Source organism: Pseudomonas sp. BIGb0164, from assembly GCF_024810135.1.
GTDB lineage: Bacteria > Pseudomonadota > Gammaproteobacteria > Pseudomonadales > Pseudomonadaceae > Aquipseudomonas.
On record NZ_JANUEA010000003.1, the window covers coordinates 342363 to 398027 of the forward strand.

Annotated in this window: 56 protein-coding genes and 1 other RNA gene (2 of these 57 running past the window's edge); 23 read left to right on the top strand and 34 right to left on the bottom strand. The window is 60.6% G+C overall.

Annotated features, from left to right (window positions below):
* From M2394_RS09410 to M2394_RS09425, 4 genes are all read right to left on the bottom strand, one after another.
* A protein-coding gene (locus tag M2394_RS09410; protein WP_176996904.1) for a polyamine ABC transporter substrate-binding protein crosses the window boundary here: on the bottom strand, positions 1-456 show its start. The gene continues 639 nt to the left of window position 1, outside the view; the window shows 456 of its 1095 coding nt (coding positions 1-456); it begins with the start codon at positions 454-456; the stop codon falls past the left edge of the window.
* A 194-nt stretch (positions 457-650) separates the two neighbouring features.
* Complete coding sequence (locus tag M2394_RS09415; protein ID WP_178919976.1) at positions 651-2015, bottom strand: aspartate aminotransferase family protein; 1365 nt, start codon at positions 2013-2015, stop codon at positions 651-653.
* A 58-nt stretch (positions 2016-2073) separates the two neighbouring features.
* Entirely contained in the window at positions 2074-3432 is a 1359-nt protein-coding gene (locus M2394_RS09420; protein ID WP_135310765.1) for a glutamine synthetase family protein, read from the bottom strand.
* A gap of 39 nt (positions 3433-3471) precedes the next feature.
* On the bottom strand, positions 3472-4251 hold the full coding sequence (locus M2394_RS09425) for a gamma-glutamyl-gamma-aminobutyrate hydrolase family protein (RefSeq protein WP_178919975.1): 780 nt from the start codon (positions 4249-4251) through the stop codon (positions 3472-3474).
* 278 nt (positions 4252-4529) lie between these two features.
* Here M2394_RS09425 and M2394_RS09430 point away from each other — a divergent pair, with 278 nt between their 5' ends.
* Both M2394_RS09430 and M2394_RS09435 read left to right on the top strand, forming a co-directional pair.
* Positions 4530-5906, top strand: a complete 1377-nt coding sequence (locus tag M2394_RS09430; RefSeq protein ID WP_178919974.1) for a glutamine synthetase family protein — start codon at positions 4530-4532, stop codon at positions 5904-5906.
* A 251-nt stretch (positions 5907-6157) separates the two neighbouring features.
* Positions 6158-6787 (top strand): TetR/AcrR family transcriptional regulator, encoded by a 630-nt coding sequence (locus M2394_RS09435; RefSeq protein ID WP_259172333.1) that lies wholly within the window; start codon positions 6158-6160, stop codon positions 6785-6787.
* Positions 6788-6923: 136 nt separating this feature from the next.
* Here the strand turns inward: M2394_RS09435 and M2394_RS09440 are convergent, their stop codons facing one another.
* The 8 genes from M2394_RS09440 to M2394_RS09475 form a co-directional block, all read right to left on the bottom strand.
* Complete coding sequence (locus tag M2394_RS09440; protein ID WP_003213899.1) at positions 6924-7139, bottom strand: molybdopterin-binding protein; 216 nt, start codon at positions 7137-7139, stop codon at positions 6924-6926.
* A 27-nt stretch (positions 7140-7166) separates the two neighbouring features.
* The gene (ssuB, locus tag M2394_RS09445) at positions 7167-7973 is read right to left on the bottom strand and encodes an aliphatic sulfonates ABC transporter ATP-binding protein (RefSeq protein ID WP_259172334.1); all 807 of its coding nucleotides are present in this window, start codon (positions 7971-7973) and stop codon (positions 7167-7169) included.
* Positions 7970-8758: an aliphatic sulfonate ABC transporter permease SsuC gene (ssuC, locus tag M2394_RS09450; protein WP_176996840.1), complete on the bottom strand. Its 789-nt coding sequence runs from the start codon at positions 8756-8758 to the stop codon at positions 7970-7972. The genes ssuB and ssuC overlap by 4 nt, the downstream gene beginning before the upstream one ends.
* A 9-nt stretch (positions 8759-8767) precedes the next feature.
* Positions 8768-9916 carry an FMNH2-dependent alkanesulfonate monooxygenase gene (gene ssuD / locus M2394_RS09455; protein WP_071485087.1) on the bottom strand — a complete coding sequence of 383 codons (1149 nt, stop codon included), beginning with the start codon at positions 9914-9916 and terminating at the stop codon, positions 8768-8770.
* Positions 9917-9941: 25 nt separating this feature from the next.
* Positions 9942-10910 carry a sulfonate ABC transporter substrate-binding protein gene (locus M2394_RS09460; RefSeq protein ID WP_259172335.1) on the bottom strand — a complete coding sequence of 323 codons (969 nt, stop codon included), beginning with the start codon at positions 10908-10910 and terminating at the stop codon, positions 9942-9944.
* 94 nt (positions 10911-11004) lie between these two features.
* Positions 11005-11598 carry an NADPH-dependent FMN reductase gene (gene ssuE / locus M2394_RS09465; RefSeq protein WP_176996843.1) on the bottom strand — a complete coding sequence of 198 codons (594 nt, stop codon included), beginning with the start codon at positions 11596-11598 and terminating at the stop codon, positions 11005-11007.
* A 316-nt stretch (positions 11599-11914) separates the two neighbouring features.
* Positions 11915-12553, bottom strand: coding sequence for a peroxiredoxin (locus tag M2394_RS09470; protein WP_178919970.1), 639 nt, complete (start codon positions 12551-12553; stop codon positions 11915-11917).
* Positions 12554-12825: 272 nt separating this feature from the next.
* Entirely contained in the window at positions 12826-14184 is a 1359-nt protein-coding gene (locus M2394_RS09475; protein ID WP_259172336.1) for an OprD family porin, read from the bottom strand.
* 370 nt (positions 14185-14554) lie between these two features.
* Between M2394_RS09475 and tauA the strand changes: the two genes are divergently transcribed.
* Positions 14555-15541, top strand: coding sequence for a taurine ABC transporter substrate-binding protein (gene tauA, locus M2394_RS09480; protein WP_259172337.1), 987 nt, complete (start codon positions 14555-14557; stop codon positions 15539-15541).
* 118 nt (positions 15542-15659) lie between these two features.
* Here tauA and argA read toward each other — a convergent pair whose 3' ends face one another.
* Positions 15660-16961, bottom strand: a complete 1302-nt coding sequence (argA, locus tag M2394_RS09485; RefSeq protein ID WP_178919967.1) for an amino-acid N-acetyltransferase — start codon at positions 16959-16961, stop codon at positions 15660-15662.
* 135 nt (positions 16962-17096) lie between these two features.
* Positions 17097-18245 carry an acetylornithine deacetylase gene (argE, locus tag M2394_RS09490; RefSeq protein ID WP_178919966.1) on the bottom strand — a complete coding sequence of 383 codons (1149 nt, stop codon included), beginning with the start codon at positions 18243-18245 and terminating at the stop codon, positions 17097-17099.
* 158 nt (positions 18246-18403) lie between these two features.
* Here argE and M2394_RS09495 point away from each other — a divergent pair, with 158 nt between their 5' ends.
* A complete protein-coding gene (locus M2394_RS09495) occupies positions 18404-19771 on the top strand; it encodes an inorganic triphosphatase (protein ID WP_259172338.1) in 1368 nt (455 codons plus the stop codon).
* Positions 19772-19872: 101 nt separating this feature from the next.
* Here the strand turns inward: M2394_RS09495 and M2394_RS09500 are convergent, their stop codons facing one another.
* On the bottom strand, positions 19873-20343 hold the full coding sequence (locus tag M2394_RS09500) for an Lrp/AsnC family transcriptional regulator (RefSeq protein WP_007928270.1): 471 nt from the start codon (positions 20341-20343) through the stop codon (positions 19873-19875).
* Between the two features lie 127 nt (positions 20344-20470).
* On the opposite strand from M2394_RS09500, the gene M2394_RS09505 reads away from it, so the two are divergent.
* The 7 genes from M2394_RS09505 (at position 20471) to M2394_RS09535 (ending at position 26565) form a co-directional block, all read left to right on the top strand.
* Positions 20471-20809 carry a hypothetical protein gene (locus M2394_RS09505; RefSeq protein WP_259172339.1) on the top strand — a complete coding sequence of 113 codons (339 nt, stop codon included), beginning with the start codon at positions 20471-20473 and terminating at the stop codon, positions 20807-20809.
* An 85-nt stretch (positions 20810-20894) separates the two neighbouring features.
* Positions 20895-22580 (top strand): GspE/PulE family protein, encoded by a 1686-nt coding sequence (locus M2394_RS09510; protein WP_259172340.1) that lies wholly within the window; start codon positions 20895-20897, stop codon positions 22578-22580.
* A 77-nt stretch (positions 22581-22657) separates the two neighbouring features.
* Positions 22658-23578, top strand: coding sequence for an SPFH domain-containing protein (locus M2394_RS09515; protein ID WP_065902324.1), 921 nt, complete (start codon positions 22658-22660; stop codon positions 23576-23578).
* Between the two features lie 4 nt (positions 23579-23582).
* Positions 23583-24029 (top strand): NfeD family protein, encoded by a 447-nt coding sequence (locus M2394_RS09520; RefSeq protein WP_176996853.1) that lies wholly within the window; start codon positions 23583-23585, stop codon positions 24027-24029.
* A gap of 69 nt (positions 24030-24098) precedes the next feature.
* Positions 24099-24413 carry a DUF2388 domain-containing protein gene (locus M2394_RS09525; RefSeq protein ID WP_003176799.1) on the top strand — a complete coding sequence of 105 codons (315 nt, stop codon included), beginning with the start codon at positions 24099-24101 and terminating at the stop codon, positions 24411-24413.
* Between the two features lie 187 nt (positions 24414-24600).
* Positions 24601-25266, top strand: coding sequence for an outer membrane protein (locus M2394_RS09530; RefSeq protein ID WP_259172341.1), 666 nt, complete (start codon positions 24601-24603; stop codon positions 25264-25266).
* Positions 25267-25425: 159 nt separating this feature from the next.
* Positions 25426-26565, top strand: a complete 1140-nt coding sequence (locus tag M2394_RS09535) for a DegT/DnrJ/EryC1/StrS aminotransferase family protein (RefSeq protein ID WP_178919961.1) — start codon at positions 25426-25428, stop codon at positions 26563-26565.
* A gap of 100 nt (positions 26566-26665) precedes the next feature.
* Here M2394_RS09535 and gcvH read toward each other — a convergent pair whose 3' ends face one another.
* The 9 genes from gcvH to M2394_RS09580 all read right to left on the bottom strand — a co-directional run bounded on the left by gcvH (position 26666) and on the right by M2394_RS09580 (position 36140).
* Positions 26666-27049, bottom strand: coding sequence for a glycine cleavage system protein GcvH (gene gcvH / locus M2394_RS09540; protein ID WP_178919960.1), 384 nt, complete (start codon positions 27047-27049; stop codon positions 26666-26668).
* A gap of 53 nt (positions 27050-27102) precedes the next feature.
* On the bottom strand, positions 27103-28185 hold the full coding sequence (gene gcvT, locus M2394_RS09545) for a glycine cleavage system aminomethyltransferase GcvT (RefSeq protein ID WP_259172342.1): 1083 nt from the start codon (positions 28183-28185) through the stop codon (positions 27103-27105).
* A 156-nt stretch (positions 28186-28341) separates the two neighbouring features.
* Positions 28342-29958, bottom strand: a complete 1617-nt coding sequence (locus M2394_RS09550; protein ID WP_259172343.1) for an iron ABC transporter permease — start codon at positions 29956-29958, stop codon at positions 28342-28344.
* A gap of 165 nt (positions 29959-30123) precedes the next feature.
* Positions 30124-31128 (bottom strand): extracellular solute-binding protein, encoded by a 1005-nt coding sequence (locus M2394_RS09555; RefSeq protein ID WP_178919957.1) that lies wholly within the window; start codon positions 31126-31128, stop codon positions 30124-30126.
* A 222-nt stretch (positions 31129-31350) separates the two neighbouring features.
* A complete protein-coding gene (locus M2394_RS09560) occupies positions 31351-32568 on the bottom strand; it encodes a 2-octaprenyl-3-methyl-6-methoxy-1,4-benzoquinol hydroxylase (RefSeq protein WP_178920098.1) in 1218 nt (405 codons plus the stop codon).
* Positions 32569-32577: 9 nt separating this feature from the next.
* The gene (locus tag M2394_RS09565; RefSeq protein ID WP_259172344.1) at positions 32578-33063 is read right to left on the bottom strand and encodes a DUF4442 domain-containing protein; all 486 of its coding nucleotides are present in this window, start codon (positions 33061-33063) and stop codon (positions 32578-32580) included.
* Complete coding sequence (gene ubiH / locus M2394_RS09570; RefSeq protein ID WP_178919955.1) at positions 33056-34243, bottom strand: 2-octaprenyl-6-methoxyphenyl hydroxylase; 1188 nt, start codon at positions 34241-34243, stop codon at positions 33056-33058. Before ubiH ends, M2394_RS09565 begins: the two co-directional genes overlap by 8 nt.
* Entirely contained in the window at positions 34240-35562 is a 1323-nt protein-coding gene (pepP, locus tag M2394_RS09575; protein ID WP_176996861.1) for a Xaa-Pro aminopeptidase, read from the bottom strand. The genes ubiH and pepP overlap by 4 nt, the downstream gene beginning before the upstream one ends.
* A gap of 20 nt (positions 35563-35582) precedes the next feature.
* Positions 35583-36140 carry a YecA family protein gene (locus M2394_RS09580; RefSeq protein WP_176996862.1) on the bottom strand — a complete coding sequence of 186 codons (558 nt, stop codon included), beginning with the start codon at positions 36138-36140 and terminating at the stop codon, positions 35583-35585.
* A 138-nt stretch (positions 36141-36278) separates the two neighbouring features.
* On the opposite strand from M2394_RS09580, the gene M2394_RS09585 reads away from it, so the two are divergent.
* The 4 genes from M2394_RS09585 to M2394_RS09600 all read left to right on the top strand — a co-directional run bounded on the left by M2394_RS09585 (position 36279) and on the right by M2394_RS09600 (position 37698).
* Entirely contained in the window at positions 36279-36488 is a 210-nt protein-coding gene (locus tag M2394_RS09585) for a TIGR02449 family protein (RefSeq protein WP_003177365.1), read from the top strand.
* Complete coding sequence (locus M2394_RS09590) at positions 36485-36802, top strand: cell division protein ZapA (protein WP_003176812.1); 318 nt, start codon at positions 36485-36487, stop codon at positions 36800-36802. Before M2394_RS09585 ends, M2394_RS09590 begins: the two co-directional genes overlap by 4 nt.
* A 30-nt stretch (positions 36803-36832) precedes the next feature.
* A non-coding RNA gene (gene ssrS, locus M2394_RS09595) (6S RNA) lies at positions 36833-37011 on the top strand.
* Positions 37012-37068: 57 nt separating this feature from the next.
* Positions 37069-37698: a 5-formyltetrahydrofolate cyclo-ligase gene (locus M2394_RS09600; RefSeq protein ID WP_176996906.1), complete on the top strand. Its 630-nt coding sequence runs from the start codon at positions 37069-37071 to the stop codon at positions 37696-37698.
* A 7-nt stretch (positions 37699-37705) separates the two neighbouring features.
* Here the strand turns inward: M2394_RS09600 and M2394_RS09605 are convergent, their stop codons facing one another.
* Positions 37706-37855: a hypothetical protein gene (locus M2394_RS09605; protein WP_259172347.1), complete on the bottom strand. Its 150-nt coding sequence runs from the start codon at positions 37853-37855 to the stop codon at positions 37706-37708.
* 195 nt (positions 37856-38050) lie between these two features.
* Between M2394_RS09605 and M2394_RS09610 the strand changes: the two genes are divergently transcribed.
* On the top strand, positions 38051-38500 hold the full coding sequence (locus M2394_RS09610; protein ID WP_259172348.1) for an EVE domain-containing protein: 450 nt from the start codon (positions 38051-38053) through the stop codon (positions 38498-38500).
* A gap of 4 nt (positions 38501-38504) precedes the next feature.
* Here M2394_RS09610 and M2394_RS09615 read toward each other — a convergent pair whose 3' ends face one another.
* Positions 38505-38912 (bottom strand): flagellar basal body-associated protein FliL, encoded by a 408-nt coding sequence (locus M2394_RS09615; protein WP_178919952.1) that lies wholly within the window; start codon positions 38910-38912, stop codon positions 38505-38507.
* A gap of 150 nt (positions 38913-39062) precedes the next feature.
* Between M2394_RS09615 and M2394_RS09620 the strand changes: the two genes are divergently transcribed.
* Positions 39063-40040 carry an NADPH:quinone oxidoreductase family protein gene (locus M2394_RS09620; protein WP_259172349.1) on the top strand — a complete coding sequence of 326 codons (978 nt, stop codon included), beginning with the start codon at positions 39063-39065 and terminating at the stop codon, positions 40038-40040.
* A gap of 292 nt (positions 40041-40332) precedes the next feature.
* On the top strand, positions 40333-41682 hold the full coding sequence (glpT, locus tag M2394_RS09625; RefSeq protein WP_176996867.1) for a glycerol-3-phosphate transporter: 1350 nt from the start codon (positions 40333-40335) through the stop codon (positions 41680-41682).
* Here the strand turns inward: glpT and M2394_RS09630 are convergent.
* Both M2394_RS09630 and M2394_RS09635 read right to left on the bottom strand, forming a co-directional pair.
* Entirely contained in the window at positions 41668-42324 is a 657-nt protein-coding gene (locus tag M2394_RS09630) for a gamma-glutamylcyclotransferase (RefSeq protein ID WP_178919950.1), read from the bottom strand. The genes glpT and M2394_RS09630 overlap by 15 nt on opposite strands.
* A 26-nt stretch (positions 42325-42350) precedes the next feature.
* A complete protein-coding gene (locus M2394_RS09635; RefSeq protein WP_178919949.1) occupies positions 42351-44738 on the bottom strand; it encodes a TonB-dependent siderophore receptor in 2388 nt (795 codons plus the stop codon).
* Between the two features lie 329 nt (positions 44739-45067).
* On the opposite strand from M2394_RS09635, the gene M2394_RS09640 reads away from it, so the two are divergent.
* Positions 45068-45550 carry a sn-glycerol-3-phosphate transporter gene (locus M2394_RS09640; RefSeq protein ID WP_310522012.1) on the top strand — a complete coding sequence of 161 codons (483 nt, stop codon included), beginning with the start codon at positions 45068-45070 and terminating at the stop codon, positions 45548-45550.
* A gap of 60 nt (positions 45551-45610) precedes the next feature.
* Here the strand turns inward: M2394_RS09640 and M2394_RS09645 are convergent, their stop codons facing one another.
* From M2394_RS09645 to M2394_RS09670, 6 genes are all read right to left on the bottom strand, one after another.
* The gene (locus M2394_RS09645) at positions 45611-46579 is read right to left on the bottom strand and encodes a CDP-6-deoxy-delta-3,4-glucoseen reductase (RefSeq protein ID WP_259172350.1); all 969 of its coding nucleotides are present in this window, start codon (positions 46577-46579) and stop codon (positions 45611-45613) included.
* The gene (ubiD, locus tag M2394_RS09650) at positions 46579-48045 is read right to left on the bottom strand and encodes a 4-hydroxy-3-polyprenylbenzoate decarboxylase (protein WP_259172351.1); all 1467 of its coding nucleotides are present in this window, start codon (positions 48043-48045) and stop codon (positions 46579-46581) included. Before ubiD ends, M2394_RS09645 begins: the two co-directional genes overlap by 1 nt.
* A 59-nt stretch (positions 48046-48104) precedes the next feature.
* Entirely contained in the window at positions 48105-50087 is a 1983-nt protein-coding gene (locus tag M2394_RS09655) for an acyltransferase family protein (RefSeq protein WP_259172352.1), read from the bottom strand.
* A 156-nt stretch (positions 50088-50243) separates the two neighbouring features.
* The gene (gene rho / locus M2394_RS09660) at positions 50244-51503 is read right to left on the bottom strand and encodes a transcription termination factor Rho (protein ID WP_016973082.1); all 1260 of its coding nucleotides are present in this window, start codon (positions 51501-51503) and stop codon (positions 50244-50246) included.
* A 234-nt stretch (positions 51504-51737) separates the two neighbouring features.
* Positions 51738-52067, bottom strand: coding sequence for a thioredoxin TrxA (trxA, locus tag M2394_RS09665; protein WP_003213989.1), 330 nt, complete (start codon positions 52065-52067; stop codon positions 51738-51740).
* A gap of 120 nt (positions 52068-52187) precedes the next feature.
* Positions 52188-52883: a FadR/GntR family transcriptional regulator gene (locus tag M2394_RS09670; protein WP_178919944.1), complete on the bottom strand. Its 696-nt coding sequence runs from the start codon at positions 52881-52883 to the stop codon at positions 52188-52190.
* 254 nt (positions 52884-53137) lie between these two features.
* Here M2394_RS09670 and M2394_RS09675 point away from each other — a divergent pair, with 254 nt between their 5' ends.
* The 4 genes in view from M2394_RS09675 to M2394_RS09690 are tightly spaced (at most 17 nt apart) and all read left to right on the top strand, a layout consistent with a single transcriptional unit that may run on beyond the window.
* The gene (locus tag M2394_RS09675; protein WP_259172353.1) at positions 53138-53923 is read left to right on the top strand and encodes a transporter substrate-binding domain-containing protein; all 786 of its coding nucleotides are present in this window, start codon (positions 53138-53140) and stop codon (positions 53921-53923) included.
* Positions 53924-53940: 17 nt separating this feature from the next.
* Complete coding sequence (locus tag M2394_RS09680) at positions 53941-54609, top strand: amino acid ABC transporter permease (protein ID WP_176996876.1); 669 nt, start codon at positions 53941-53943, stop codon at positions 54607-54609.
* Positions 54606-55256: an amino acid ABC transporter permease gene (locus M2394_RS09685; RefSeq protein WP_178919942.1), complete on the top strand. Its 651-nt coding sequence runs from the start codon at positions 54606-54608 to the stop codon at positions 55254-55256. The genes M2394_RS09680 and M2394_RS09685 overlap by 4 nt, the downstream gene beginning before the upstream one ends.
* Positions 55243-55665, top strand: partial view of an amino acid ABC transporter ATP-binding protein gene (locus tag M2394_RS09690; protein ID WP_178919941.1) — the 5' portion only. It continues 315 nt past the right edge of the window; the window shows 423 of its 738 coding nt (coding positions 1-423); its start codon is at positions 55243-55245; the stop codon falls past the right edge of the window. The genes M2394_RS09685 and M2394_RS09690 overlap by 14 nt, the downstream gene beginning before the upstream one ends.

The window sequence follows — 55665 nt, forward strand, 5'->3', positions numbered from 1 at the left end:
GATCTTGTCGATACCCAGTGCGGCCTTGACCTTCTCCGGGTTGTAACCGATGCCGATCGAACCCCACATGTACGGGAAGGCGTGCTTGTTGTCCGGGTCGCTGACCGACACGGCTTTGAGCAGGGATTTGTTCAGGTTGTCGTAGTTGGACAGTTTGGACTTGTCCAGCTCCTGGTAAACACCCGCCTTGATCTGCTTGGCGAGGAAGTTGTTCGACGGTACGACGATGTCGTAACCGGACTTGCCTGCCAGCAACTTGGCTTCCAGGGTTTCGTTGCTGTCAAAAACGTCGTACACCACCTTGATGCCCGACTCTTTTTCAAAGTTGGCGATGGTGTCCGGTGCAATGTAGTCGGACCAGTTGTACACGTGCAGCACTTTATTGTCTGCCTGGGCCGCGCCCGCCATTGCGCCCATCAGGGACAAGGCGAGGAGGGTCTTGCCAGCGTTCTTCAAACCTAATGCCTTCATTTGGTGATGCTCCAATTTTTTCTTTTTTGGGCCACGTTCTTCATCGTTATGCGGCCCGTCTAAGGGCAACAAAACAGGGCGACAGTCTGGCAAGTTCCGAGGCCGGCTTTCAACCAAAGCCTCATTTATAACTGCTCAGCACGCAGCTCCCGAAAGCCGCTGCGCACTGAGCCTAGCACTTAGCCCTGCAATGCCGCCAAAGTCAGGTCCAGGCAGTGGCGAGCCTTGGTCACCAGCTCGTCGATTTCAGCCTTGCTGATCACCAGCGACGGCGAAATGATCATGGTGTCGCCCACGGCGCGCATGATCAGGCCATTCTCGAAGCAGAACGTGCGGCAGATCATGCCCACACCTTTGCCTTCGTAGCGTTTGCGCGTGGCTTTGTCCTGCACCAGCTCAATCGCACCGAGCATGCCCACACCGCGCACTTCACCCACCAACGGGTGATCAGCCAGTTCCCTCAGACGTTTCTGCAAATACGGTGCCGTTTCTTCGTGGACACGGCTGACGATTTTTTCATCACGCAGGATGCGGATGTTTTCCAGGGCGACCGCGGCGGCCACCGGGTGACCGGAGTAGGTAAAGCCGTGGTTGAAATCACCGCCTTCGTTGAGCACGGCAACGATGTCGTCGCGTACGATCAGGCCACCCATGGGGATGTAGCCCGAGGTCAGGCCCTTGGCAATGGTCATCATGTGGGGCTTGAGGTCGTAGAAGTCGCTACCGAACCACTCACCGGTACGGCCGAAACCGCAGATCACTTCGTCGGCGACAAACAGGATGTCGTACTTGGCAAGGATTTCCTTGATGCGCGGCCAGTAGGTGTCTGGCGGTACGATCACACCGCCGGCGCCCTGGATCGGTTCGGCAATGAAGGCACCGACGTTGTCCACGCCGATTTCCAGGATCTTCTCTTCCAGCTGGTTGGCGGCCCAGATCCCGAACTCTTCCGGGCTCATGTCGCCGCCTTCGCCATACCAGTACGGCTGGGCGATGTGGGTGATGCCCGGGATCGGCAAGTCGCCCTGTTCATGCATGTAGGTCATGCCGCCCAGGCTGGCGCCGGCCACGGTGGAGCCGTGGTAGCCATTCTTGCGGCTGATGATGGTTTTCTTGTTCGGCTGGCCCTTGATCGCCCAGTAGTGGCGGACCATACGCAGCATGGTGTCGTTGCCTTCCGAGCCGGAACCGGTGAAGAACACGTGGTTCATGCCGGCCGGTGCGACGTCGGAAATAACCTTGGCCAGTTCCAGCACAGGCGGGTGGGCGGTCTGGAAGAACAGGTTGTAGTACGGCAGTTCTTTCATCTGCTTGGCGGCAGCATCAGCCAGTTCGTCACGACCGTAACCGATCGCCACGCACCACAAGCCAGCCATGCCATCGAGGATCTTGTTGCCTTCGCTGTCCCACAGGTAAACGCCGTGGGCTTTGGTGATGATCCGTGGGCCCTTCTCTTTCAATTGCTTGAAATCGCTGAACGGCGCCAAGTGATGATCGCTGCTCAAGGCTTGCCATTCACGGGTTTGCGGGTTGTTGCTGGACATACCAATCTCCTAGATGTTTCAGGTGAGGGCGAGCCGTTCCCACGGCCCGCCCGGCGCATCAGACGGCAAAGAGCAGGAATTCCCGCTCCCATGAGCTGATCACACGCTTGAAGTTTTCATGCTCGGCCCGCTTGACCGCGACGTAGCCGGTGATGAATTTCTGACCCAGGTATTTCTCGATGGTCTTGCTGTTTTCCATGCGTTCCAGGGCGTCTTCGATGGTCAACGGCAGGCGCAGGTTGCGGCGCTCGTAACCACGGCCGACCACCGGCGCGCTCGGGTTATGGCCTTCGACCATGCCGATGAAGCCACACAGCAGGCTGGCGGCAATCGCCAGGTACGGGTTGGCGTCGGCGCCCGGCAGGCGGTTTTCCACGCGGCGGTTCTGCGGGCCGGCATCCGGTACGCGCAGGCCCACGGTGCGGTTTTCTTCGCCCCATTCCACGTTCACGGGCGCCGAGGTGTCCGGCAGGAAGCGGCGGAACGAGTTCACGTTGGGGGCAAACAACGGCAGCAATTCAGGGATGAATTTCTGCAGGCCGCCAATGTGGTTGAGGAACAGCTGGCTCATGGTCCCGTCTTCATTGGAGAAGACGTTCTTGCCAGTGGCGATGTCGATGATGCTCTGGTGCAGGTGCATCGCGCTGCCGGGCTCGCCGGTCATCGGCTTGGCCATGAAGGTGGCAGCCACGTCGTGCTTGAGCGCGGCTTCACGCATGGTGCGCTTGAACACCAGGATCTGGTCGGCCAGGGACAGGGCATCGCCGTGACGGAAGTTGATTTCCATCTGTGCCGTGCCGTCCTCGTGGATCAGGGTGTCGAGGTCCAGCTCCTGCAGTTCGCACCAGTCGTAGACGTCTTCGAACAGCGGGTCGAATTCGTTGGCCGCTTCTATAGAGAAGGACTGACGACCGGTCTCCGGGCGCCCGGAACGGCCGATCGGCGGTTGCAGCGGGAAGTCCGGGTCTTCGCAGCGCTTGGTCAGGTAGAACTCCATCTCCGGCGCCACGATAGGCTGCCAGCCTTTGTCGGCATAGAGCTTGAGGACTTTCTTGAGCACGTTGCGCGGCGACAGCTCGATCGGGTTGCCTTGCTTGTCGTAGGTGTCGTGGATCACCTGGGCGGTCGGCTCGATGGCCCAAGGCACCAGGTACACGGCGTTCTGGTCGGGGCGGCAGATCATGTCGATGTCGGCCGGGTCGAGCAGTTCGTAATAGATGTCGTCTTCAACATAGTCGCCGGTCACGGTCTGCAACAGAACGCTCTCGGGCAGGCGCATGCCTTTCTCGGCGATGAACTTGTTGGTCGGCGAGATCTTGCCCCGGGTGATGCCCGTGAGGTCGCCAATCATGCATTCGACTTCTGTGATCTTGTGGTCTTTCAACCAATCGGTGAGCTGGTCGAGGTTGTTACTCATAAATGCCTCTGGGCTGGGTTTCCTGACATCCATTAAAGGTCAGGCGTTGGTTGACGCAGCATCCGCGTCGCGTTGCATCGCCCGCTTTCGACAGGCGGTGCCAAATGCCTGGAAGATCGCTAGGTAGTGCGGGTTAGAGCTTACCTGCCATTCGGGGTGCCATTGCACTCCTAAAGCAAAAGCCTTGCCCTGTTTCACCGAAAAAGCTTCGATCAGGCCGTCCGGCGCCGTCGCTTCGACCAGAAGCCCAGGCGCCAGGCGGTCAACGCCCTGCCCGTGGATCGAGTTGACCTCAATCGTCTGTGGCAACCCCAGGCTTGCCAATACCCCATTCGGGGAGATCGCCACGGCGTGCGCCGGGCCGTACTGGACGTCCAGCGGCTGCGTGTCGTCTTCGCGGTGATCCATCATGCCCGGCACTTCATGAACCTTCTGGTGCAGGCTGCCGCCAAACGCCACGTTCATCTCCTGGAAGCCCCGGCAGATGCCCAGTACCGGAACGCCTGCAGCAATCGCGGCGCGCAGCAACGGCAATGTGGTCTGGTCGCGTGCAGAATCATGAGCAGTCCCAGGCGCACTGGCCGGACCGTCGTAGTGAAAGGGTTCGATATTGGAGGGAGAGCCGGTAAAGAGGATGCCATCCAGGCCGTCAAGAATATTGGCCGGGTCGAGCAGATGCCCAAGGGACGGAATGATCAATGGCAAGCCCTTGGCAGCGGTGGCCACTGCACGGACGTATTTGTCGCCACTGATGTGATAAGCATGCAGACCGACCTGTTTGGAGCAGGCGGTGACGCCGATTAACGGCAGGCGAGACATGAAGCACCCCGGTATTATTGCTGTTATGGGTTTGAATCGAGCTTAGCCTTGTTCATTTTTTTACACAACACCCCCGTAAAAAATACAACACGGCCCGCTCAAGCCTGCTAGTCCCAAGCCGTCCAAACCCAAAAAACCGCCCCAAAAAGCCCCAAAAAAGCCTTCGAGGCGCTTTTTTAGGGCAAAAAAGGCCTCGCTTGACTTCGGCATGCCGTTCGGGTTGACTGAAACCAGAAAAGATCAATGATTGATATTTTTAACAACAAAGGTGTTGCATCATGTCGGTACCCCCGCGTGCCGTTCAGCTTAACGAAGCGAACGCGTTCCTTAAGGATCATCCTGAGGTTCTGTACGTAGACCTTCTAATTGCGGATATGAATGGTGTGGTGCGCGGCAAGCGCATCGAACGCACCAGCCTCCACAAGGTTTACGAGAAGGGCATTAACCTGCCTGCCTCTTTATTTGCCCTGGATATCAACGGCTCGACGGTGGAAAGCACCGGCCTGGGCCTGGACATCGGTGATGCTGACCGAATCTGTTATCCGATCCCCGACACCCTGTGCAATGAACCCTGGCAAAAGCGCCCTACCGCGCAACTGCTGATGACCATGCACGAACTTGAAGGTGAACCTTTCTTCGCCGATCCACGCGAAGTGCTCCGCCAAGTTGTAACCAAATTCGACGACCTCGGTCTGACCATCTGCGCCGCCTTCGAACTCGAGTTCTACCTGATCGACCAGGAGAACGTGAACGGCCGCCCACAACCGCCCCGCTCGCCGATTTCCGGCAAACGCCCGCACTCGACACAGGTCTACCTGATCGACGACCTCGACGAATACGTCGACTGCCTCCAGGACATCCTGGAAGGTGCCAAGGAGCAAGGCATCCCGGCCGACGCCATCGTCAAGGAAAGTGCCCCGGCGCAGTTCGAAGTGAACCTGCACCACGTGGCCGACCCGATCAAGGCCTGCGACTACGCCGTATTGCTCAAGCGCCTGATCAAGAACATCGCCTACGACCATGAGATGGACACCACCTTCATGGCCAAGCCTTACCCAGGCCAGGCAGGCAACGGTTTGCACGTGCACATTTCGATCCTGGACAAGGAAGGCAAGAACATCTTTGCCAGCGAGGATCCCGAGCAGAACGCCGCATTGCGTCACGCGATCGGCGGTGTGCTCGAGACCCTACCCGCCCAAATGGCGTTCCTGTGCCCCAACGTCAACTCCTACCGTCGTTTCGGCGCACAGTTCTACGTGCCGAACTCGCCGTGCTGGGGCCTGGACAACCGTACCGTGGCGATTCGCGTACCGACCGGCTCGTCCGACGCGGTGCGTATCGAACACCGTGTGGCCGGCGCCGACGCCAACCCTTACCTGCTGATGGCTTCGGTCTTGGCAGGCGTGCACCACGGCCTGACCAACAAGATCGAGCCCAACGCACCGGTGGAAGGCAACAGCTACGAGCAGAACGAGCAGAGCCTGCCGAACAACCTGCGCGATGCCTTGCGCGAGTTGGACGACAGCGAGGTGATGGCCAAGTACATCGATCCTAAGTACATCGATATCTTCGTCGCCTGTAAGGAAAGTGAGCTGGAAGAGTTTGAACACTCCATCTCCGACCTTGAGTACAACTGGTACCTGCATACCGTCTAAACGGCGGCTGCATTAAAAGAACGCCGCAGGCTATTGGCCTGCGGCGTTTTTTTATGGCCGTTGTGGCGAGGGAGCTTGCTCCCGCTGGGCTGCGAAGCGGCCCCAATAAAGCTACCCGGTTCTTTCAGGCAGTACTGGGGCGCTGATTTTGGGCCTGCTGCGCAGTCCAGCGGGAGCAAGCTCCCTCGCCACAAGGTATGGATCATCCAGTGGCTCTGCGTACAATGCCCGCTGCCTTGTAGGAGACTTCCATGACCACCCGCCCCGCCACCCCTCGCAAACCCCGCGCCCGCAGCCAGGCCCGGATCGACGCGATTCTCGACGCCGCCCGCACCTTGCTGGCCGCCGAAGGCGTGGCCGGCTTGTCGATCTACAGCGTGGCCGAGCGGGCGCAGATTCCGCCGTCGTCGGTGTACCACTTCTTCGCCAGCGTGCCGGCCCTTCTCGAAGCGCTGACGGCCGATGTGCACGCGGCCTTCCGGGCCGCCATCCAGGCACCCATCGACCATGAATCACTCAAGCACTGGCGCGACCTGTCCTATATCGTCGAACACCGCATGCTCACCATCTATGAGCAGGACGCCGCCGCTCGCCAGCTGATCCTGGCGCAGCACGGACTGACGGAAGTGACCCAGGCGGACCGTCAGCATGACCTGGAGTTGGGCGACCTGATGCTCGCCGTGTTCAACCGTCACTTTGAAGTGCCGACCTTGCCAAAGGATGTGGATGTGTTTGCACTGGCGCTGGAACTGAGCGACCGCGTGTACGCGCGTTCGGTGCATCAGCATGGGCTGATCACACCGCGCATGGCGGAGGAAGGGATGCGGGTGTTTGATGCGTATGTGGGGCTCTACCTGCCAGCCTATTTGCCCAAGCGTTGAGCCTTGTGGTGGCTGGGCGTGCCCCTTCGCAGGCAAGCCAGCTCCCACATTTGAATGCATTTCAAAGTTGAAACTCGGTCAAATGTGGGAGCGGGCTTGCTCGCGAAAGCGGCCTTAAGAGCACCGCAAATCTCGATCACAACTTGGCGATCGACACCTCGGTGGATTTAACGAAGGCAATCACTTCACTGCCAATCACCAATTCCAGCTCTTTGACCGAGCGAGTGGTGATCACCGACGTCACGATGCCGGACGCAGTCTGCACGTCGATTTCCGACAGCACGTCGCCTTCGACGATTTCCTTGATGGTGCCTTTGAACTGGTTACGCACGTTGATGGCTTTAATAGTCATGGTGTTCTTCCTTCAGGGACGAGTGAGTTATTGAGCCCAACGCAATTGCGTAGGCAGCGGTGAAACAGGTTCGGGTTCCGGCGGCGAGCCCGGCAACGACAGCACGCGGTTGAGCACTTCGGCTTCCAGCGCAGCCAGGCGGTGTGAGCCCCGGGCACGTGGGCGCGGCAGGTCGACGATCAGGTCGAGGCCGATCTCGCCGTCTTCGATCAGGATCACGCGGTCGGCAATTGCCACGGCTTCGCTGACGTCGTGGGTGACCAGCAACACGGTGAAACCGTGTTTCTGCCAGAGGTTTTCGATCAGTTGCTGCATCTCGATGCGGGTCAGGGCATCCAGGGCGCCCAACGGCTCATCGAGCAGCAGCAGGCGCGGCTGGTGGATCAGGGCACGAGCCAGGGCCACACGCTGCTTCTGGCCACCGGACAAGGCCGCTGGCCACTCATTGGCGCGCTCGGCCAGGCCCACGGCTTCCAAGGCTTCCAAGGCCTGGGGGCGCCAGTTGCCCTTGAGACCGAGGCCCACGTTGTCGATGATCTTTTTCCACGGCAGCAAGCGCGCTTCCTGGAACATCAACCGCGTGTCTTCAATCGCTTCGCTCAAGGGCGCGGAGCCGGCCAGCAGCTCGCCGCCGCTGGCTTTATCCAAGCCGGCCAGCAGGCGTAGCAAGGTACTTTTGCCGCAACCACTGCGGCCGACCACAGCCACGAACTGACCAGCTGGGATGTGCAGGTCGATCTCTTTGAGCACTTCCCGCGTGCCAAAGGCCTTGCGCAACTTGCGCACCGCCAGCGGGATACCTTTCAACAGGCGTGGAGGTTGTTGAGCGGTCATGCCGCACCTCCTTTATTCACTTGATAAGCCGGGTGCCAACGCAGCCACACACGCTCCAGGCCACGCGCTGCCAGGTCGGCCAGCTTGCCGAGGATGGCGTACATCACGATGGCGAGTACCACCACGTCGGTCTGCAGGAATTCACGGGCGTTCATTGCCAGGTAACCGATGCCGGAGCTGGCCGAGATGGTTTCCGCCACGATCAGCGTCAGCCACATGAAGCCCAGGGCAAAGCGCACGCCCACCAGGATCGACGGCAACGCGCCCGGCAGGATCACCTGGCGAAACAGGCTGAAACCGGACAAGCCGTAGCTGCGCGACATTTCCACCAGCGCCGGGTCGACGTTGCGGATGCCGTGGTAGGTGTTCAGGTAGATCGGGAACAGCGTGCCGAGGGCGACCAGGAAAATCTTCGCGGTCTCGTCAATGCCGAACCACAGGATCACCAGCGGGATCAGCGCCAGGTGCGGCACGTTGCGGATCATCTGCACCGAGCTGTCCAGCAGGCGCTCGCCCCACTTCGACAAACCGGTGATAAAGCCCAGGGCCAGACCGATGCTGCCACCGATCACAAACCCCAGGCCCGCGCGCCAGCCGCTGATCGCCAGGTGCGTCCAGATTTCGCCGCTGCGTACCAGGTTGATCCCGGCTTCGATCACGGCGCTGGGCGCCGGCAGAATACGCGTCGACAACCAACCGGCCGACACCGACAACTGCCAGATCGCCAACAACAGGATCGGCAGCACCCAAGGGGCCACGCGATGGCTCAATTTTTCAAAGTTCATGGCGGCGCCTCAACTCTGTGACGCAGCTTTGGGAAGGATGTCGTTGGCGACCATCTCGCCGAACGGGCTGACGTAACCGGCGCTTTTCGGCAACTCGGGACGTTCGATGTCCAGGTGCGGGAACAGCAGTTCGGCCACCCGATACGATTCTTCCAGGTGGGGATAACCGGAGAAGATAAAGGTGTCGATACCCAGGGCAGCGTATTCCTTGACCCGCGCCGCAACGGTCGGGCCATCGCCCACCAGCGCCGTGCCGGCACCACCGCGTACCAGGCCAACGCCTGCCCACAGGTTGGGGCTGACTTCGAGGTTGTCGCGGTTGCCACCATGCAAGGCCGCCATGCGTTGCTGGCCGACGGAATCGAAGCGCGCCAGGGAGGCCTGGGCACGGGCGATGGTGTCGTCGTCCAGATGGGAGATCAGTTTGTCGGCGGCTTTCCACGCCTCGTCGTTGGTTTCACGCACGATCACGTGCAGGCGAATACCAAAGCGCACGGTACGCCCCAGCTTGGCGGCCTTGGCGCGCACCTGCTCGATTTTCTCCGCGACCGCAGCGGGCGGCTCGCCCCAGGTCAGCACCATTTCCACTTGCTCGGCAGCCAGGTCCTGGGCGGCTTCGGAAGAACCGCCGAAGTACAGCGGCGGACGCGGTTGCTGGATCGGTGGGTAGAGTAATTTTGCGCCTTTGACGCTGATGTGCTGGCCGTCGTAATCCACGGTTTCGCCTTCCAGCACACGACGCCAGATGCGGGTGAACTCCACCGAGGCCTGGTAGCGCTCTTCATGGCTGAGGAACAAGCCATCACCGGCCAATTCTTCCGGATCACCGCCGGTGACCAGGTTGAACAGCGCACGGCCACCGGACAGGCGGTCCAGGGTTGCGGCCTGGCGCGCAGCCACCGTCGGGGAAATGATCCCGGGGCGCAGGGCAACGAGGAATTTCAGACGCTGGGTCACCGGAATCAGCGAGGCGGCCACCAGCCACGAGTCTTCGCAGGAGCGACCGGTGGGGATCAGCACCCCGCCGAAGCCCAGGCGATCAGCGGCCTGGGCCACTTGCTGCAGGTAACCGTGGTCGACGGCGCGTGCGCCTTCGGCGGTGCCAAGGTAATGGCCGTCGCCGTGGGTAGGCAGAAACCAGAAAATATTGAGGCTCATGGAGTTGTCTCCTGAAGAAGTCGGATTACGGCGCTTTGGCAACGGCGGCGGGTGGCGTCCAGATGACGTCCTTGATGTTCAAGGGCTTGGGGATCAGTTTGAGTTGGTAGAAGCTGTCGGCGATTTTCTGCTGGGCGGCGACCACTTCCGGGGTCAGGAACAGCGCGCCGTAGCCCTGGCGTTTCACCGAGGTCAGGGTGATGTCAGCCGGCAGGCCAAGCAGCGGGGCAACTTGTTCGGTGACTTCCTGTGGATTGGCCTTGGACCATTCGCCCACCGCGCGCACTTCTTCCACCAGTGCCTTGATCACTTCCGGGTGTTTTTCGGCGTAGGGTTTGGTGGCCAGGTAGAACTGGTGGTTGTCGGCAATGCCGGTGCCGTCACGCAGGGTGCGGGCTTGCAGTTGTTTCTCGGCAGCAGCCTGGTACGGGTCCCAGATCACCCAGGCGTCCACGCTGCCACGTTCAAACGCGGCACGGGCATCGGCGGGCGGCAGGAATACGGCCTGCACGTCGGTGTATTTGAGGCCGGCGTCTTCCAGCGCACGTACCAGCAGGTAGTGCACGTTGGAGCCTTTGTTGAGCACGACTTTCTTGCCCTTGAGCTCGGCCACGGATTTGATCGGCGAATCTTTCGGTACCAGGATCGCTTCGCTGGTCGGTGCTGGCGGTTCGTAGGCGACGTAGAGCAGGTCGGCACCAGCGGCCTGGGCGAATACCGGTGGGGTCTCGCCGGTGACCCCGAAGTCGATGGAGCCGACGTTCAGGCCTTCGAGCAACTGCGGGCCGCCAGGGAACTCGGTCCACTGCACGTTCACGCCTTGGGCAGCCAGGCGCTTTTCCAGCGAGCCCTTGGCCTTGAGCAGCACCAGGGTGCCGTATTTCTGATAACCGATCCGCAGGGTTTCGGCGGCGTGGGCTTGAACAATGGCGCCGAAGGACACAGCCGCAGCAAACAGTGCGACCAGACCACGACGCAAGATGACAGTGCGCATGGCGCTCTCTCCAAATAGTGCGTTTAGGGGGTTGGCTGCACCTGCTTGGCCGTTGGCGGCTGAGTAAGGTGAGTACTACAAAATCCGGTAAGGCTCAGATGCTCCAGCGAGCACTCAACAAACGTTCATTCAACACATGGGGGTCCAGCGGTTTCGGGCGACGGGCCATGGCGCTGTAGAAAGTTTCCAGGGCCTCGTGCAAGCGGTGTTCAAGCACCGGCACCAGTTGCGCCTGCGCACTGCCTTCGCCATAGGCGATCTGGCTGTCTTCGGCAAAGATACCGTGGAGCAATTCCTGGGCCTTGAGCGCCGACAACACCGGCTTCAGGGCGTAGTCCACCGCCAGCATGTGGGCGATGCTGCCGCCCGTGGCCATCGGCAGAACGATCTTGTGGGCCAGGGCGCGTTCGGGCAGCAGGTCCAGCACAGTTTTCAGTGCGCCGGAGAACGAGGCCTTGTACACCGGCGTGGCAATCACCAAGCCATCGGCATTGGCGACTTGCTGCAACAGGTCGATGACCTTGGGGCTGTCGAAGCGCGCGTGCAGCAAGTCTTCGGCCGGGAAGTCCCGTATCTGATAACTCACCACTTCCACGCCTTTCTGCTGTAGCCACTGACGGGTTTTATCCAGCAAGACCCCGGAGCGGGAACGCTGGCTGGGACTGCCTCCAAGTGTTACGACCAGCATGCAGGTATTCCTTGAGCAAGTGTCGGCGGTTCGCTGTGTGGCGATGTCGCCAAGATGGAACAGACCTTATCAGCACATTTATATATCTATAAATCTTATTTTTTCATTTGTTTATTCTTAAAGTGCATATGCAATTCAGGCCTCTCCAGGCGAAAAAAAAGGCCGTCGAAACGGCCTGAAAACCCCTGCTATGTGATTCGGTTTACAACGCAATGCGGTGGTGGATGTACCACCGCCATCGCGGGCAAGCCCAGCTCCCACAGGGGAATGCGGTCAACTGTGGGAGCCGGGCTTGCCCGCGATGGCGGCCTGAGCCTTAACGGTTGGGTTGTGGGGTGAGCCGCAGGTACGGCTTCACCGCGCGATACCCCTTCGGAAAGCGTTTCTTGATCTCTTCCTCATCCTTGAGCGACGGCACGATCACCACTTCATCACCGTCCTGCCAGTTGGCGGGCGTGGCGACCTTGTGGTTGTCGGTCAGCTGCAACGAGTCGATGACCCGCAGGATTTCGTGGAAGTTGCGACCGGTGCTGGCCGGGTAGGTGATGGTCAGGCGGATCTTCTTGTTCGGGTCGATCACGAACAAGGAACGCACGGTGAGGGTGTCGCTGGCATTCGGGTGGATCAGGTCGTACAGGTCCGATACTTTGCGATCGGCATCAGCCAGAATCGGGAAGTTGACGACGGTGTGCTGGGTTTCGTTGATGTCTTCGATCCATTTGTGGTGCGAGTCCACCGGGTCGACCGACAGGGCGATGGCCTTGACGCCACGCTTGGCAAATTCGTCCTTGAGCTTGGCGGTAAAGCCCAGCTCTGTGGTGCACACCGGAGTGAAGTCCGCCGGGTGGGAGAACAGCACACCCCAGCTATCGCCCAGCCATTCGTGGAAACGAATCTTGCCGGCGCTGGAATCCTGTTCAAAGTCGGGGGCGATGTCGCCCAGTCTTAGGCTCATGGTGTGGCTCCTGGTGAGTGCTTATGGAGCCCACTGTGCATGTATTGCGGATTATTTAAAAAGAATAAATATCGATTTATCTAGACGATAAAGGAATATTAAAAATCTGTTCACTGGACGCGGGAAAGGCCGAGGATCAACATCCATCACAAGGTTCGAGAAGGCCTTGAGACGCTGTACAAGAGGGGATTCGGGAAGGGCTTGCGGGGGTTGAGCCCGACTTGAAAGCAAGACACCTTGCCCGGCATTGCGCCGGGCAAGGTTTTACGCTCTTACTTGAACGCGTAGCTGTAGCTGACGATTACGCGGTTTTCGTCCTGGGAACGGGTGTTCACCAGGTCGGTACGCCACATAGCGTTTTTCCAGGCTACGCCGAGGTTTTTCAGCGGGCCCTCTGGAACAACGTAAGCCAGGGTCAGGTCGCGTTCCCACTCGGTTTTTTCACCGACGGTGGTGTCGATGTTGCTGCCTTTGAGGTAAACAACACCAGCGGTCAGGCCAGGTACGCCGACTTTGGCGAAGTCATAAGCGTAGCGAGCTTGCCAGGTACGCTCGCCAGCGCGGGCGAACTTCTGGATCTGCATGTCGGTGGTGGTGCTGTTGGACGAGCCGTCACCTTGGTTCAACCAAGGGAAGTCGCTGTCGCCCTTGGTGTACTGGTAGCCAGCACCGAAGGTGTGACCAGCAACCGAGTACAACGCCAGGTAGCTGTACAGATCGTTGTCGACCTTGCCTTTAACCTTGGTGGCGTTGGTCGGGTGATCCGAGTAGTAACCAGTGGTGTAGTAGCCAGCTTCGTTACCGTTGGCACCGTTGTCACGGCTGCGGTAGTAGCGCAGGTCACTTTTCAGTACGCCAGGACCGATAGCCCAGTTGTGGACCAAGCCCAGGAAGTTCTGCGCGTAGAAGTCCTTCAGCTCGCCGTAGTAGTACGAAGCAGTCAGGTCTTTGGTGATTTTGTAGTCAGCACCGGCGTAGTAGAACTTGTTAACGAAGTTGCCTGCGTCGTAGTTCGAGCTACCGTTGGCGCCAGCCAGCGACAGGCCTTCGTTGTTGCTGGAGTTACGGCCCTTGGCGTGCTCGATCTGACCAGCAGTCAGGGTCAGGTCTTTGATCTCGTTCGAAGAGATCTCACCGCCTTGGAAGGTTTGTGGCAGCAGACGACCGTCGTTGGTCTTGATGACCGGGTTGTTTGGCTGCAGGGTGCCGATTTTCAGCACGGTCTGGGAAACCTTGACCTTGCCGGTCACGCCCAAGCTGGCGAAATCGTTGACGGCTTTGTTGCCGTCGCTTGGGAACACGGTACCGCCAGACGCAGTGCCGGTGTAGTTGCCGTGTTCGGCACGGCTGGAGTCCAGACGCACGCCGTACAGGCCGATTGCATCGAGACCGAAGCCTACGGTGCCTTCGGTGAAGCCGGAGATGAAGCGCAGGTCAAAGCCTTGGCCCCATTCGGCGTTCTTGTTACGGGTGTTCGACGTCGAAGATGGCTGGCCATCGCGGTTGTCGGTGTTGATGTAAAAGTTACGCAGCCCCAGAGTTACCTTGCTGTCGTCGATGAAACCGGCGGAGTGTGCCTGTTGGGCAATTGCAGCCACAGCCACGGCCAACGCCAATGTTGACTTCTTCATGTACCGCTCCTCTCATTTCTAATTTTTGTATTTCTAAGGTCTCGGGTCTGACGCCCTTGATCCACAGATGCGCGATTAGCGCCAGATAGTGACTACCAAGTCAATCGTAACCTTGTGTGTCTACTACCTTCGTCTAATCGCAGTTAATTTGGTCCCTGCAGGGTAATGAGTTTTTCATACACCCAAAAAGAATTGTTTCATTCTTTTTCATACGATCCAGGAATAAGGCTTTCCATGAAGCGGACAAGTCCGGGGGAACGAACCGCTCCATAAGCTAATTCCTAAAGGGTATTTACCAGCCTTTTTTTAGATCGATTAGTGTGGCCGTACTGTTGCATACGTCACCCACGATCAAAAAGGCGACGCCATCATGGCCAAACGCACATCCTCCCGTCAATTTGTTACAGTTTTTGTGTCACTAATACTTTCTTTTGGTGTCAAAGCGGCCGATTTAACCATCGGCTACCAAACCGGTATTGACCCCAGCAAAGTCCCTCAGGCCGACGGCCTCTACGAGAAGGCCATCGGCGAGAAAATCGCCTGGCGCCGGTTCAACAGTGGGCCTGAAGTCGTGACGGCCATCGCGTCCGGCGACGTCCAGATCGGCAATCTGGGTTCCAGCCCGCTCGCAGCGGCGGCTTCACGCCATCTACCGATCGTGGCGTTCATCGTATCGGCGCAGATCAATGCTTCTGAAGCCTTGGTAGTGCGCAACGGCAGCGGCATCGACACACCGCAGGACCTGGTCGGCAAAACCATCGCCACGCCTTTTGTCTCAACCTCTCATTACAGCCTGCTCGGCGCCCTGAAGCATTGGGGCCTGGACACTAAAAAAGTCAAAGTCGTGAACCTGCAGCCAGCCGAAATCGCTGCCGCATGGAAACGGGGCGATATTGACGGCGCCTTCGTGTGGTCGCCCGCCCTGGGCGAGATCCGCAAGACCGGCAAAACCCTGACAGACGCGGCCCAAGTGGGTCAGTGGGGTGCGCCCACCTTTGAAGTGTGGGTGGCCCGCAAGGATTTCGCCGAAAAACATCCTGACGTAGTGGCCAAGTTTGCCAAGGTCACCCTCGACTCATTCGCCGATTACGCCGCCCATAAAAACAGCTGGACAGTCGACTCCGAGCCCGTGCAGAAAATCGCTAAATTGACAGGCTCGAACGCCGCCGACATTCCTGAGTTGCTGGCCGGCACCACATTCCCCGACGCCCAGGCGCAGCAAACCGACGCACTGCTTAAAGGCGGCACGGCGAAGGCGATTGGGGAAACAGCGAAATTCTTGAAGGAACAGGGGAAGGTTGAGACGGTGCTGCCGGACTATTCGGCGTTCGTCACTGACAAATTCGCTCGAGATTAAACGCAATTCAATGTGAGAGCTGGCTTGCCTGCGATTGCATCACCTCGGATCAACTGAAAGACCGAGGTGCTTGTATCGCAGGCAAGCCAGCTCCCACAAAAACCTGCCCTGCTATTAGTTACAGCGCCTTTTCGAAAATCTTCGAGTTACGCTGGTAGTTGTACAGCGACGCCCGCGCCGACGGCAGGCGGTCCACGCTGCTCGGTTCAAAACCGCGCTCACGGAACCAGTGGGCAGTACGGGTGGTGAGGACAAACAAGGTCTTCAAACCCTGCGCCCGCGCCCGGGTCTCGATGCGTTCCAGCAACACATCACCCCGCGCACCATGACGGTACTCCGGGTTGACCGCCAGGCACGCCAGCTCGCCCGCATCCGAATCCGCGATCTGGTACAGCGCCGCGCAAGCGATGATCATGCCCTCGCGCTCCACCACGCTGAACTGTTCGATCTCACGCTCCAGCACTTCCCGCGAGCGGCGCACCAGGATGCCCTGCTCTTCCAGCGGGCTGATCAGGTCGAGCAAACCACCGACGTCTTCAATCGCCGCTTCGCGCACCTGCTCGAATTGTTCCTGGGCCACCAGCGTACCGCCGCCGTCCCGGGTAAACAGCTCGGTGAGCAAGGCGCCGTCTTCGGCGTAGCTCACGATGTGGCTGCGCCCAACCCCGCCCCGGCATGCCTCTGCGGCTGCATCGAGCAATTCGGCCTGATAGTTACTTTTGCCCAGGCGCTGCAGATGCGCTGGCACTTGTTGCGGGCGCAGTTCGCGCACCAGGCGGCCATGCTCATCGATCAGGCCCAGATCGGCGCCGAATAGCAGCAGTTTGTCGGCGCCCAGGTCGATGGCGGCGCGCGTGGCGACGTCTTCGCAAGCCAGGTTGAATATCTCGCCAGTGGGCGAGTAACCCAGGGGCGACAACAGCACGATGGAGCGCTCGTCCAGCAGGCGGTTGATGCCCTTGCGGTCGACCCGGCGCACTTCGCCGGTGTGGTGGTAGTCCACCCCTTCGAGCACACCGATTGGCCGTGCGGTCACCAGGTTGCCGCTGGCTACCCGCAGGCGCGAGCCCTGCATCGGCGAGGAAGCCATGTCCATGGACAGGCGCGCTTCAATGGCAATGCGCAAGTGGCCGACTGCGTCGATCACACACTCCAGCGTTGCAGCATCGGTGATGCGCAAGCCTTCGTGGTAAGCCGGGGTGAGGCCACGCGCTTCAAGACGGGTTTCGATCTGTGGGCGTGAACCATGGACCAGCACCAGCCGCACGCCCAGGCTGTGGAGCAGCACCAGGTCGTGGACGATATTGCCGAAGTTGGGGTGTTCCACACCGTCGCCCGGGAGCATGACCACAAAGGTGCAGTCGCGGTGGGCATTGATGTAGGGCGAAGCGTGACGAAGCCAATTTACGTAGTCGGGCATAACACCTGGGCCTGTAATAAAAAGCAGCCGAAAAAGGATGAATCATGAAAGCGCACAGCGGGCTGATGGTTATCGTCGGAACAGGCTTGGCGACACGCTCGCTCTCCTTCTATGTACGAATGGGCAGGGGTTAAATTACGCAGGTTTCAGGCAGTAGTGTTCGATCAGTTCCCGCAATAGACGCACTGTAGGCGTCAAGCGTGACATTTCGAGGTACTCGCCCGGCTGATGGGCGCAGGCGATATCGCCGGGGCCCAGCACCAGGGTTTCACACCCGAGGCGCTGAAGATAAGGCGCTTCGGTTCCGAACGCTACTGCTTCGGCACGATGACCGGTCAAACGTTCGGCCACCCGCACCAGTTCGGCGTCTTCGGGTTGTTCGAACGGCGGCACTTCGGGGAACAACGGCGCGTAATCGATCTTGACCTGATGACGCTCGGCCAGGGGTTGCAGCTTCTGCCGGATTGCATCGCGCAGCACCTGGGGGTCCATGCCCGGCAGGGGGCGCAGGTCGAATTCCAGGGAACACTGGCCGCAGATGCGGTTGGGATTGTCGCCACCGTGGATGCAGCCAAAGTTCATGGTCGGCTGGGGCACACTGAATTGCGGGTTGCGGTACTCGCGTTGCCAGGCCAGGCGCAGGCCGCGCAGTTCGCCAATGGCGTCGTGCATAGCCTCAAGTGCGCTGTGGCCCAGGCTCGGATCCGACGAATGGCCACTTTGGCCCAGGATGTCGATACGTTCCATCATCACACCTTTGTGCAGGCGGATCGGCTTGAGGCCGGTGGGCTCGCCAATCACAGCCGCACGCCCCAGTGGCCGACCGGCTTCGGCCAGCGCACGGGCGCCGGACATGGAGCTTTCTTCATCACAGGTAGCGAGGATCAACAGCGGCTGCTTGAACGGTTGGTCCAGCAGCGGCAACACCGCTTCGATGGCCAGGGCGAAAAAGCCCTTCATGTCGCAACTGCCCAGCCCTACCCAGCGGCCGTCAACTTCCGTCAGCTTGAGCGGGTCGGTCTTCCACAATGCGGCGTCATACGGAACCGTATCGCTGTGACCTGCCAACACCAACCCGCCCGGGCCACTGCCGAAGCTGGCGAGCAGGTTGAATTTGCCGGGGCTGACTTGCTGGATGTCGATGGCAAACCCCAGGTCCCCCAGCCAACCGGCGAGCAAATCGATCACCGGGCGGTTGGTCTGGTCGAGAGACGCCTGGGTGCAACTGACCGACGGCGCAGCAATCAGCGCGGCGAACTGCTCTTTCATGGACGGTAATGGCATGCGCGGTCTCTCAACTTCCCGGATGAGCCCCACTATAGAGCCATCTGCATGACACAATAAACCGTTGCGGCGCGTTGCCGGGCTCAGTCCTGTACACTGCACGACCTTGGCAGCCACTCTTTTCCCCGGCTGCGCTCCCGATCCTGGATGTTCCGGCCATGCAAAAAGAAACCGAAATCAAGCTCCGCGTCAGCCGCGAGACCCTCGCCGCGCTGCGTGAGCACCCGCTCCTGAAAAAACGCAACAAAAGTGGCTGGGAACGCCGTGAGTTGATGAACCAGTATTTCGACACCCCCGAGCGCGACCTGGCCCAGGCCAAAGTCGCCCTGCGCCTGCGCAAGGACGGTGACGACATCATCCAGACCCTCAAGACCCGTGGCCAGAGCGTCGCCGGCTTGTCGGAACGCAACGAGTACAACTGGGACCTGCCCAAAGCCAAGCTCGACGTGAAGAAACTTGACGGCGAATGCTGGCCCGAGCAACTGGCCGACCTGGACAAAAAGACCCTCAAGCCGATCTTCACCACCGACTTCGTGCGTGAGCGCGCGGAAATCGCCTGGGGCCGCGGCAAGGCCAAGGTGGTCATCGAAGCAGCCCTGGACCTGGGCCACGTGGTGGTCGGCAAGCAGAAAGAAGAAATCTGCGAACTGGAACTGGAACTGCGCGAAGGCGAACCGGCTGCCCTGCTGGAACTGGCCGCCGAGCTGGCCGCCACCCTGGCCCTGATGCCATGTGACATCAGCAAAGCCGAGCGCGGCTATCGCCTGTACGACGCCAGCAGCTATTCCCTGAGCCTGCCGGCGCCTGAACTGCACGCCGAAATGCCTTTGGACGACGCGTTTGCCGCCATCCTCTGGCACCTGCTCGGCAGCAGCCAGCGCCTGGCCGAGCAATACCGCTTCAATGGCCACTGGCGCCTGCTGAAGGACTGGGTCGACAACCTCGGCGAACTGCGTGCCCTGATCGGCAGCCTCGGCCAGGCCGCCCCTCGCCAATCCACCAGCGAACTGCGCAGCGCACTGGATGCCCTGCTGGAAGACTGGCGCCCGCTGGTGCAAGCCGGTGACGACGACGAAGACATCCGCAAAGCCGCGCCCGAGCAATTCATCGAAGAACTGGACGATGTGCGTTGGGGCCTGTTCTCACTGAATGCGTCCCGCTGGTTGCTGGCCCGTGCCTGGACCGCCGACCGCAGCGTGCGCGGCAATCGCCAGGGCGCGGCACAAATCACCAACTGGTTGCCACGCCTGCTGGCTGACGACGCCGTCGCCCTGCAACTGCCGCGTTACCAGCAGCAGCCGGAAGACCTGGCCGAACAACTGCCGCGTATCGAACGCATCCAGGCCTGGCTGCACCATGCGCGCCATGTGGTGGACATTCCAGAGCTGGACCGTTTGTACGGCGAGCTGAACAAGTTGGCGCAACTGGCCAACCAACTGATCACCGATGAGTCGCTGGATGCGCGGATGCATCAGGCGATTGCGGTGTATCAGAACCGGGCGTGGAAGACTTTGTTGCGTCTGTAAGGACGCCATCGCGGGCGAGCCCGCTCCCACCTTGACCGTGTTCCAACTCTGGAATGCAGTCAAATGTGGGAGCGGGCTTGCCCGCGAAGAGGCCCTCACTGTCAGCGCAATACTGGCAGGCTAGTGGTGGACTTGATCTCCGACAACGCCACAATCGAATTGACCTCCTGAATCCCCGGCACCATCGACAGCTTCTCGAAGAAGAATCGCTCGTACGCCTCAATGTCCGCCGTCACGATGCGCAGCAAAAAATCCACCGCCCCCATCAGCACATAACACTCCAGCACTTCCGGAAAACCGCGAATCGCCTCGGTGAACTCCGTGAAGTTGGACCGACCGTGGGCGTTGAGTTTGACCTCGGCGAAGATCTGCGTGTTGAGGCCGATCTTCTTGCGATCCAGCAAGGTGACCTGGCCACGGATCACCCCCTCTTCCTTGAGCCGCTGGATACGGCGCCAGCATGGCGATTGAGACAAGCCCACCTGCTCGGCGATCTGCGCACTGGACAGCGAGGCGTCCTCTTGCAGCAGGGCCAGGATGCGACGGTCGTAGGCGTCCAACTCACTGTGCATAAAAATACCTTTTATTTAACATATTATGAATTGGATGATTCAAACATCCGCCAATATCGCCGATCTTAGATAAGAAATCTCCCACGCCAAATGCAAAAATTTCTCCAATCGAATCTGGAGAGTCAGCATGCACGGCGTCGAAACCATCCACCCCGCCACCCGCGTCGATGCGTGGGCCGTCAACAGCGCGCATTGCCAGGCGCATTACCGCATCGTCGCCGAAGCTGAGCCGGACGTGCTGTGCCGCGTGCTCAACTACTTTGCGCTGCAGTTTCTGACACCCAGCCAGGTCCAGGTGAACCGCGAGGACGACCTACTGAGCGTGGATATCGTGATGAATGGCCTGAGTTGGCACCGGGCCCAGGTGATCGGTGAAAAGATTCGAAACGTGATCAGCGTGTGCAGTCTGGAACTGTGGGCAGCTGATTCCGTGGAGCCTCAAGAGCGGGTGGCCGTCGCGCTGTAAAGGCCTGCAATACAAGCCGGGAGGCGCCGAGTCAGGGGCTGACTAGCCTGGGGTTTACGCCCCAAGCCAGCCCAGGAAACCTGCAATGCCCGTTGATCAACCTTTGGAACTGCATCGACTGTTACCCGCCCTGGTCGACAGCGGCGTGATAACGCCCGAAACCGCCCGGCAGTTGTCTGCGCAACCCGCCAGCAATGCGGTGCATCCCTTGGCGTGCATTGCCGCCCAGGGGCCTTGCCTGGAAACCCTGACGCAATGGCTTGCCCGGCATGTCGGGCAGCCTTATCTGCGCATCGACCCGTTGAAGATCGACGTGGCGACCGTGGTGCCGTTGATGTCCCACGCCTTTGCCCAACGCCATGGCATTCTCGCGGTGGCCGTGGATGCGCATACCGTCACCATCGCCAGCGCCCAACCCGGCATCACCGGCTGGGAAGCCGGCCTGGCACAGGTGCTCAAACGCTCGATCAAACGCGTGGTCGCCAACCCCCAGGACATCCAGCGCTGCATCGGCGAGTTTTACCGCTTGGCCAAGTCGGTCAGTGGCGCCGACCAGAAGACCGCTGCGCCCGGCGCTGCCGAACTGCTCAACCTTGGTGCCCTCGACAAGGAGCCGGATGCCAATGACGCGCACATCGTCAATATCGTCGACTGGCTGCTGCAGTACGCCTTCGCCCAGCGAGCCAGCGATATCCACATCGAGCCGTGCCGCGACCAGGGCCGCGTGCGTTTTCGCATCGACGGGCTGTTGCACGACGTCTACCAGTTCCCACCCCAGGTCACCATGGCCGTGGTCAGCCGCCTCAAAAGCCTGGGCCGGATGAATGTGGCAGAGAAGCGCAAACCCCAGGATGGGCGAGTCAAGACCAAGAGCCCCACGGGCACCGAGGTGGAGCTGCGCCTGTCCACCTTGCCCACGGCGTTCGGCGAAAAACTGGTGATGCGCATTTTCGACCCGCAGGTCCTGCTCAAGGGCTTTGACCAACTGGGGTTGTCTGCCGATGATCAGCAACGTTGGCACGCCATGACACGCCAGGCCAATGGCATCATCCTCGTCACCGGGCCAACGGGGTCGGGCAAGACCAGCACGCTCTACACCACACTCAGGCAACTGGCGACCCGGGAGGTCAACCTGTGCACGGTGGAAGACCCGATCGAAATGGTCGAGCCCGCCTTCAACCAGATGCAGGTGCAGCACAACATCGACCTGACCTTCGCCAGCGGCATTCGCGCGCTGCTGCGACAAGACCCGGACATCATCATGATCGGTGAGATTCGTGATCAGGAAACGGCAGAAATGGCGATCCAGGCCGCACTGACCGGGCACCTGGTGCTATCAACCCTGCACACCAACGATGCCCCCAGCGCCATCAGTCGCTTGCAGGAACTGGGCATTGCTCATTATTTGATCAAAGCTACGCTGATAGGCGTAATGGCGCAGCGGCTGGTGAGGGTCTTGTGCCCTCACTGCAAACGCGCCGTGAAAGACACTGAAGTCCATGAAGCGGTCGGGTGCATGGAGTGTCGTGACAGCGGCTACCGGGGTCGAGCCGGTCTCTATGAAATCATGGTGGTGGACGAAGCGCTCAAGGCGCTCATCACGCCCGGCGCCGACATACAGGCGCTGCGCCAGGCGGCGCTTGAACAAGGCATGTGCAGCCTGCGCATGGCCGGTATCGACAAGATGAGGGCCGGCCTCACCACCCTGGCTGAAGTATTGCGCGTAACACCTGGGGATTCAGAAACAAATCCTTTGATTGTCGGGGCATGAAACCGTTCTTATCCGTGACGAGACCGTTACAATCGGCCGAACGTCGTTTCACTGACACTTTCAGATAGGGAATCGTTATGCAGATCGGAACCGTACTGCTTCTTTTCGTGGGCCTGGCCGTGGCCATCCTGTTCATGGGCTTCAAGGTGGTGCCTCAGGGCTACCAGTGGACCGTCGAACGTTTCGGCCGCTATACCAACACCCTCAAGCCCGGTCTCAACATCATCATCCCGGTCATGGACCGCATCGGTCGCAAGATCAACGTGATGGAGAGCGTGCTGGATATTCCGCCCCAGGAAGTGATCACCGCCGACAACGCCACCGTCCAGATCGATGCGGTGTGCTTCTTCCAAGTGGTCAACACCGCCCAGGCCGCCTACGAGGTCAATAACCTCGAACATGCCATCCGTAACCTGCTGCAAACCAACATCCGTACCGTGCTGGGCTCCATGGAGCTGGACGCCATGCTCAGCCAACGCGACGGTATCAACGAAAAACTGCTGAAAACCGTGGACGAAGCCACCGCGCCGTGGGGCATCAAGATCACCCGTATCGAGATCAAGGATATCAGTCCGCCCGCCGACCTGATGGCCGCCATGTCCGGCCAGATGAAAGCCGAACGGATCAAGCGTGCACAAATCCTTGAAGCCGAAGGCCTGCGCGCCTCGGCGATCCTGACCGCCGAAGGCAAGAAGCAGGCACAGATCCTTGAGGCCGAAGGTAGCCGACAGGCGGCCTTCCTTGAATCCGAAGCCCGTGAACGCCAGGCTGAAGCGGAAGCCCGCGCGACGCAGGTGGTATCGGAGGCCATCGCGTCGGGCAACGTGCAGGCGGTCAACTACTTCGTGGCGCAGAAATACATCGACGCCTTGGGCAAACTGGCGTCGGCCAACAACAGCAAGGTCATCCTGATGCCGCTGGAAGCCAGCCAGGTGATTGGCGCCGTGGGCGGCATCGGCGAGATCGTCAAGGCCACCTTCGACAGCAAGAAAGGCTGAAGCCATGTGGGAATTCCTGCAGCACCTGTCGTTCTGGGACTGGCTGGCACTGGGCACGGTGCTGCTGATTCTGGAGGTATTCGGGGCCGGCGGTTACCTGCTGTGGATGGGCATCGCTGCCGCCGCCGTGGGCGTGATCAAGTTCCTGGTGCCGCCGCTCGGGCTGGAATGGCAACTGCTGTTGTTCGCGGTGCTGTCCATATTGACGGCGGTGTACTGGTGGAAACGCCAACGCAGCAGCGCAAAGGCCAGTGACCAACCGGGGTTGAACGAACGCGGCTCGGAGCTGGTGGGGCGCGTCTTCGTGGTGCACCAGGCGATCGTCGATGGCCGGGGCAAGATAAAAGTCGGTGATGGGGTGTGGATGGCAACCGGTCCGGACAGCCCTGTAGGCGCTCAAGTACGGGTGATTGGTCAGAATGGCGTGGTTTTAACAGTTGAAACTGTTTAGTCAGTGATGGAACTCGGCTGGGCTTACTACAATCATAAAGTACAGATAACCCACCCGGAGTCACCCATCATGCGTCTTAAATATGCTGTCGCAACCCTCGCTGTGCTTTCCCTCCCTGTCGGTTCAGCCATGGCCGACAGCTTCTGGCGCAACGTCATCTCGTCGGGTGCCACCACCGGCTCGACGTACCTGACCTTCAAGGACCACAAGCTGGTGGTCGCCGCCCAGGACGACGCCGGCAGCTTCGTTGCCAGCGACGGCGGCATTCGTGGCCCGTACTTGGAAGCAGCCATGCAAAAGGTTCGCGCCGACAACCCGGGTCTGCAGGCCACGGATATGGAGCTGGCCAACGCCATCCTCGCAAAAAACGCTGTGACCGAATAACTCGGGCTTTATAAAAAATACCGCTTTAAACAGCGGTATTTTTTTGCCTTCAATTCCTACGGTCTTCGCCGCTAAGCACTACGTAAGCGTTCCTGCTTTCGCAGCTGACTACAGAAAAGTCCTGTCGAGCCTCATCCTGCCAGGCAACAAGCTAAGGATTCCTTTTAAATAAAGCGAATCACTGCCCATGCAAAAGATTGCCTACGCGCTGCTGCTCTCTGTCTTCGCTACCCCCTACGCCCAGGCAGAAACCTGGTACGGATCAGCCAAATTCAATAACGCCCGTCAGAACCTTTCCAGTTCGCTGCTCACTAGCCCTCGCGTGACTGACCGGGTGGACGCCCCGGACAGCAGCAAGTCATTCGTGGCCTCTTTCGCCGCTGGTTATGCCTTTGAGAATGGCTGGCGACTGGAAGGGGAATACACAATGCCGAACAACTCGACATTCAAATCCTACTGGGCCCCCTTTAATGCCAACGTCAACAGCCTGCACGTCCAGAGCCAACGCTTGATGCTCAACGGCTATAAAGACATCCCGATCAACCCATGGTTGTCGTTCTACGGTATGGCCGGTGTGGGTATCGCTCGCATTGAAAGCGAAGGCTATCAAACCAACGAGACCCGTCGCTTTGCCAATAATCGCCAACACAACCTTGCCTACAGCGTAGGTATGGGGCTGGAAGCCAAGGTCAGTGAGCCAATCACACTGGGGGTTGGTTATCGTTATATCGCGATGGGCGATATTGAAACCGGCTACAACACCTTCGCAAACCGGGTGAATGCGCGGGATGAACAGCTCAAGGGTAAGCTCAAGGAACAAAATGTGTTTCTGGAAGCGCGTTACGCCTTCTGAATACCCGCTGAGAATGCCGCTGTTGAAGCGGCATTTTTTTGCCCAACCGATGACGATTCATTCACAGGTGACAGGCTATATTCAGTCGAGCCGTGTAACCATGCTGATACTGATGCGCCCCTTACTCATCGCCAATCTGAAACGGATGCCTTCGTCGTTATGAGCCAATTGCCCTTTCTGCCGTTTTCCAAACCTACCATTGATGAAGCCACCATCTCGGCGGTCGGTGATGTATTGCGCTCAGGCTGGATCACCAGCGGGCCGAAAGTGCAGGCCTTCGAGGCGCAGTTGTCGGAGTATTTTGGTGGCCGCCCGGTGCGTACCTTCAACTCGGGCACCTGCACCATGGAAATTGCGCTGCGCATTGCGGGTATCGGCCCTGGCGATGAAGTGATCACCACACCGATCTCGTGGGTTGCCACGGCCAACGTGATTCTGGAAGTGGGCGCCACGCCGGTGTTTGCCGATATCGACCCGGTTACCCGCAATATCGACCTGGCCCAGGTGGAAGCGGCGATTACCCCGCGCACCAAGGCAATCATTCCGGTGTACCTGGCCGGCCTGCCGTTGGACATGCCGATGCTTTACGCGCTGGCCAACAAGTACAACCTGCGCATCGTCGAAGACGCTGCCCAAGCCCTGGGGTCCAGCTGGGATGGCGAACGCATTGGCGCCACCGGCGACTTCGTGTCGTTCAGCTTCCAGGCCAACAAGAACATCACGTCGTCCGAAGGTGGCTGCCTGGTGCTGAATAACGCCGAAGAAGCCCGCCTGGCCGAAAAATACCGCCTGCAGGGCGTTACCCGCACCGGCTTCGATGGCCTGGACGTGGATGTGCTGGGCGGCAAGTTCAACATGACCGACATCGCTGCCGCCATTGGCCTGGGTCAGTTCGCTCATATCGAAAAGATCACCGCTCACCGCCAGAACCTGGCGCGGCACTACTTCAAATGCTTTGGCAGTGACTTCGAAGAGCAATACGGCGCGCAACTGCCGCCGGCGGACTTCGAAAACAGCAACTGGCACCTGTTTCAGCTGGTGCTGCCGGAACGCCAGGATGGCCTGCCCGCCCGTGCAACCTTCATGGAACAGATGCAAGCTCACGGCGTGGGCATCGGCTACCACTACCCGCCCATCCACCTGCTGAGCCTTTATCGGGCACAGGGGTTCAAGGAAGGCATGTTCCCGGTCGCGGAGAAGGTGGGGCGCTTGATCGTGTCATTGCCGATGTTCACGGCCATGACAGAAGCGGATGTGGAGCGGTCGGTGGCGGCCGTAAAAGCGGTATTGAAACGCTGACCCTGTAGGAGCCGGCTTGCCGGCGATGAGGCCCTCAAGCTTTGCAGCGAACCTGAGGCCGCCATCGCCGGCAAGCCGGCTCCTACAGTAGATTGCGGTGTTACTCGCCGATGGCGGCTTTGTAGCCAGCCGCATCCAGCAGTTTTTCCAGGTCAGCCGGGTTACTCGGCTTGAGCTTGAAGATCCACGCACCGTAAGGATCGGAGTTCAACAGCTCTGGCTCACCGCTCAGGGCTTCGTTCACCGCAATCACTTCGCCAGCGATTGGCGAGTAGATATCCGACGCGGCTTTCACCGATTCAACCACACCCGCCTGGTCAGCTGCGGCAAACACGTTGCCGACTTCGGTCAGCTCAACGAACACCACGTCACCCAACGCTTCCTGGGCATGGTCGGAGATACCGACGGTCACCGTGCCGTCAGCTTCCAGACGGGCCCATTCGTGACTTTCGGCAAAACGCAGGTCGGCAGGGATATCGCTCATAGTCTGTGTCCTCAAGAAGAAATGTCAGCGGCCTTTGGCCTGCCGGAAATAGGTTAGATCAAGGTTTTGCCATGGCGCACGAAGGTCGGTTTGACCACTCGAACCGGGTACCACTTGCCGCGGATTTCCACTTCGGCCCGATCGGCAGTTGCCGTCGGTACGCGCGCCAGGGCAATGGATTTGCTCAGCGTAGGAGAGAAACTACCACTGGTGATCTCCCCTTCGCCAACATTGGCGATACGAACCACCTGGTGGGCACGTAAAACCCCGCGCTCTTCCAGTACCAGCCCCACCAGTTTGAACTGCACCCCGGCCGCTTTTTCCGCTTCCAGCGCGGCACGACCAATGAAGTCTCGCTCGGCGGGTTCCCAGGCAATGCTCCAGGCCATGTTCGCCGCCAGCGGCGACACGTCCTGGTGAATGTCCTGGCCGTACAGATTCATACCGGCCTCCAGGCGCAGGGTGTCGCGCGCGCCAAGGCCGATAGGTGAAATGCCAGCCCCCACCAGGTCGTTGAAAAAACCAGGGGCCTGATCGGCAGGCAGTACAATTTCCAGGCCGTCTTCGCCGGTATAGCCCGTGCGGGCAATAAACCAGTCGCCGTCGGCCTGGCCTTCGAAAGGCTTGAGCTGGTGGATCAAGGTGCTGCGCGATTGGGTGACCAGCTCGGCAATCTTCTGCCGGGCGTGAGGGCCTTGAATGGCGAGCATGGCCAATTCGGGCCGCTCATGCAATTGCGCCTGGTAGCTGCCCAGTTGCGCCTGCATCCAGGCCATGTCCTGGTCGCGGGTGGCCGCGTTGACCACCAGCCGGTAACCGTCGTCGGTTCGGTAGACGATCATGTCGTCCACCACGCCGCCCCGCTCGTTGAGCATGGCGCTGTAGAGCGCACGGCCGCAGCCATGCAAACGATCCACATCATTGGCCAGCAAGTGCTGGAGCCATTCCTTGGCCTGGGGGCCTGTGATATCGATCACGGTCATATGAGATACATCGAACACCCCGCAGTCGCGTCGCACCTGATGGTGCTCTTCAACTTGCGAGCCGTAATGCAGAGGCATATCCCAACCGCCAAAATCGACCATTTTCGCGCCGAGGGCGAGATGCAGGTCATACAGAGGCGTACGCTGTCCCATGGGTTTCTCCTTCCGGGCTTGGCGAAGGTGCGCAGAGTTGCCATTTGCGCTGGAGACCTTGAATTACAAGGCCCGCAGCCACACACAGCGACTCGATCCGAAAGACGGACCGCACCGAATGCCGCGCATTGTAGCCGCAAGCCGTAGGACTGGCACCTAACCGATTTGCCGTGCGGAGCGACGGATCAGCCCGATCACTGGCAACAGGCCCACCAACACCAGCGTCAACGCCGGCAGCGAAGCCCTTGCCCACTCGCCTTCGCTGGTCATTTCAAAGATACGAACCGCCAAGGTGTCCCAGCCGAATGGGCGCATCAGCAAGGTGGCGGGCATTTCCTTGAGCACGTCCACGAACACCAGCAACGCGGCGCTCAGGGTCCCCGGCAGCAATAACGGCAGATACACTTTGCAAAACAGTCGTGGCCCGCTCACGCCAAGGCTGCGCGCGGCTTCCGGTAATGACGGCCGGATGCGCGCCAGGCTGTTTTCCAGCGGCCCATAGGCCACCGCCAGGAAGCGCACCAGATACGCCAGCAACAGCGCTGAGAGGCTGCCCAGCAGCAACGGCTTGCCGGCACCCCCGAGCCAACCCGACAACGGCACCACCAGCTCGCGATCCAGGTAGCTGAACGCCAGCATGATCGACACCGCAAGCACCGAGCCCGGCAACGCATAGCCGACGTTGGCCAGGCTGATACCGGAGCGGATCGCCCGGGTCGGTGCCAGCCGGTTGGCAAAGGCCAGTATCAACGCCACGCTGACCGTGATCAGCGCGGCGATGCCGCCCAGGTACAGGGTGTGAAGGATCAGGCCCGAATAGCGCTCATCCAGATCGAACCTGCCGCGCTGCCAGAACCAGGCGACCAATTGCACCATCGGGATGATAAAGGCGCAGGCGAACACCAGGCCGCACCAGGTGCTCGCGGCAGCGGCCTTGAACCCGCGCAGGTGATACAACGCCTTGCCCCGTGGCCGCTCGTTGCTCGGCCGGCTGGCTCCTCGTGCACGGCGCTCGCCATAGAGCACCAGCATCACCACCAGCAGCAGCAGGCTGGCCAACTGCGCTGCACTCGACAGGCTGAAAAAGCCGTACCAGGTCTTGTAGATCGCCGTGGTGAACGTATCGAAATTGAACACCGAGACCGCGCCGAAATCCGCCAGAGTCTCCATCAGGGCCAAGGCCACGCCAGCTCCGATGGCGGGTCGCGCCATGGGCAAGGCCACGTGCCAGAACGCTCGCCACGGTGATTGCCCGAGCACCCGTGCCGCTTCCATCAAGCCTTTGCCCTGGGCCAGGAACGCCGTGCGCGCCAGCAGGTAGACATAGGGGTAAAACACCAGCACCAGCACGATGATCACGCCACTGGTGGAGCGCACCCGTGGCAGGCGCAGGCCTGTGCCGAACCATTCGCGCAGCAGGGTTTGCACGGGGCCGGCAAAATCCAGCAGGCCGACGAAGACAAACGCCAGCACATAGGCCGGGATGGCGAACGGCAGCATCAGCGCCCAATCGAGCCAGCGTCGCCCGGGGAATTCGCAAAGGCTGGTGAGCCAGGCCAGGCTCACGCCGAGGAGGGTCACACCGACGCCGACGCCAAGTACCAACGTCAGGGTGTTGCCCAGCAGGCGCGGCATCTGGGTGTCCCAGAGGTGGGACCAGATTTGCGCATCGATACTTTGCCAAGACAGCAACAGCACACTCAGCGGCAGCAGCACCAGGGCGGCGACGGTGAAGACCGGCAGGTACCAGCGGCGTTGGGCGGGGTGGGCCAAAGTCAGTTCTCAGTGAATAGATATCAGGATGTCACCACAATCCAAATGTGGGAGCGGGCTTGCTCGCGAAGGCGGTGTATCAGTCACACATGTATCGACTGACACGACGCCTTCGCGAGCAAGCCCGCTCCCACATTCAACACTGCAGTGCCCTGCAGATTGTACTTAGTTCCAGCCGGCGCGATCCATCAAGCGGATGGCCTCAGCCTGGCGTTTGCCCGCCACTTCCACCGGCAGGGTGTCCGCCACGAACTTGCCCCAGGTCGCCACTTCGGCCGACGGCGGCACGGCCGGGTTGGCCGGAAATTCCTGGTTCACATCGGCAAAGATCTTCTGGGCTTCAGCCGTGGTCATCCACTCCACCAGCGCCTTGGCAGCTTCCGGGTGTGGCGCGTGCTTGGTCAGGCCGATGCCCGACAGGTTCACGTGCACGCCACGGTCGCCCTGGTTCGGCCAGAACAGCTTCACCGCCAGGTTCGGGTTCTGCTTGTGCAGGCGGCCGTAGTAGTAGGTGTTGACGATGCCTACGTCGCATTGCCCGGCGTTGATCGCCTCAAGCACCGCGATGTCATCGGAAAATACATCGGTGGACAGGTTGTTGACCCAACCCTTCACGATTTCTTCGGTCTTGGCCGCGCCATGGGTTTCGATCAGGGTGGCGGTCAGCGACTGGTTGTAGACCTTTTTCGCCGTGCGCAGGCACAGGCGGCCTTCCCACTGTTTGTCGGCCAGCGCTTCGTAAGTGGTGAGGTCACCCGGTTTCACCCGGTCGGTGGAATAGGCGATGGTCCGCGCACGCAGGCTCAAGCCGGTCCAGGCATGGTTCGAAGAGCGGTATTGCAGAGGGATGTTCTTGTCGATCACGGCCGACGTGAACGGTTGCAGGATGCCCATCTGCTCGGCCTGCCACAGGTTGCCCGCATCCACGGTGAGCAGCAGGTCGGCAGTGGCATTTTCGCCCTCGGCCTTGATGCGCTGCATCAGCGGGGCTTCCTTGTCGGTGATGAACTTCACCTGAACGCCGGTCTTCTGGGTGTAGGCATCGAACACCGGCTTGATCAGTTCGTCGATGCGTGAGGAGTAGACCACGACTTCGTCGGCTGCCTGCACGGAGGTGCTGCCGATGAGGGTGAGTGCCAGGGCAGTCAGGAGGCGCTTGGGTGCCAACATGGGTGCGGTCTCTCATTTGCAAAAAGTGGGCAAATGATAAGGACTCACATTTGGTGGCGCTTGGTGGAGGCGTTACCAGATGTTGCATAACAGCTTGTGCGGAGACTGACTTCCCTTGTGGGAGCGGGCTTGCTCGCGAAAGCGGTACATCAGCAACACATTCAGTGGCTGACACTCCGCTTTCGCGAGCAAGCCCGCTCCCACAGGAGGGTGTATTTCACATCAGGGTTGGGCGAGGTCGGGGAGGTCGCCGCTTAGGCCGAGCGCTTGGCGTACGAAGACGGCCTTGGCTTCGGGCATCTGGTCGACCATCTTCAAGCCGGCGTTGCGCAACCAGCGAAGCGGCAGTTGGTCGGCCTGGAACAGTCGCTCGAAACCTTCCATCGCCGCCATCAAGGCCAGGTTGTGGGGCATGCGCCGGCGCTCGTAGCGACTCAGCACTTTCACATCCGCCAGGCGTTCGCCGCGCTCAGCCGCCGAGAGCAGCACCTCAGCCAAGGTCGCCGCGTCGAGAAAGCCCAGGTTCACGCCCTGCCCGGCCAGCGGATGGATCACGTGGGCCGCGTCGCCGATCAATGCCAGGCCTTCGGCCACATAGCGCTTGGCATGACGCTGACGCAATGGCACACAAACGCGCGGGTCGGCGCTGATCACTGTTCCCAACCGCCCCTCAAAGGCGCGCTCCAGCTCACGACAGAAGCCTTCATCATTCAGCGCCATCAAGCGCTCGGATTCAGCCGGCGTGGTGGACCAGACGATCGAGCACCAATCCTCTTGCCCATCGCGCACCAACGGCAAAAACGCCAGTGGGCCGGTGTCGGTAAAGCGTTGCCAGGCCGTGCGCTGATGCGGCTGGCTGCTGCGCACGCTGGTGACGATAGCGTTGTGCAGGTAATCCCACTCGCGGGTCGCGGTGCCGGTCAGGCGGCGCACGGCGGAGTTGGCACCATCGGCGGCAATCACCAGGGGTGCGCGCAATGTGCGGCCGTCGGCCAGGGTCAGCAACCAGTCATCGCCGGAGCGACGCATCTGCTCCAGGCGTGCATTGGCCAGCAGGCCCAGGTCGCAATCGTGCAGGCGGTCGAGCAAAGCGTCCTGCACCACACGGTTCTCGACGATATGCCCGAGCACCTCGGCATGCACGCTGGCCGCCGAAAAGTGGATCTGCCCGGTGCCACTGCCGTCCCACACTTGCATCTCGCCGTAAGGGCTGGCGCGGCGCGAGACGATGCCGTCCCACACGCCCAGGCGCTCCAGAATACGCTGGCTGGCGGCCGACAAGGCGCTCACGCGCGGTTCGAATGCGGCCTGGCGGTCGAATGGCTTGACGCTCAGCGGGCTGCCGTCCAGCAGCAGCACCTGCAGGCCACTGCCCTGCAACGCCAGCGCCAGGGCGCTCCCGACCATTCCGGCCCCGACAATCAGCACATCTGCGCGCATGTCCATGCTTTAAGCCTGTCTCGCTGGCGGCTTGCGCCGCACGTAAAGGGTTTTGTCGACTCGCGCCACCAGGGTGCCGGAGCCGTCATGAATCTGTACCTTGAGGTGGGGCAGGTACTTCTCTCCACCCTCGGTCTGCCGGCGAATCTCATCGAGCAACGCGTCGTCGATGGAGAACTCGGCATACACCGGGCCTTTGCCCGGCGAAATGAAATCGATGCTCGCGGCCTTGTCCCAGACGATGTAGTCGCGGCCCAGGTTCTCCATCAGCATCAGCATGTAGAACGGGTCGACCATCGAATACAGGCTGCCGCCGAACTGCGTGCCGACATAGTTACGGTTGTACCAGCCCAGGCCCATGCGCACCTTGGCATGTCGAAAATCCGCGCTCAACGCCTGCACCCGAACGCCCGCGCCGAGGTACGGCGGGTACAGGGTCAGGAACAGCCGCAACAACCGCGCCTTGCCCAGGCGCCGGGTCAGCCAGTTACGCATCCGGACGCGTGCCCAGGCCCATGGCCTGACGGGCGAACCAGCGTTTGGCCGGTGGCAGCAAGTCCAGGCCCAGCAGGCCCAGGTTGCGGCCCAACGCCACCAGCGGTTGCGCGCTGCCGAACAGGCGCGTGACCTGGTCAGAAAAACCCACGGTCATTTTCTGGTCCAGGCGCTGGCGCTCAAGGTAGCCCTGCAAGGTCGCCAGGTCGCCCGGCACCGCAGGCCCGGCCAGCAAGGCCTCGGCCAGGGCATTCGCATCGCGCAGGGACAGGTTGAAGCCTTGCCCGGCAATCGGGTGCAGGCTGTGGGCAGCGTTGCCGAGGATGGCCAGGTGCGAGCGTACTTGCTCCTCGGCCTCGACCAGGGTCAACGGGTACAGGTGGCGGGCTCCGACTTGCTTCAAGGTGCCCAGGCGGTAGCCGAACACGCCCTGCAGTTCGCTGAGGAAGGCTCGCTCGTCGAGGTTGGCCAGGCGCTGGGCGTCCATGCCGATGCGAGTCCAGACCAGCGCGCAACGGTTGTCCGGCAGCGGCAGCAGGGCCATCGGGCCTTCATCGGTGAAACGCTCGAAGGCTTCGCCGTTATGGGCTTCGCTTGGGGTGATGTTGGCGATCAATGCGCTCTGGTTGTAAGGGCGGGTCTTCACGCCGATACCCAGTTGCTCGCGCAGGCCAGAACGACCGCCGTCGGCGAGTACCGCCAGGTCGCATTCCAACACGGTTTCATCGTTGAGGGTCAGGCGGTAGCCATCGGGCAGCGGCTCCATGCGCGTGACTTCGGCCGGGCAACGCCAACTGACCACGTCCTTGTCCAGACCTTGCCACAGGCATTGGCCCAGCCAGGCATTTTCCACGACGTAACCCAGGGCCGGTACGCCCTCCTCCTGCGCGGTCAACCGTGCGGTGGAGAAGCGCCCACGGTCCGACACGTGAATCTGCTTGATCGGCTCGGCACGCCGGGAAATTTCCTGCCACAGGCCCAGGCGCTGGTAAATCTGTCGGGCGCCAAATGAGAGTGCCGAGGACCGTGCGTCGTAGCTCGGCTGATAACTGTCACCGGGTGCGAAGGGTTCGATCAGTACGATCTTCCAGCCGCGCGCCTTGGCCCCGGCCTGCAATGCCAGCGCCAGGCTGGCACCCACCAGGCCGCCGCCGATGATGGCGAGGTTGACCCTGCTCATCGGGCGGCTGCCATCAGCGCTTCGATCTCGGCAACGGCCTTGGGCACGCCACCGGTCAGAATTTCACAGCCTTGCTTGGTCACTACCACGTCGTCCTCGATGCGTACGCCAATGCCACGCCATTTCTTTGCCACGTTCTGGTTGTCCGGTGAAATGTAGATCCCCGGCTCCACGGTCAACGCCATGCCCACTTCCAGCACGCGCCATTCACCGCCTACCTTGTACTCGCCCACATCATGCACATCCATGCCCAGCCAATGGCCGGCGCGGTGCATATAGAAAGCCTTGTAGGCTTCGCTGGCGATCAACTCGTCGACGTCGCCCTGCAGCAAGCCCAGCTTCACCAGCCCGGCAGTGATCACCTGGACGGTCGCCTCGTGCGCCTGGTTCCAATGCTTGTCCGGGGCGATCTCGGCAAACGCGGCTTCCTGGGAAGCCAGCACAATCTCGTAGATCGCCTTCTGTTCCGGCGAAAACTTGCCATTGACCGGCCAGGTGCGGGTGATGTCGCTGGCATAGCAGTCGATCTCGCAACCGGCGTCGATCAGCACCAGGTCGCCGTCCTTGAGCACTGCATCATTCTGCTGGTAATGCAGGATGCAGCTGTTGCGCCCGGCGGCGACGATGGAGCCATAAGCCGGCATTTTCGCGCCGCCCTTGCGGAACTCGTAATCCAGCTCGGCTTCCAGGCTGAACTCATGCAAACCGGCGCGGCTGGCCTGCATGGCCCGCACATGCGCCGCGCAGGAGATCCGCGCGGCTTCGCGCATCACCTTCACTTCTGCCGCCGATTTATACAGGCGCATGTCGTGCAGCAGATGATCCAGGGCAACGAATTCGTTCGGTGGTTGGGCGCCGAGGTGCGCTTTGGAGCGGATCACGTTGATCCACTCCATCAGGTGGCGGTCGAATTCGGCATTGCTGCCCATGGCCGAATACACCCGGTCGCGGCCTTCGATCAGGCCGGGCAGGATGTCGTCGATGTCGGTAATGGGGAATGCGTCGTCGGCGCCAAAGTCACGGATCGCGCCTTCGGTTCCGGCGCGCAGGCCGTCCCACAGTTCGCGTTCGGCATTGCGTTCGCGGCAGAACAGCACGTACTCGCCGTGCTGGCGACCGGGCATCAGCACGATCACTGCCTCGGGCTCGGGGAAACCACTGAGGTACTGGAAGTCGCTGTCCTGGCGGTACACGTGCTCGACATCACGATTGCGGATCGCCACGGCGGCGGCTGGCAGGATCGCGATGCTGTTGGGTTCCATCTGCGCCATGAGCGCCTTGCGGCGCCGGGTGTATTCCGCTCTGGGGATATGAATCATGGGCAGATGGGCTTCCTTTCTTAGTGAAGCGACGGCTTGGGCGCAGCCGGCTCAGCGGACTTTTTGGTCTCGGTGAATAGCAACAGCGGCGCGACGCGCAGGTATTCCATCACTTCCATATAGTCGCTTTCACCGTCTTCGGATTCTTCCAGGGCATCTTGCACCTGGGAGATCGCTGCCAAATCCTGCAACACTTCCTGTGCGTCGGTGCTCAACTCCAGGCCGCCGGCATTCACGCCGAAACCATGGAGGAAACCTTGGCACCATTGGCCCAGGGCGGCGGCACGTTCGGTGAGCGGCGCGTCGTCGGTCGGCAGCAGCAGAACCACGGTGACGTCGTCACCGGTCAGCTCGCCCTTGACCATTTCCTGCAGGCCGATCAGCGCGTTGCGCACGTTGTCTTCGGGCTCTTTCTCCAGCAGTTCGGCCACATCGGCCAGCCAGTTGTCGGCATCGAAGCCGACACCGGTGCAGCTGCGGCCCAGCAACACGCCGTGCAGCTCGGCAGGCGAGCATGGGTGGCCGCTGGTGCTCAGCAGTTTGGAAAAAGCGTCATACGGGGAGTTCTGAATGGGCATGGTGAGCTAGGCGCCAGACGGCGCAATGTCTAGAATGGAGCGCTGTATCCTAGCACCGGCAGACGTACCAAGACTATCGAGGGCGTCAGATCGTTTATCCTGAAGTTGCCATTCATCAGACAAATCCAGTGGAACCCAATGGAAGACACCGACCTGCAAGCGCTGATGGCCAGACTCGAACTGCTAATTGATCGGGTCGAGCAACTTAAGAGTCAAAACGGACTCCTATTAGCTCAGGAAAAGACCTGGCGCGAGGAACGCGCTCACCTCATTGAAAAAAACGAAATCGCCCGGCGTAAGGTCGAATCGATGATTTCGCGCCTGAAGGCCCTGGAGCAAGACTCATGAGTTCAAGCAATAGCGTAACCGTGCAGATCCTCGACAAAGAATATTCGATCATCTGCCCCCAGGAAGAGCGCAACAACCTGGTGAGCGCCGCCCGTTACCTGGATGGCAAGATGCGTGAAATCCGCAGCAGCGGCAAAGTGATCGGTGCCGACCGCATCGCCGTGATGGCCGCGTTGAATATCACCCACGACCTGCTGCACAAGCAGGAACGGCCTGACGTGCAGGCCAGCGGCTCGACGCGTGAGCAGGTGCGCGACCTGCTGGAGCGTGTCGATCTGGTGCTTTCCAGCGATTCAGACGCACCCAAGGGCTGATTGCCGAGGCTGTTTAAGGTATACTCGCCCCACTCCCTGGCGTGTTTGCCAGTCGGCGATGTCCCTGAGCCGATTCGCACTACCCTGGAAGTTGCACGTTGGGCTGGTGTGCATGTCCGCTAGACGGAAAGCCTTAAAGCCTACTGCATCTTCCACCTTGAACTTTCGGGTTCAAGGGCTAAGTCGACAGCGGCTCTGTCGGGGAGCCTGAATTCCCAAACTCAATGCCAGTCTTCGGACTGGCATTGTTTTATGAGCCGAAAACCATGACCGAACCTGCGCCGCTTTCCCGTCCGCAACTTCGACGCATGTTGCGCAAAGCCCGTCGCGCCCTCACGCCGAGCGAGCAGCGCAAGGCCGCTCACGGCCTGTATCGGCAACTGGCACAGCAACCGCTGTTTCGCCGGGCCAAACACATTTCCTTGTATCTACCGACGGACGGTGAAATCGATCCGCGCCTGCTGCTGCGCGCCGCCCAACGCCGGGGCAAAGCCACCTACCTGCCGGTGCTCAGCGCCTGGCCACGGACCAAGATGGTGTTTCAGCGTGTGCGGCCTGGGGATAAGTTATCGCCCAACCGCTTCCGTATTCTTGAGCCACGGGTGAATGCCAAACACCAACGTCAGGTCTGGGCGCTGGACCTGGTATTGCTGCCGCTGGTGGGGTTCGATGATGCTGGCGGTCGCCTGGGCATGGGCGGCGGATTCTATGACCGCAGCCTGGCTTACCTCGCTCGCCGACAACACTGGCGCAAGCCGACATTGCTGGGCCTGGCCCATGAATGTCAGAAGGTTGATCGCCTGGCACAGGCAAGCTGGGACGTGCCGTTGGCAGGCACTGTCACCGATAAGCAATGGTATGTTGCGGGAACGCCGCTGGAACCAGCGACGCCTTGAAGCAGTGTTAACGCTTGAACGGTTGCGGCGGCTGTTGAGCCAGCTCAACGGGCGCATCGCTCTTGTTCGACCACAAGCTTTGCGCATACCCGGTGGTCACGACGCCCAGACCAAACAAAATAACCAAAATCCATAGTAAATCCGGTTTACGTTGCATCGATTGCCCCCCTTCAGGCACCTCGTACACGATGACAACAACGTTCCAAAGTAGTCCGTTGCAGCTGCGTCAAGCTTAAAATCCCGGCATTCTGCGGTAACGTGAACCAACACGCAAACCTTGGCGCCAACCGACTGTCGGTTTGTCATAAAATTGCCAGACAACTTGCCCAACGCCTTTTTCAGGAGCCCCAAAATGGCCTACTGGCTGATGAAATCCGAGCCCGACGAACTCTCGATCAAGGGCCTGGAAAAGCTGGGCGAAGCCCGCTGGGACGGGGTGCGCAACTACCAGGCGCGCAATTTCCTGCGCGCCATGGCGGTGGGCGACGAGTTTTTCTTCTATCACTCCAGCTGCCCCGAACCTGGCATTGCCGGCATCGGCAAAATCGTCGAGGCGGCGTATCCAGATCCCACCGCGCTTGAACCCGAAAGCCACTACTTCGACGCCAAGGCAACCCCGGAGAAGAACCCGTGGAGCGCAATCAACGTGGCCCACGTCGAAACCTTTCCCAACGTGCTCGGCCTGGGCTACCTGAAACAGCAGACCGCCCTCGCCGAACTGCCATTGGTACAAAAAGGCAGTCGGCTTTCGGTAATGCCGGTAACCGCCGAACAATGGGCGGCGGTGATCGGTTTGCGGTGAAGCGTTACTGGATGATCAGGTTGTTGAACAGCAGGTCTTCCACCACCGGCTTGCCGGTTTCATCGCTCATCACCTGCTGAGTCTGCTTCAAGGCTTCCTGGCGCAGCTTCTCTTTACCTTCGACACTGCTCATGGTGTCGTTGGTCTGCTGGGTGAACAGCGCCACCAACTGGTTGCGGATCAGCGCATCATTGGCTTTGACTGCAGCGGCGGCTTCTGGCCCGGTCACACGCAGGGCGATGTCGGCCTTGTACACCTTGAGTTTGGCCGTACCGTCCAGCCCGTAGTTGCCCACGAACGGCGGGGTCAGGCTGATATAGCTGACCTTCGGCGCCTCCCCTTCTTTCGCTTCTTCGGCCTGGGCTGCCATCGGCAAGGTCAGGGCCAGCATCAACAGGATCCACGCTTTCACAGTTCATTCCTCGAATTCGGTTGCCGGGTAGCATAACGCTAGCAAGGCTGAGCACAAGCTTATGGCGGCTTATCAGGCCCGGGCATGCTCGTTGACCCACGGGCGTACCCTCCTACACTTATCGGCCACGATGCCAAAAGGAATAGCCCGATGAAAGCTGTGCTCTGCAAAGCCTTCGGCCCCGCCGAAACCCTGGTGCTGGAAGAGGTCGCCAGCCCGGCGATCAAGAAGAACGAAATCCTGCTGGACGTGCACGCCGCCGGGGTCAACTTCCCGGACACGCTGATCATCGAGGGCAAATACCAGTTCAAGCCACCCTTCCCGTTTTCACCGGGCGGCGAAGCGGCAGGCGTGGTCAGTGAAGTGGGTGAGAAGGTCAGTCACCTCAAGGCCGGCGACCGGGTCATGGCCCTGACTGGCTGGGGCAGCTTCGCCGAGCAGGTCGCAGTACCGGGCTACAACGTGCTGCCGATTCCGCCGAGCATGGATTTCAACACCGCCGCTGCGTTCAGCATGACCTACGGCACCTCCATGCACGCCCTGAAACAACGCGCCAACCTGCAGCCCGGCGAAACCCTGTTGGTACTCGGCGCCTCGGGCGGCGTGGGCCTGGCCGCCGTGGAAATCGGCAAGGCCATGGGCGCCCGGGTAATCGCCGCCGCCAGCAGCGCCGACAAGCTGGCCGTGGCCAAGGCGGCCGGCGCCGATGAGCTGATCAACTACAGCGAAACCAGCCTCAAGGACGAAATCAAGCGCCTGACCGATGGCAACGGCGTCGATGTGATCTACGACCCGGTGGGTGGTGACCTGTTCGACCAGGCTGTCCGCGCCATCGCCTGGAACGGCCGCCTGCTGGTGGTGGGGTTTGCCAGCGGGCGGATTCCCGAGTTGCCGGTGAACCTGGCGCTGCTCAAAGGCGCATCCGTGGTCGGCGTGTTCTGGGGCTCTTTCGCCCAGCGCCAGCCGCAGGACAATGCGGCGAACTTTCAGCAACTGTTCACGTGGTATGCCGAGGGCAAGCTCAAGCCATTGGTGTCACAGGTATACCCGCTGGAACAGGCCGCCCAGGCGATCAATGACCTGGGGCAGCGCCGAGCTGTGGGCAAAGTGGTCGTCCAGACCCGCTAACGGACCTGAAATGCAATCCCTGTGGGAGCAGGCTTGCCTGCGATAGCGGTGGGTCAGCCAACACATTCTCTGCTGATAGATCGCTATCGCAGGCAAGCCAGCTCCCACATTTGTTCTCCAACACCCTCAAGAACCCAATCACGACCCACACTTATCCATTTGCGACATGTTCGTAAGAGAACATGCGATTGCTCTCATTTCCTGTGTTTGCAGATAAGAGGCGATGCTATTTTCGGTAACGAAACTGTAACATTCGCATCCGCAGTCAAAACAAGAAATTTGGAGCTCTTGAATGTTTGCTTTCTTTCGACCTGCCGCACACCAGGCGCCCCTGCCTGAAGAAAAAATAGACAGTACCTACCGACGGCTGCGTTGGCAGATCTTCGCCGGTATCTTCTTCGGCTATGCCGGGTACTACCTGCTGCGCAAGAACTTCTCCCTGGCCATGCCCTACTTGATCGACGAGGGTTACACCCGCGGTGAACTGGGCCTGGCCATGTCGGCCATCGCCATTGCCTACGGCTTGTCCAAGTTCCTGATGGGCCTGGTGTCCGACCGCTCCAACCCACGCTACTTCCTGACCTTCGGCCTGCTGGTGTCGGCGGGGGTGATGTTCATTTTCGGTTTCGCACCTTGGGCAACGTCCAGCGTGACCATGATGTTCATTTTGCTGTTCATCAACGGCTGGGCCCAAGGCATGGGCTGGCCTCCAAGTGGGCGCACCATGGTGCACTGGTGGTCGCAGAAAGAACGCGGCGGCGTGGTGTCGGTGTGGAACGTGGCGCACAACGTCGGCGGAGGCCTGATCGGCCCGCTGTTCCTGCTGGGCATGGCCTGGTTCAACGACTGGCACGCAGCATTCTACGTACCGGCCACCGTGGCCCTGCTGGTGGCAGCGTTTGCCTTCATCACCATGCGCGATACCCCGCAATCGGTGGGCCTGCCGCCAATCGAGCAGTACAAGAACGACTACCCGGAAGGCTACAACGCCAGCCACGAAGAAGAGTTCAGCGCCAAGGAAATCTTCGTCAAGTACGTGCTGCGCAACAAAATGCTGTGGTACATCGCCTTCGCCAACGTCTTCGTCTACCTGCTGCGCTATGGCGTGCTGGACTGGGCGCCGACCTACCTCAAGGAAGCCAAGCACTTCGACGTGGATAAAACCTCGTGGGCGTACTTCTTTTACGAGTGGGCGGGTATTCCGGGCACGCTGTTGTGCGGCTGGATGTCGGACAAGATCTTCCGTGGCAACCGTGGCCTGACCGGCGTGGTGTTCATGGCGCTGGTGACCGTGGCAACCCTGGTCTATTGGCTCAACCCACCGGGCAACCCGACCATCGACATGATCGCGCTGTTCTCCATCGGCTTCCTGATCTATGGCCCGGTGATGCTGATCGGCCTGCAGGCCCTGGAACTGGCGCCGAAAAAAGCGGCCGGTACGGCGGCGGGCTTCACGGGCCTGTTCGGTTACCTGGGCGGTTCGGTGGCAGCGAGTGCAGCCATGGGCTACACCGTGGACCATTTCGGTTGGAATGGCGGGTTCGTGTTGCTGGTGGGCGCGTGCCTGTTGGCCATCGCGTTCCTCATCCCAACGCTGTGGCACACCAACAGTGTCAGCGAGGCGCGGTCAGCTACCGCCTGAGCAACCCTTGGCACAACGCTTGAGCCGCGCCTCCAGGTTTTTATCTGGCATGGCGTGGCTACGCAGGGCGTTGACGGTCTGCTCGACATAATCGCGAGTCGTGCCGTAACGCCCGCAAGCGCTCTGTAGCACATGGTTGAGCACGATATCGGGCAGGTTGCCGGCGTAGCTCGGCAGATGCCGCTCCAGGACAAACCCCAATGCCTGCACCTGGCTGCCATCTTCAAGACGGCAACTGAGCCAGTGTGGCCGGTAGGAGGGATAGGGCATTTCGCGGCACCACAAGGCGTACAGCGAAGCCTCCAGTTGGTCTTCCGGCAAGCGGTAGGCAAACCCACTGCAGGAACCGCCGCGATCCAAGCCAAAGACCAGCCCCGGCAACTCCGGCGTACCCCGATGCTCCTGGGACCACAGGTACAGCCCCCGGTGATAACCGTGGACCCGGGCCCGCACTCGCTCGGTGGACGAGCATTCCGGGCGCCAGATCAAAGAACCGTAAGCGAATAGCCAGACCGGCCCACCCTTATGCCGCGCCATGGTGGCCTGCATCGAGCTCATCAACTGTTCGTGAGTGAGTTGCGGCCCAAGGTCGAGCCGCGGAGGGTAAGCCAAATGCGAGAGATCGGTTTCAATAACGGTCATGGCGAATCGCTTAGGTCTCCTGCGTACTACCAGTTATAGGCAACTTTACCGTAATAGAACGCGCCGCTGTAACCGTACGGCGAAAAAGTGCTATAGGCGAGGTTGCCGCCGCTGCTGGCAAAAGCATTGACCTTTTCCGGGTATTTGTCGGTGACGTTGTCGCCGCCCAGGGTGAAGGTCCAGTTCTTGAGCTTGTAGTCCGCCGACAGGTCCAACACCCACGCAGCCTTGAAGGTCTGGTCGTTGACCTTGTCCGCCTGATAACTGGTGAATTCACCATAGCGCACCAGGTTGCTGTGCAGCGCCCAATTGCCGAACGTGAAGTCGTTGCCCAGGCTCAGCTTGTGCTGTGGCGTGGTATCGCCCAGCAAACCGATGCGCTCGCGACGGTCGACCCGCACCAGGTTGGCGCCCAGGCTGTCGAGGATGGCCGGGTTGGCCTTCACGTCCGTGACCTTGGTGTGGTTGTAGTTGTAGCCCACGGTACTGTTCCAGCGGATGCCGTTGTCGAACTGGTAGCGATAATTGGCGACCAGGTCGACGCCATCAGTGCTGGTGTCGGTGGCGTTGGTGAAGTAACGGGCGCTGGTGTAGTTGATGTTGCCGACCCCATTGGCTTGCAGGTAGGCAATGGTCGCCGGGTTGAGGTTCAGGTTGGAGGACAGGCTGATGCGATCGCGGATGTCGATACGATACACATCCACCGTCACGGTCAGGTCATCCGCCGGTTCCAGCACCAGGCCGAGGCTGTAGTTGCGCGATTTCTCGGCCTTCAAGTCTTCGGCGCCGAGCAGACGGGCCACTCTGCTGTTGGCTGGGAACGTGCCGGCTTCCTGGATGGTGCTACCGATCAACTGCGACGACGTGTAGGCAAAGTTCTGCTGGGCCAGGGACGGCGCGCGGAAGCCGTTGGAAATACTGCCGCGCAAGGCCACTTGTGGGGTGAAGTCGTAGCGGGCCGACAGCGAACCGCTGACGTTGGAACCGAAGTCGCTGTAATCCTCATGCCGCACGGCGGCCGACGCGCTGAGTTTTTCGGTGAAGTTGGTTTCGAGGTCCAGGTATTGGGCCCAGTTGTGTCGTGAACTGCTGCCGGCGTCGGCATCCCGGAAACCACCCAGGCCCGAACTGCCGGTCTGATAGTAGGACGCCGGTTCGCCCGCTTCGATTTCATAGCCCTGGTGCAGGTACTCGCCGCCAAACGCCACGGAAACCGGATACGGCAAAAAGCCCACGTCGAATTCACGGGACAGGTCCAGGCTCACCTGCTTCTGGTCGTTGCTCAGGGTGCCGTTGTCGAACTTGCGCGGCGTGGCCAGGCCCAGGGAGGTGTTGATCGTTTCAGTGCTCAGCGCATATTGGTTCTTGCCGTAGTTCGCCGACAGGTCGTAATGCCAGTCGTAGGCCAGCAGGCCGCGCAGGCCCACTACCAGCGAGGTGTCTTCCAGGTTGCCCTTGATCAGGGGCAGGTAGCCATTGGGGTTGAGCGCCACAATGTTGTTGGAGGCATTGCTGGCCCGATAGAACGCGGCGGTCTCGCCACGGCGCTTGCTGTAGCCGCCGAAGGTGTAAAACTCCAGCCCGTCGTTGAAGGCGTAGGCGGAGTTGAACTGCAGTTTGCCTTCATTGGTAGCCGGCTCGCCTTGGCGGAAGACCCGCTGGCCATAGGTGGTCGAACCGACGCTCGCCGGCCGCAAGTCATTGCCGGCGCGGTTGGTGTAGTCGTTGTCGGCACCTTCGCCGGAGAGGTTGAAAAAGCCGTTGTCGCCCAATGCAAAGCCGGTATTGCCGCTGAGATTGCGTTGGATACCATCACCCTTCTTGTACTCGCCAAACTTGGTGGAAACTGAACCGCCATGGTCGTCATGCTTGAGGATCACGTTGATCACACCGGCAATCGCGTCGGAACCGTAGCGTGCAGAAGCGCCGTCGCGCAGCACTTCGATGTGATCGACCGCCGACAGCGGGATCGCATTCAGGTCGGCGGGCGCCGAGCCACGGCCCACCGCGCCACCCAGGTTGACGAACGCACTGGTGTGGCGGCGTTTGCCATTGACCAGCACCAGCACCTGGTCCGGCGACAAGCCGCGCAACTGCGCGGGACGCACCAGTTCGGCGCCGTCCACCAGGCTCGGGCGTGGGAAATTGATCGAAGGAATCAGCCGCGCCAACACCGCCCCCAGTTCATCAGAGCCGGTGCTGCGCAAGGTGTCGCCGGAGATCACATCGATGGGCGACAGCGACGCACTGGCCGTGCGCTCTTGGGCGCGGGTGCCGGTGACAATGACCGTGTCGAGTTTGGGTGCATCGGCCGCAGCTGTTTCCGCCGCCTGTGCTGGATTGAATCCCACGGCGGTCAGCAAATTGGCCGACAAAATCGCCGTGTACAGCGCGTGTTTCTTGTAACTCCCCATACCGCTCCCCTTGGAATCAAAAGTCAGAACGTCAATGCTCTGAATGCATACGATCGATCCGGCTGGCGGGCGGTGGCGGTCAGTTATTGGTTAGTGGCAGATAATCGGTAGTCCGTTGCGATATAGCCTAAAGATATCTATTGAATAAATTAAATACCCAAAAAGAATAAGCGAAAGCATAAGCGCCCGCGCCCGCTCATCAGGATTGGCCCAGGCAATCCCGGTACTTTCAGCCCCGGTTCAGCCTGGGCCGGCGTCAAGACGTCAAAATAGCGCCCCTGTCACGACCCAACTAGCCGCCCTTCAAACCGACTATCGAGGTCGCACCCATGAAAAAATCCACACTGCCTGGCCTGCTGTTCCTCGCCCAGGCCTCTGCGGCCCTCGCCGGCGAAATGCCTGCGGCGAATGACGACAAGGGCTTCTGGTACGCGCAGACCAGCCTCTACACTCGGCACTTTTCACCCGACCCCGACCACAACAACCACCAGGACCTGATCGGCCTGGAGCGCAATCAAGCGTCGGGGCTGGTGATTGGCGGGGCGACCTTTCGCAACTCATTCAGCCAGCGCTCGTATTACGCCTATGCAGGCAAGCGCTACGACATGACTGACTACCCGGTGTATTTAAAACTCACAGGCGGAGTGATCCAGGGCTATCGTGGCGAATACCGCGACAAGATCCCGTTGAACCGTTTCGGCGTTGCGCCGGTGATCATCCCGTCGGTCGGCGCGCATTACGGGCCCGTCGCGGCAGAGGTGGTGTTGCTGGGGTTCAATGCGGCGATGGTGACCACTGGCGTACGTTTCTGACAGCAACATAAATCACTGTGGGAGCTGGCTTGCCTGCTCCCACATTAGATCCGAGCCAGGTCAGGGACGGGGTGCGTAGGCGAAGACGTCGGCACGCATCTGGTGTGCATCCATGCCAGCGTCCACCAGCGCGTCCAGCGTGCCGTAGATCATCGCCGGCGAACCGCTGGCATAGACGTGCACAGCCTTGAGGTCGCTGATGTCTTCGCACACCGCTTCGTGCAACAACCCGCAGCGCCCTTCCCAACCGCACAGGTCACTGACCACTTTGTGCAGGAACAGGTTGGGCAGTTGCAGCCATTGATCCCAGTGTTCGATCTCATAGAAATCTTCTGGACGACGCACGCCCCAGTACAGGTGCACCGGGTGCTTGAAGCCGGAGGCGCGGCAATGTTCGATCAGGCTGTGCATCTGCGCCATACCCGTGCCAGCAGCGATCAGCACCAGGGGCCCGTCCGGCAACTCGGCCAAATGGGTATCGCCAAACGGCAGCTCGATGCGCGCCATCTGGTTGTGCTGCAGTTGCTCAAGCAGGTTGCGGGCACTGTCCTCGCGGGCCAGCACATGCAGTTCCAGCTCGCGCCCGGCGTGGGGCGCGGACGCCAGGGAGAAGGCGGACTTCTCGCCGTTGTCCCGCTCGATCATCAGGTACTGCCCGGCGTGATAGCGCACCGCCTTGCCGGCCGGCGCCCGCAGGCGCACGCGCCACACGTCGCCACCGACTTCCACGCATTCGCTCAATTGGCACGACAACTTGCGCAACGGCAACTCTCCCGGCGCCAGCACGCCATCCCACAACACAATGCAATCTTCCAGCGGCTCGGCAATGCAGGTGTAGAACTCGCCATGGTCACGCACCTCACCGGCCTGCTGCACCCGGCCCTCCACCAACAGCGCCGCACACACGTGGCACACGCCATTGCGGCAAGCCTGGGGGCATTCATAACCCAGGCGACGCGCGCCTTCGAGGATTCGCTCGCCAGGGACCAGTTCCAGCACGGCGCCGGAAGGTTGCAGGGTTACACGCATCAATCTATTCCCAATTCTTTCCAGATCGCATCGACACGGGCAGTCACGGCTTCATCCTTGACGATCACGCGGCCCCACTCGCGGGTGGTTTCACCCGGCCATTTGTGGGTGGCATCCAGGCCCATCTTCGACCCCAGGCCCGACACCGGCGAGGCGAAGTCGAGGTAGTCGATCGGCGTGTTGTCGATCATCACCGTGTCGCGCTTGGGGTCCATGCGCGTGGTGATGGCCCAGATCACGTCGTTCCAGTCGCGGGCGTTGATGTCGTCGTCGGTGACGATAACGAACTTGGTGTACATGAACTGTCGCAAAAACGACCACACACCCAGCATTACCCGCTTGGCGTGGCCCGGGTACGACTTTTTCATGGTCACAACGGCCATGCGGTACGAACAGCCTTCGGGCGGCAGGTAGAAGTCGGTGATTTCCGGGAATTGCTTCTGCAGGATCGGCACGAACACTTCGTTGAGCGCCACGCCGAGGATCGCCGGCTCATCCGGCGGACGGCCGGTGTAGGTGCTGTGGTAGATCGGTTTGACCCGGTGGGTGATGCGCTCGACGGTGAACACCGGGAAGCTGTCGACTTCGTTGTAGTAGCCGGTGTGATCGCCGTACGGGCCTTCATCGGCCATTTCGCCCGGATGAATCACGCCTTCGAGGATGATCTCGGCGGTGGCCGGCACTTGCAGGTCGTTGCCACGGCACTTCACCAGCTCGGTGCGGTTGCCGCGCAGCAGGCCAGCGAAGGCGTACTCGGACAGGCTGTCGGGCACCGGGGTCACGGCGCCAAGGATGGTGGCCGGGTCGGCGCCCAGGGCCACGGAGACCGGGAACGGTTTGCCGGGGTGCTTTTCGCACCACTCGCGGAAGTCCAGCGCGCCGCCACGGTGGCTCAGCCAGCGCATGATCACCTTGTTGCGGCCGATCACTTGCTGGCGGTAGATACCGAGGTTCTGGCGGTCCTTGTTCGGGCCCTTGGTGACGGTCAGGCCCCAGGTGATCAGCGGCCCGACGTCACCGGGCCAGCAGGTCTGCACCGGCAGCATGGCCAAGTCCACGTCGTCGCCTTCGATGACCACTTCCTGGCACACCGCGTCCTTGACCACCTTGGGCGCCATGGCAATGATCTTGCGGAAGATCGGCAGCTTCGACCAGGCGTCCTTCAAGCCCTTGGGCGGCTCCGGCTCCTTGAGGAAGGCCAGCAGCTTGCCGATCTCGCGCAGCTCGCTGACTGACTCGGCACCCATGCCAAAAGCCACACGCTCGGGGGTGCCGAACAGGTTGCCAAGCACCGGGATGTCAAAGCCGGTCGGGTTTTCGAACAGCAGCGCCGGGCCCTTGTTGCGCAGGGTACGGTCGCAAATCTCAGTCATTTCCAGTACCGGCGAAATCGGCATCTGGATACGTTTCAACTCTCCGCGCCGCTCAAGTTGCTGCACGAAATCCCGAAGATCCTTGAATTTCATTAACCATGCCACCCGTAAAATAGGCGTACATCCTACCTGCTCTGAGGGCGGCTGGCAGCTTAATTGGCCGTCAACCCTCGTGATTGCAGCGAACTGAACAACGGTTCCAGGAAGGCCTCGACGTGCCGCGCACCGACGTCAGAAAGGTGATTGTCATCGGTATACAGCGCTCGGCCGTTGAGCTCCACCCGGCACAAGCCATCGGCGCCGCACAACAAGGGCGCGGGGTCGAGTACCGCGACACCACTGTCGGCCGCCGCCAACTCGGCAAACAGCTGGGAGATAAAGGCCTGGCGCTTGAGGTGCTCCGCCACGGGCAAGCCTTCCCGATCCACCGGCCGGTGCATCATGGCCAGGCGGCTGAGCCGGTAAGGCACAATGATTTCCTGCAGCGGCACCTCCTTGACCAACCAGACCCTGTGGCCTGCGGTGCGCAAGCCCTTGATGCGCTCGCGCAGGCCTTGGGCGAAGCGCTGCTCGGCAATGGCGCGCACGTATTGACCCGTCGCGGGGTCTTTGAGCGCATGCTCCTTGTCACCCGACATCTGCCCATAGAGGTACAGGCTCCAGCGCGCCGCCAGCACCACATCGCTGAAGGATTGCTCGGCCATCGCTTTCTCCACGCGATGGTTGAAGTGGGCGCAACGGGCAATGTTCTCCAGGCCATCCAAAGGCACACAACCGGCAAAACTGGCCTCGACCAGGCTGATATCGTGCCGCTTGGCCGCCACCTCGAGCGCAGGAATCAAGGCGGTGGCGTGACTGTCGCCCCAGACCAGCGCAGAGACCGAGCTGCCTTTGGGGCCGAAATGGCAAAACAGGCGCTCATCGGGCGTGTCTTTGTCCGCCATGCACGCCATCAACTCCGGGCTCCACTTTTTCGCCTGGGCATAACGCAGGGCCTGTTCGGACAAGCGCGACGGCACACCGTCGGCCTTGCGCAATGCCACGCCCGTAAGGCCGAGGCACAGGATCCCGACACACGCTGTCGCCAGAATCGCCTTGCGCCCGGGCAGCAGGCGCTTCTCCCGAAACGGGGTTTCCACAAAACGCCAGGACAGGTAGCCCAGCACCAGGCTCAGCAGCATCAACCCACCCAGCTCCAGCGGGCTCAGGCCATCAACCGCGGCGTAGCTGGCATACACGAACACAGGCCAGTGCCACAGGTACCAGGAATAGGAAATCAGCCCCACGCCCACCATCACCCGTGAACTCAGCAGGCGCCCGACCCAGGTGGATTGCTGCCCGTTGGCCCAGATCAGGCCAACGACGCCCAGCACCGGCAACAACGCAGCCGCGCCGGGGAAGGGTGTAGCTGAATCGAAACCGAATACCGCGATCAGTATCAGCGCCATCGACAACAGGCTGACTCCTTGGGCCAAGCCGGGCGAGGCACGCCAATCACGCAGCGGCACCACCGCCAGCATGGCGCCGGCCAGCAATTCCCAGGCACGCAGATGCAACAGGTAGAACGCCTTTTGCGGTGCATGGGCCACCGCCCACACGCTCATGCCGAACGACACCAGCAGGATCCCGAACAGCGCCAGGCGCCAATGCTTCAAGCGGCTGGCAAGCAAGGTCAGCAACAACGGGAAGATGATGTAGAACTGCTCTTCGACCGCCAGCGACCAGGTGTGCAACAACGGTTTGATATCGGAGGCCGCATCGAAGTAGCCGTGCTGGCGGGAAAACAGCAGGTTGGAGGTGAAGATCACCTGATAGTGCACCGACCGCCCCAGCTCCTCGTAGTCCTTGGGCGCCAGCAGGAACCAGCCTACGGCCAGGGTAGCCGCCATCATCACAAACAACGCCGGCAGGATGCGCCGGGCACGTCGCGCCCAGAAATCCACAAAGCTGAAGCGCCCGGCCTGGCGCTCCCGCCAGATGATCGAGGTGATCAGGAACCCTGAAATCACGAAAAATACATCAACCCCGACGAAGCCGCCTGTTACACCAGGCACCCCAAAATGGAACAGCACCACAGCCAGAACCGCAACGGCGCGCAAACCATCGATGTCTCTTCGATAAGCAAGAACAGTCATAAAACGTAGTCAGCCTGATACGAATGGAAGTGAGCGTAGCTTCCCTCACCTTTTTTGTTTCTTAACTGACACTTATGCCGCCCAAACCTCCCTTTTCTGACGCAAAAAAAAATGGCGCCCCTTGGGGCGCCATTCTTTCGGACCTGAAACGTCGTGTTACTTACGCTTCATCGACAGGAAGAACTCGTCGTTGGTCTTGGTGGTTTTCAGCTTGTCGACCAGGAACTCGATGGCCGCCACTTCGTCCATCGGGTGCAGCAGCTTGCGCAGGATCCACATGCGCTGCAGTTCGTCGTCGGCGGTCAGCAACTCTTCGCGGCGGGTACCGGAACGGTTGATGTTGATCGCCGGGAACACGCGTTTTTCCGCGATGCGACGGTCCAGGGGCAGCTCCATGTTGCCGGTACCCTTGAACTCTTCGTAGATCACTTCGTCCATCTTCGAACCGGTTTCAACCAGTGCGGTGGCGATAATGGTCAGCGAGCCGCCTTCTTCGATGTTCCGCGCAGCGCCAAAGAAACGCTTCGGTTTCTCCAGGGCATGGGCATCGACACCACCGGTCAATACCTTGCCGGAGCTCGGAATCACGGTGTTGTAGGCACGGGCCAGACGGGTGATGGAGTCGAGCAGGATCACCACGTCCTTCTTGTGTTCAACCAGGCGCTTGGCCTTCTCGATCACCATTTCGGCAACCTGCACGTGGCGGGTTGGCGGTTCATCGAACGTGGAGGCAACCACTTCGCCGCGCACGGTGCGCTGCATTTCGGTCACTTCTTCCGGACGTTCATCGATCAACAGCACGATCAGGTGAACTTCAGGATTGTTACGCGCGATGTTCGCGGCAATGTTCTGCAGCATGATGGTCTTGCCGGCTTTCGGCGGTGCGACGATCAGGCCACGCTGGCCTTTGCCGATCGGGGCGCACAAGTCGATCACACGACCGGTCAAGTCTTCGGTGGAACCGTTGCCGGCTTCCATCTTCATGCGTACGGTCGGGAACAGCGGGGTCAGGTTCTCGAAGAGAATCTTGTTTTTCGCGTTCTCGGGACGATCAAAGTTGATCGTGTCGACCTTGAGCAGGGCGAAGTAACGCTCGCCTTCCTTAGGAGGGCGGATCTTGCCAACGATGGTGTCACCGGTGCGCAAGTTGAAGCGACGGATCTGGCTCGGCGAGACGTAGATATCGTCTGGGCCGGCAAGATAGGAGGCGTCAGCAGAGCGGAGGAAGCCGAAGCCGTCCTGGAGAATCTCCAGCACGCCATCACCGGAGATTTCCTCGCCGCTTTTCGCGTGCTTTTTCAGCAGGGAGAAAATCACGTCCTGCTTGCGCGAACGGGCCATATTTTCTATGCCCATTTCTTCGGCCAGCTGGAGCAGGTCGGTAATCGGCTTTTGCTTGAGTTCAGTCAGATTCATATAGGAATGACGTAATCATTTATGGAGGGGGGAAATTAAGCTTTTGGCTTAATGAGGCCGCGCCGCAGAGAAGGCGACAGGATCGCGTACTAATCGAAAAGGAGAGCGTCGGCGACGGCTTGCAGGGGGCAGTGGAGAAACCAGTGCGGGGCCGAATGTACCACCTGAGTTTAGGAGCGTCTAGCCCTGTTTCACGAAAAAGCCCCGCAATTTGCGGGGCTTTTTTGACAACGCTTAGATGTTCGCGTCGAGGAAAGCTTGCAGCTGAGACTTCGACAGCGCGCCCACTTTAGTGGCTTCGACGTTGCCGTTCTTGAACAGCATCAGCGTCGGGATACCACGCACGCCATGCTTGGCCGGGGTTTCCTGGTTGTCGTCGATATTCAGCTTGGCAATGGTCAGCTTGCCTTCGTAGGTGGTCGCAATGTCGTCCAGAACAGGCGCGATCATTTTGCAAGGGCCACACCATTCAGCCCAGTAGTCAACCAGCACCGGGCCCTGAGCCTTGAGTACTTCGGCCTCAAAGGTCGCGTCGGTGACGTGCTTGATAAGATCGTTGCTCATGGATGTCTCCGGATTGTAAGCAAAAAAACGTGGCCCATCATAGCCGCCCTTCCCCCGTTCAGGAAGCCGCCTCTGATTGAGTCTTGCTATGGTGGTGCATGAGTTTGGGTATAGCTCAACTCAGGGCGTCACGGGCGTCACGAAGGCAATGCCGGTGCGCAAGGCCGCGTTGCGCACGTGTTCCTGCATGGCTTTCTGCGCTGCTGCGCTGGCACGACGGGCCAGGGCACGCAGGATCTTGCGGTGCTCCTGCCAGGTCTCCATGGCCCGCTCCGGCCGGATGAACGGTAGCTTCTGGCTTTCCAGGAACACCTCGGCACTGGCACTCAGGATGCTCACCATTGCCTGATTGCCGCTGGCCAGCAGGATGCGCTGGTGGAATTCGAAGTCCAGCCGCGCCGCCGCCTCAAAGTCACCCGCCTTGAGCACCTTGCGCATCGCCTCGACATTGTCTTCGAGGCCATCGAGCTCATCGAGCGTCAACGTGACCGCCGCCAGCCCCGCCGCAAAGCCTTCGAGGGCATAGCGCAACTGGAAGATATCCAGCGGCGTTGCCTGCGCCGCAAACGGCCAGGCAAACCCCGGCGACTCCTCCACCGCCTGCACGAACACGCCCTTGCCCGGTTGCACACTGACGACCCCCAAGGCACTCAAGGACGACAGCGCCTCGCGCAAAGACGCCCGACTGACCCCCAACTGCACAGCCAGGTCGCGTTGGGAGGGCAAGGCATCACCCGGCCCAAAGCCCTGTTCATTAATGAGTTTGCGGATGGCCTGCAGGGCCGCTTCCGGTACGGCTTGGGCGATGGAATTCATGGAAAACTCAAGGTTGCAGTCAACGGTGCGGCTAGTTGTAAAGCTATTCGCAGCCCACGGCAAGCCACGCCCCAAAGGGGCTCGCGTGGTTTTATCGACGCTCGAAAAGGGTGCGAAAAACATGAGCACTGTTCAGACCAGTAAGACCACCGCACCTCAACAAACACCAGCGTTACAGGCCAACCTGACGAGGCTGGCATGGGCTGTGCACTGGGCCAAGACAGATTTCCCTTCGCCCTTTCCGGAGAGTTGCCATGACCAAGCGCTACAGCGCCCTGCTCACAGCCCTGTTTGCCAGCCTGATGCTGAGCCAGGCACCCGCCCAGGCCAACGGTCTGGACGATATCGTCGCCCGTGGCACCCTCAAGGTCGCCGTGCCCCAGGACTTCCCGCCGTTCGGCTCGGTCGGCCCCGACATGAAACCCCGTGGCCTGGACATCGACACCGCCAAGCTGCTGGCCGACCAGCTCAAGGTCAAGCTGGAGCTGACACCGGTCAACAGCACCAACCGCATCCCGTTCCTCACCACCGGCAAGGTCGACCTGGTGATCTCCAGCCTGGGCAAGAACGCCGAGCGTGAGAAAGTCATCGACTTCTCCAAGGCCTACGCGCCGTTCTACCTGGCGGTGTTTGGTCCGCCTGACGCGCCTGTCAGCACCACCGACGACCTCAAGGGCAAGACCATCAGCGTGACACGCGGTGCGATCGAAGACATCGAACTGACCGCCGTAGCCCCCAAGGAAGCCACCATCAAGCGCTTCGAGGACAACAACTCGACCATCGCCGCCTACCTGGCCGGTCAAGTCGACCTGATCGCCAGCGGCAACGTGGTGATGGTGGCGATCAGCGAGCGCAACCCCAAGCGCGTGCCTGCCCTGAAGGTGAAACTCAAGGACTCCCCGGTGTACGTGGGTGTGAACAAGAACGAGCCGGCACTGCTGGAAAAGGTCAACCAGATCCTGATCGCCGCCAAGGCTGATGGCAGCCTGGAAAAGAACGCGATGCAATGGCTCAAAGAGCCGCTGCCTGCCGACCTCTGACGCGACGGAGCTGATTGATGGCGTATCAATTTGACTTTGTGCCGGTGCTGGCCAATACCGACCTGCTGTTACGCGGTGCGCTGTTCACCCTGGAACTGACGGCCATCGGCGCCATCCTGGGGGTGGCCCTGGGCACCGTGGGCGCCGTGGTGCGGGCGTGGAAGATCCAGCCGTTCGCCTGGTTCTTCGGGGTGTATGTCGAGTTGATCCGCAACACGCCGTTCCTGGTTCAGTTGTTCTTCATCTTTTTCGGCCTGCCGTCCCTGGGGCTGAAAATCACCGAATGGCAAGCCGCCGTGCTGGCAATGGTGATCAACCTCGGGGCTTACTCCACCGAGATCATCCGCGCCGGCATCCAGGCTGTTCCCCGGGGCCAACTGGAAGCGGCGGCCGCGCTGGCCATGACGCGCTTTGAGGCGTTCCGTCACGTGGTGCTGCTGCCGGCGCTGGGCAAGGTGTGGCCGGCCCTGAGCAGCCAGATCATCATCGTGATGCTCGGTTCGGCGGTGTGTTCGCAAATCGCCACTGAAGAGCTGAGCTTTGCCGCCAACTTTATCCAGTCTCGCAACTTTCGCGCCTTTGAAACCTACGCACTGACCACGCTGGTGTACCTGTGCATGGCACTGATGATTCGCCAGTTGCTCAACTGGATCGGCCGCCGTTACGTGATGAGGAACAGCCGATGAGTGATTTTTCCTTCTGGGACATCGTGCGCAACCTCGCCACCGGCCTGCAATGGACTCTGCTGCTGTCCCTGGTGGCGTTTGTGGGCGGTGGTGTGATCGGCCTGTTGGTGATGACGATGCGCATCAGCCGCAAGGCGTTCCCCAGCCAAGTGGCCCGTGCCTATATCGAACTGTTCCAGGGCACGCCGTTGCTGATGCAGCTGTTCCTGGTGTTTTTCGGCATCGCCCTGCTCGGTGTGGATATTTCACCCTGGCTGGCGGCCGCCATTGCACTGACCCTGTTTACCAGTGCCTACCTCGCCGAAATCTGGCGTGGCTGCGTCGATTCCATTGCCCACGGGCAGTGGGAAGCCTCGGCCAGCCTGGCCCTCAACCCGCTGGAGCAACTGCGCTACGTGATCCTGCCCCAGGCCCTGCGCATTGCCGTGGCGCCCACCGTGGGTTTCTCGGTGCAGGTGGTCAAAGGCACCGCCGTGACCTCGATCATCGGTTTTACCGAACTGACCAAGACCGGCGGCATGCTCGCCAACGCCACCTTCGAACCCTTCATGGTCTACGGCCTGGTGGCCCTTGGTTACTTCTTGCTCTGCTACCCCTTGTCCCTCAGTGCGCGCTACCTGGAAAGGAGACTGCATGCCTCTGCTTAGAATTTCCGCCCTGCATAAGTATTACGGCGATCACCATGTGCTCAAGGGCATCGACCTGACCGTTGAAGAAGGCCAGGTGGTGGCGATCATCGGCCGCAGCGGCTCGGGCAAGTCCACCTTGCTGCGTACCCTCAATGGCCTGGAATCGATCAACGATGGCGTGATCGAAGTCGACGGCGAATACCTCGACGCCGCCCGCGCCGACCTGCGCAGCCTGCGGCAGAAAGTCGGCATGGTGTTCCAGCAGTTCAACCTGTTCCCGCACCTCACGGTGGGCGAAAACGTGATGCTCGCGCCGCAAGTGGTGCAGAAAGTACCCAAGGCCAAGGCCGCCCAGTTGGCTAAGCAGATGCTGGAACGCGTCGGGCTGGGCGAGAAGTTTGACGCCTTCCCGGATCGCCTGTCCGGC

Coding starts and splice junctions, on each gene's coding strand:
- M2394_RS09415 (WP_178919976.1), bottom strand. CDS start 2,015: ATGTCCAGCAACAACCCGCAAACCCGTGAATGGCAAGCCTTGAGCAGC.
- M2394_RS09420 (WP_135310765.1), bottom strand. CDS start 3,432: ATGAGTAACAACCTCGACCAGCTCACCGATTGGTTGAAAGACCACAAG.
- M2394_RS09425 (WP_178919975.1), bottom strand. CDS start 4,251: ATGTCTCGCCTGCCGTTAATCGGCGTCACCGCCTGCTCCAAACAGGTC.
- M2394_RS09430 (WP_178919974.1), top strand. CDS start 4,530: ATGTCGGTACCCCCGCGTGCCGTTCAGCTTAACGAAGCGAACGCGTTC.
- M2394_RS09435 (WP_259172333.1), top strand. CDS start 6,158: ATGACCACCCGCCCCGCCACCCCTCGCAAACCCCGCGCCCGCAGCCAG.
- M2394_RS09440 (WP_003213899.1), bottom strand. CDS start 7,139: ATGACTATTAAAGCCATCAACGTGCGTAACCAGTTCAAAGGCACCATC.
- ssuB (WP_259172334.1), bottom strand. CDS start 7,973: ATGACCGCTCAACAACCTCCACGCCTGTTGAAAGGTATCCCGCTGGCG.
- ssuC (WP_176996840.1), bottom strand. CDS start 8,758: ATGAACTTTGAAAAATTGAGCCATCGCGTGGCCCCTTGGGTGCTGCCG.
- ssuD (WP_071485087.1), bottom strand. CDS start 9,916: ATGAGCCTCAATATTTTCTGGTTTCTGCCTACCCACGGCGACGGCCAT.
- M2394_RS09460 (WP_259172335.1), bottom strand. CDS start 10,910: ATGCGCACTGTCATCTTGCGTCGTGGTCTGGTCGCACTGTTTGCTGCG.
- ssuE (WP_176996843.1), bottom strand. CDS start 11,598: ATGCTGGTCGTAACACTTGGAGGCAGTCCCAGCCAGCGTTCCCGCTCC.
- M2394_RS09470 (WP_178919970.1), bottom strand. CDS start 12,553: ATGAGCCTAAGACTGGGCGACATCGCCCCCGACTTTGAACAGGATTCC.
- M2394_RS09475 (WP_259172336.1), bottom strand. CDS start 14,184: ATGAAGAAGTCAACATTGGCGTTGGCCGTGGCTGTGGCTGCAATTGCC.
- tauA (WP_259172337.1), top strand. CDS start 14,555: ATGGCCAAACGCACATCCTCCCGTCAATTTGTTACAGTTTTTGTGTCA.
- argA (WP_178919967.1), bottom strand. CDS start 16,961: ATGCCCGACTACGTAAATTGGCTTCGTCACGCTTCGCCCTACATCAAT.
- argE (WP_178919966.1), bottom strand. CDS start 18,245: ATGCCATTACCGTCCATGAAAGAGCAGTTCGCCGCGCTGATTGCTGCG.
- M2394_RS09495 (WP_259172338.1), top strand. CDS start 18,404: ATGCAAAAAGAAACCGAAATCAAGCTCCGCGTCAGCCGCGAGACCCTC.
- M2394_RS09500 (WP_007928270.1), bottom strand. CDS start 20,343: ATGCACAGTGAGTTGGACGCCTACGACCGTCGCATCCTGGCCCTGCTG.
- M2394_RS09505 (WP_259172339.1), top strand. CDS start 20,471: ATGCACGGCGTCGAAACCATCCACCCCGCCACCCGCGTCGATGCGTGG.
- M2394_RS09510 (WP_259172340.1), top strand. CDS start 20,895: ATGCCCGTTGATCAACCTTTGGAACTGCATCGACTGTTACCCGCCCTG.
- M2394_RS09515 (WP_065902324.1), top strand. CDS start 22,658: ATGCAGATCGGAACCGTACTGCTTCTTTTCGTGGGCCTGGCCGTGGCC.
- M2394_RS09520 (WP_176996853.1), top strand. CDS start 23,583: ATGTGGGAATTCCTGCAGCACCTGTCGTTCTGGGACTGGCTGGCACTG.
- M2394_RS09525 (WP_003176799.1), top strand. CDS start 24,099: ATGCGTCTTAAATATGCTGTCGCAACCCTCGCTGTGCTTTCCCTCCCT.
- M2394_RS09530 (WP_259172341.1), top strand. CDS start 24,601: ATGCAAAAGATTGCCTACGCGCTGCTGCTCTCTGTCTTCGCTACCCCC.
- M2394_RS09535 (WP_178919961.1), top strand. CDS start 25,426: ATGAGCCAATTGCCCTTTCTGCCGTTTTCCAAACCTACCATTGATGAA.
- gcvH (WP_178919960.1), bottom strand. CDS start 27,049: ATGAGCGATATCCCTGCCGACCTGCGTTTTGCCGAAAGTCACGAATGG.
- gcvT (WP_259172342.1), bottom strand. CDS start 28,185: ATGGGACAGCGTACGCCTCTGTATGACCTGCATCTCGCCCTCGGCGCG.
- M2394_RS09555 (WP_178919957.1), bottom strand. CDS start 31,128: ATGTTGGCACCCAAGCGCCTCCTGACTGCCCTGGCACTCACCCTCATC.
- M2394_RS09560 (WP_178920098.1), bottom strand. CDS start 32,568: ATGCGCGCAGATGTGCTGATTGTCGGGGCCGGAATGGTCGGGAGCGCC.
- M2394_RS09565 (WP_259172344.1), bottom strand. CDS start 33,063: ATGCGTAACTGGCTGACCCGGCGCCTGGGCAAGGCGCGGTTGTTGCGG.
- ubiH (WP_178919955.1), bottom strand. CDS start 34,243: ATGAGCAGGGTCAACCTCGCCATCATCGGCGGCGGCCTGGTGGGTGCC.
- pepP (WP_176996861.1), bottom strand. CDS start 35,562: ATGATTCATATCCCCAGAGCGGAATACACCCGGCGCCGCAAGGCGCTC.
- M2394_RS09580 (WP_176996862.1), bottom strand. CDS start 36,140: ATGCCCATTCAGAACTCCCCGTATGACGCTTTTTCCAAACTGCTGAGC.
- M2394_RS09585 (WP_003177365.1), top strand. CDS start 36,279: ATGGAAGACACCGACCTGCAAGCGCTGATGGCCAGACTCGAACTGCTA.
- M2394_RS09590 (WP_003176812.1), top strand. CDS start 36,485: ATGAGTTCAAGCAATAGCGTAACCGTGCAGATCCTCGACAAAGAATAT.
- M2394_RS09600 (WP_176996906.1), top strand. CDS start 37,069: ATGACCGAACCTGCGCCGCTTTCCCGTCCGCAACTTCGACGCATGTTG.
- M2394_RS09605 (WP_259172347.1), bottom strand. CDS start 37,855: ATGCAACGTAAACCGGATTTACTATGGATTTTGGTTATTTTGTTTGGT.
- M2394_RS09610 (WP_259172348.1), top strand. CDS start 38,051: ATGGCCTACTGGCTGATGAAATCCGAGCCCGACGAACTCTCGATCAAG.
- M2394_RS09620 (WP_259172349.1), top strand. CDS start 39,063: ATGAAAGCTGTGCTCTGCAAAGCCTTCGGCCCCGCCGAAACCCTGGTG.
- glpT (WP_176996867.1), top strand. CDS start 40,333: ATGTTTGCTTTCTTTCGACCTGCCGCACACCAGGCGCCCCTGCCTGAA.
- M2394_RS09630 (WP_178919950.1), bottom strand. CDS start 42,324: ATGACCGTTATTGAAACCGATCTCTCGCATTTGGCTTACCCTCCGCGG.
- M2394_RS09635 (WP_178919949.1), bottom strand. CDS start 44,738: ATGGGGAGTTACAAGAAACACGCGCTGTACACGGCGATTTTGTCGGCC.
- M2394_RS09640 (WP_310522012.1), top strand. CDS start 45,068: ATGAAAAAATCCACACTGCCTGGCCTGCTGTTCCTCGCCCAGGCCTCT.
- M2394_RS09645 (WP_259172350.1), bottom strand. CDS start 46,579: ATGCGTGTAACCCTGCAACCTTCCGGCGCCGTGCTGGAACTGGTCCCT.
- ubiD (WP_259172351.1), bottom strand. CDS start 48,045: ATGAAATTCAAGGATCTTCGGGATTTCGTGCAGCAACTTGAGCGGCGC.
- M2394_RS09655 (WP_259172352.1), bottom strand. CDS start 50,087: ATGACTGTTCTTGCTTATCGAAGAGACATCGATGGTTTGCGCGCCGTT.
- rho (WP_016973082.1), bottom strand. CDS start 51,503: ATGAATCTGACTGAACTCAAGCAAAAGCCGATTACCGACCTGCTCCAG.
- trxA (WP_003213989.1), bottom strand. CDS start 52,067: ATGAGCAACGATCTTATCAAGCACGTCACCGACGCGACCTTTGAGGCC.
- M2394_RS09670 (WP_178919944.1), bottom strand. CDS start 52,883: ATGAATTCCATCGCCCAAGCCGTACCGGAAGCGGCCCTGCAGGCCATC.
- M2394_RS09675 (WP_259172353.1), top strand. CDS start 53,138: ATGACCAAGCGCTACAGCGCCCTGCTCACAGCCCTGTTTGCCAGCCTG.
- M2394_RS09680 (WP_176996876.1), top strand. CDS start 53,941: ATGGCGTATCAATTTGACTTTGTGCCGGTGCTGGCCAATACCGACCTG.
- M2394_RS09685 (WP_178919942.1), top strand. CDS start 54,606: ATGAGTGATTTTTCCTTCTGGGACATCGTGCGCAACCTCGCCACCGGC.